Source organism: Advenella mandrilli, assembly GCF_016595155.1.
Classification (GTDB): Bacteria; Pseudomonadota; Gammaproteobacteria; order Burkholderiales; family Burkholderiaceae_B; genus Advenella; species Advenella mandrilli.
In genome coordinates, this window is sequence record NZ_JAENGP010000012.1 from 1 (window position 1) to 57,671 (window position 57,671).

The window sequence follows — 57,671 nt, forward strand, 5'->3', positions numbered from 1 at the left end:
GAAGCCTCTACGACCTGGCGTTTGTATTCGTTTGAATAGCGACGCCGGGGTCGCTCGGCCACCGGCACCGAATAAAGAGAAACATCCATAACGCATCAAAACCTAGTTGAATAAATGGACATCTATACTGCTAGAATTTCAAACAGAATTCTAGACGGCACTGGCCGGAGCATTACTTTATGTGAGCCATAAGGACAGCAATACACGTGATGCTATCGCATTAAAAACAGATCTTTGAATAGGGTGCGGATTTCAAAATGGCGTACAGAAATTTCCATTTCAAATAACAACGTAGCTGCTTATAATGCCTGGCGTTCCGAGTGTAAGGAAATTTCAGCTAAATATTATGATGGAAAATATCGTGTGGTAGATATACAGCGAGGATTTTTGCATCTTGTGCAAAGTGATGATTATCAGGTTGCACAGTAGATATATGCTGATTTTTAAGGGTCGCTTCAGAAAAGCCTTCCTGAAGAGTTAGTTCAGCAACGGTCAGATTGTAGAGGGACAACTATCCTGCCAGAGGTGGCCCGTTCCGCCAGATCATAGTGTACGCTCTGCCCCATCTTCATGACATTTCATAAAGCCATTCCACACCAGCACTACTGAATTTCTTAACGAGTGGATGGAGCAAGTTTATCAGTTCGCTTTGAAGTGTTTTCACCGTATGCGGGTTGCGATTGATTACTGGGCTGCCAATAATCACGGTTCGGTGAAGGTGAGGGCTAATGATTGGCGCGCCGACAATTCGCTTGGCCTTCAGCATAGGAGTAATCGGCATTACCGGCAGGATGGTATAGCCCACTCCGCGTTCAACGAGGTCGAGAATGACGTCAGTACTGTCTGATTCAGCCACCAAATTCAAGTTAACCCCAATGATGGTGCATGCACGGTCGATGACGTTGCGAAGACTTTGCGCTTCCGGGACCACCATGGGCCTCTTGGCAACTTCATCAAGGGTGATCGGATGGGATTGTGATAACCCGCAACCGGGCAGGCCGACAACGTAAATTGGTTCGCGAAAAACAGGTGACGTCAGGAGCATCTCGGATTGCAGGTAGTCGCCCATGAGGCAAATGTCCAGCTTGCCATCTTCAAGGCCATCTTGCAGGAAATCCGAAAAGCCTGCGGTGATTCGAACTTTCAAGTCTGGGTATTGCCGGCGCAGAGACGTAACCAGTGGTCCGGCCAAGACAGTAGCGAGGCCTGGCAACATGCCTATGGCAACAGAACCGGTTAGGTTCGCGGCCGCCGCACCGATGTCAGCCTTGGCCTTGTTAAGCAATTTTAATGAAATTCGGACTTGGTCAACGAAGCGGCGGCCAGGCGTTGTTAGAACCATTCCGAGGCGATTTCGCTCAAACAGAGGGGTACCCAGCTCATCTTCCAGTTGCTTCAATTGACGGGACAGCGCCGGTTGAACGATGTGAAGAAGCTCGGCTGCCTTGGTCAGACTACCTGTTTCCGCAATAGCCAGGATGGTCCGAAGTTGTCTTAAGTCCATCGTTGGTTCACCTCAATTGAGATCTATGCCGAATCGCTATAGCTATTAGAGAAAGATGTGAATTGTGTCACAAATGTACGTAAGCTACCATTCTAACACTGAAGACCAAGAGCATGAGCATTACAAACCATTCTTCGTTGACAGCACATTCAATAAAAATTCTCTAGCACCGTTATTAATAAGTGTAACGATGGATAGAGGACAAAATTTTCGGAGACAAAATGCTAACAAATTACAAATTGAGCCGCCGAGTGTTTTCGGTATTTCCGATGCTTATCGCTGCATCAGCGTTGTACTTTTCAAATAGTGCTTCTGCTGCGGATTGGCCAAAAGAGCAACCCATCAACATCATTGTGCCGTTCGCCCCTGGTGGATTTACGGACTTGATTGCACGTCGCCTGGCACTTGATCTGGGGAGGGCACTGAAGACGAGTGTGATCGTTCAGAATAAAGCTGGTGCAAGTGGACAAATTGGTAGCGCGGTGGTTGCTAGGGAGAAACCAGATGGATACACGTTGTTGGTTACGGCTACGCAGCACGTTATCTACCCGGCGTTGCAACCGAATCTTCCTTATGATCCAAAGAAAGATTTCTCAAATATAGCAATTTTGGCGCTTGCTCCAAACGTGCTGTTGGTGCCGGCCAATTCGCCTGTCAATAACGTAAAAGAATTTGTTGATTATGCGAATAAACAGCAAGGAGGCCTCGCCTTTGGTTCAAGTGGCGTTGGTGGATCTGCCCATTTGTCTGGTGAACAATTCAAACTCGTAACTGGTGCGAACCTTCGTCATATTCCCTATAAAGGCGCAGCACCTGCTGTAGCCGACCTGATTGGCGCACAGATTCCATCCGCATTCCTGGATGCGACATCTGCTTCAGCATTTATTCAAAATGGAAAGGCCAAGGCATTGGCGGTTACATCAAAGCAGCAATTGCCTTCATTGCCGAGCATTCCTACCATCGCTGAATCCGGATATCCCAGCTATGAATCCCAAGCTTGGGTAGGACTGTTTGGGCCACCCGGATTGCCTGCGGAAATAATTACCAAGCTCAACGACATCGCGCAACAGAGCAATGAGCAGGAGGAGAATATCAAATGGTTGTCTGACAACAACTCCATTTCCTTGAAGTTATCACCGAAGCAGGTAACAGAATTTATTAATTCAGAGCTCGATAAGTGGGAGCAGGTCGTGAACGACGCTCACGTCATTGCCCAATAATCTTTGGCTTATTGTTTATATGTACGTTAGAGAGTTCACGTTTGAGTAGTGTAAAAAATCAGGATTCATCCATGGAAGTAGATGACTTGCAATTGGAGCACTTTGGAATTGAAGTGCCATTCATGAACCATATTGGTCTCCAAAGTATCAGCCTGGAAGGGGATTGTTGCCATACTCATTTGCAATTGAAGCGCGATCTCGTCAACAGTCGAGGCGACATTCACGGGGGGGCATTGATGAGTGCACTGGACTTCACATTGAGCGTTGTGGCGCGAGCGCACGACTTACTCAATGTTGGAGCAGCAACGATTGATATGTCGACTCATTTTTATGAGCCTGCCAAATCGAACATAGACATTATTGCCACATGCAAACGGCGTGGCAAGAGTATTGCATTTTGCGAGGGTGAAGTCCAAGACGAAAACGGTGTGGTTTTGGCTGCTGCGCGTGCTGTCTTCAAACTGGTGCCGAGAACTCAGTGATAAGTTTTTCTTAGGCCCAGACGTGTAATCTTTAGTGGTAAGTAAAAGAATTATTAAGACAAGAAATCAGGAAATCAGGAAATCATGAAAAAAATTTTTGTGGCAAATCGTGGCGAAATTGCCGTTCGCATTCTTCGCGCAATACATGATCTAGGAATGCACAGTGTAGCGGCTTATTCGAGCGATGATTCGAACTCACGACATCGAATTTTGGCGGACACATCAATTGCATTGAATGGGGAAGGTCCCGCGGCATATATCGATATAGACGCCATTATCGCTGCCGCAAAAAAGGAAGGCTGCGATGCCATTCACCCCGGTTATGGTTTTCTGAGTGAACGACCGGATTTTGCTCAGGCATGTGCTACTGCAGGGATTACCTTTATTGGTCCCGAAGTCAAACAATTGGCCCTGTTTGGGGACAAGGGAAGCGCATTGAAGCTCGCAAGGGAGTGCGGAGTACCTGTGATGCCAGCCACTCATGGTGGAGCCACACTGGAGGAAATCGAGCAATTTTTCGACGAGCAGGGCGGCGTTGGTATTGTTATCAAGGCTGTTGGTGGTGGCGGAGGTCGTGGCATGCGTGTCGTAAAGTCCAAGGCTGAAATCCCTGAACTTTATGCTCGCTGTCGATCTGAGGCGATGTCCGCATTTGGGGTGAATGCCCTATATGCAGAACGCTTGGTAAACCGCGCGCGTCACATCGAGGTGCAAATTGTAGGTGATGGTTCACATGTCGTTGCGCTGGGTGAGCGGGATTGCACGTTGCAACGTCGCTTCCAAAAAGTGGTGGAAATTGCGCCTAGCCCTGTCCTCAAGGCTGAATTGCGTACAGAGATTCTTGCTGCAGCAAGCAAGCTTGCATCGAAGGTGAACTATCGTAGCCTTGGTACGTTTGAATTCCTCGTTGAAGAAGATGAAGATGGCGTACAAACGGATTTTGTTTTCATCGAGGCAAATCCTCGGCTTCAAGTCGAACATACGATCACCGAACAAGTTTTTGGGCTCGATCTGGTGGCGCTGCAAATCGGCATCGCACAAGGAAAGAGCCTTGAAGCTTTGGGCGTGAATCCTGTGAGTCCTCCGCAGATGAAGGGCTATGCTATTCAAGTGCGGGTTACGGCGGAGTCCATGGATGCCAATGGTTTGGCGCGACCGGCATACGGTCGTCTGGAACGCTTTGATCCACCTACGGGCCCTGATGTGCGAGTGGATACGCATGCCTATAGTGGTTATTGTCCCCCACCAGCTTTCGATACGCTTTTGGCCAAGATGATTGTTTCTAGCACTAGCGATGACTTTTCAAATGTCGTCAGGCGCTTGCGACGCAGTTTGGATGAGTTCAGGGTCGTGGGCGTTTCGACGAACATTTATTTACTGAAAGCGCTTGTCGATCGTGATGATTTCCTCCATCAAAAGAACCATACCCGTCATATCGAATCAATTCTTGAGGAGTTGGTGGTTACAGCATCTCAGATCGAGAATGAGCAAAATGCTAAGGATCAGCTCATTAACGCAACGTCTCGTACAGCCGCCTCGTCGCTTGTCGCGAAAAACGTCATACATGAAGTGCTTGATGAGGGGCTCGTTGCCTCTCGCGCGCCTTTGAGTGGACTCATTGTTGAAATCTCGGTTGAAATAGGCGATGTGGTTCTGAAAGGTCAACCCATTGCGGTCATCGAAGCGATGAAGATGGAGCACTCCGTTATCGCTGAATTTAACGGGCGAGTCATTGAAGTACGTGCAGATAAAGGTAATCAGACGGTTGATGGCGATATCCTGGTAGTGCTGGAGCAGGATTTGGATGGTACAGACGCAAAGGTCGCTGTTGAATCCATAGATTTGATGGCCATCCGCCCCGATTTGCAGGCAGTACTTGATCGCCATGCAATTCTGTATGATGACGCTCGCCCAGACGCGGTTGCTAAGCGGCGCGCGCGGGGGCAACGAACTGCCCGCGAAAACATAGCTGATCTGTGTGATGGCGGTTCCTTTGTTGAATACGGCGCATTGGTCATTGCCGCACAGGCCAGCCGTCGTACGAAGGAGGATCTGATAGTAAACACACCGGCTGACGGTATCGTTACGGGTATTGGTAATATCAACGGCGACATGTTCGGTTATGACCAGTCGTTAAGTGCCGTGATGGCCTATGACGCAACGGTTCTGGCGGGTACACAGGGCAAGCGAAATCACATCAAGACCGATCGTTTGGTTGAGCGTGCGCGCCGCGATGAAATGCCGTTCGTGCTGTTTGCAGAAGGCGGGGGGGGGCGTCCTGGAGATGTGGATTTCCCATTTGTGTCTGGGTTGTATCAGCCTTCATTTGCGGCGTTAGCCGAGCTCAGTGGTGAAGTTCCACTGTTAGGCATCGTGTCTGGCCGATGCTTTGCTGGCAATGCTGCATTTCTGGGCGTATGTGACGTCATCATTGCGGACAAGAATTCCAATATAGGAATGGCCGGTCCGGCAATGATTGAAGGCGGTGGTTTGGGAATATACAAGCCAGAAGAGATTGGCCCTGCGAGCGTGCAATTTGCGAACGGTGTCATCGACATTCTCGTAGAGAATGAGGCTGAAGCCGTTATAGTCGCGAAGCATTACCTTTCGATGTTTCAGGGCAGAGCGAAAGACTGGTCTGCGCCCAATCCATTAGAACTTCGACATGTGGTCCCCGAAAATCGCTTACGCGTCTACGACAGTCGCAAGGTCATTGAAGGGATCGCCGATGTGGGCAGCGTATTGATGCTACGTTCGGGATTCGGACTTGGCATGCATACAGCGCTTGCGCGCGTTGAAGGGCAGCCGGTGGGCATCATCGCCAATAACCCTCATCATCTGGGTGGTGCCATTGACGCTGATGCCGCAGACAAGGCGGCTCGGTTCATGAATTTTTGTGACGTGCATGGCCTGCCGATCATTTCGCTGATTGATACGCCAGGCTTCATGGTTGGCCCCGACGAAGAGGCGAAGGCTCAAGTGCGTCATGTATCCCGAATGTTCGTGACTGCAGCTAAATTGCGTGTCGCAATACTTGCAATTGCCCTGCGAAAAGGCTATGGCCTGGGTGCTATGGCAATGGCAGGCGGAGGATTTCGTTCTGCAAGTTGCTCGGTGTCTTGGCCAACAGGGGAGTTTGGTCCGATGGGGTTGGAAGGCTCGATTCGATTGGGCTTCAAAAAGGAACTCGATAACGTACCGGATGGACCAGAACGGAAAGCACTTTATGACCAGCTGGTGGCACGTGCATATGAACGTGGTCATGCCATAAACGTCGCGTCCACGACTGAAATTGATGCAGTCATCGACCCGGCTGAAACGCGGACATGGATTCGTCAAGGCATCGCTTCAGCGTCGTTACGCGCTAGTCGTCCCCGTCGCTCTTTTATTGATACATGGTAAGCACGGCAACACAAATAGAGGAAACAGACTGTGATTAAGCACGAACCTAACAGCCAGCTCGCTCTTGCTGGACTGCGCGTCTTGGAAATAGGTAATGGAGCTGCATTGGCTTATGCGGGAAAGCTCTTCGCTGACTTTGGTGCTGAGGTCATCAAGGTGGAGGATTCCGACGGAGACGAGCTTCGGACGGTTCCCCCGCTGCTGACGAGTTCAGGTCACGAATCGCAAAGTGCACTGAACGCCTGGCTCAATACAAATAAACGCAATGTCACATTGGATGGTAAACGTTTCAAGGAACACATATGGTTGTCGCGACTGGCAAAAACCTGTGACGTGGTTCTCGATGCCAGAGCGCTAAGTGAAGGCATCGAGGTTCTGAAGCACCCTGTTTATGGCGAAAGTAAAACAGCCAACAGCGAAAACGTCCCAATTGCGGTGTATTTGACCTGGTTTGGTGAAAGTGGTCCGTACAGCAAATTCGTGGGAACGGCCGCGGTTTGTCGCGCCTTGGCCGGTGCTGTTTACGGTAGCGGTGCGGTCGAAGGTCCACCCCATCTGCCGCATGACGTGCAAACGGGAATTGTTGCAGGAATTGGTGCTTTCTCAAGCGCGATTTCAGCTTTGCTGGGGGAGTCTGATGGAAGTCGCCGATATGTGCTCAGCATTCATGAAATTGCCTTCTCTGTTGTAGAGATGGAGGCCGGCATGGTGCAAGACGGGCGTCACCTCAAGGCCCGATTGGGCGTCAACCGGTTTTGCACGACGCACCCCGGCGGTATCTATAAAACCAAAGAAGGCTGGATTGGTATTTTCGCGCACACAGGTCCGCAGTGGGCTGCATTGTGTTCAGCGGTAGGATATCCAGAACATGCCCTGGACCCGCGATTCATGAGTGGGCCGACACGCATAAAGCATGCTGACGAAATTGACAAATTCTTGATTCCAGCATTGCTTACCAAGACTGCCAAGGAATGGTTTGAGGAACTGGGTAAGGCCAAATTCCCGGCTGTAGTCGTGCCGACAATGGATGAATTGCTTCAGCAGCAGGTTCATCGTGATCGGGGAGCATTTGTTCCTGTGAAGTCCGGGGCTAGCCAGTTTGAAGGTGTGATCGTTCCGTTTCCGCTTGGGGATGCAGGACCGTTGCCAGGCGGTGCTGCGCCGATCAAGGGGGCAGACAACCAGTTCTATCGCACCGACGAAGCGCTGGCTTCGAGAGTACACCGTATTCGTGCGAAAGTGGGTGTGCCGCCGCTACGGAAAATACGCGTGATTGATTTGACCATGGGGTGGGCGGGACCCTTGGCGGCGCGAACTCTTGCAGATTTTGGCGCCGAAGTCATCAAAGTCGAAGGGACTCAGTACCCTGACTGGTGGAGAGGAACTCATTACACCGAAGAGTTTTACAACGAGCGGCTGTACGAGAAAAATTCGAATTTTGCTTTGATGAACCGAAACAAGCTTGGCATTACCCTGGATTTGACTCGTCAGGAGGGGCGTGCAGTTTTACTCGATTTGGTTAAAACTGCCGATATCGTCATCGAAAACTATTCAACTGAGGTGCTTCCCAAGTTGGGCCTGGATTACGCTGCGTTGTCCAAGGTGAATGATCGGCTGGTGATGGTGTCCATGCCCGCGTTTGGCGGGGGCAACGAGTGGAGCACTACCCGGGCTTATGGCGGCACGCTTGAGCAGGCTAGCGGTTTACCGCATCACACCGGATTTCCGCAGAATCCGCCATCACTTACTTCCTATGCGTATGGCGATCCTATTGGTGGATGGAATGGTGGCGCGGCAGCCCTCCTATCGCTACTTGTACAAGCGCGTACAGGGAAAGGAAGACACGTCAATCTCTCGCAAGTTGAATGCATGCTTCCAATGGCCGCCCCATTCATCTTAGAGCAATCCGTTTGCGGGAAAACTACCCCGCGAAACGGTAACGTGCACCCCATCTTTTCTCCGCATGGTGTTTATCAATGTGCGGGCAATGATGAGTGGGTGGTTCTGAGCGTCAGTAACGAAACACAGTGGAAGACCTTGGTCAACGTGATTGATGCTCACCACCTCGGCACCGACTTGTCATTGAACCAGGTTGAGGGCCGCCGTTTGCAGCGGCAGCAGATAGATGTTCATATAAGCACATGGTGCAAACAAAGATCTGCAGACAGCGCGATGCGTGAACTGCAAATGGCCGGCATTGGTGCAGGCGTGGTAAAGCCAGTCTGGCGTGTTTTGGACGATCCACACTTTAACGATAGAGGCTTCTTCAAAAAGATCCCTCGTGCATATCTTGGTGAGTATCTGACTACGACACCTTGGTTCAGAGAGACAGTCGCACCAACCGAGGTCGTACGTCCGGCGCCTACGCTAGGTGAGCATAGCCGCGAAGTCTTCTCTTGGGTGCTTGGAATGACTCAGGAACAGCAGCAAGCACTTGAGGATTGCGGAATCACTGGGACCGCAGCAAGCAAGAAAATAACTTAGAGGTCGCGCAAAGCGTTTTTTATTCATTGATTTTTTTGGAGACATAACATGACTATGTTTAGCTCGCGTAGGAATTTTCTAGCCGCAGCCACAAGCGTTGCGGGAGCTTCCGCGTTTGGGTTGGGTTCTACCATTGCTTTTGCGCAGGACAAAAAGTGGCCAGCCAAGATGATTCGAATCATTGTTCCATTTCCGGCGGGATCCATTACCGATGCGATGGCTCGCCTGCTTGCCGATAATCTTTCCAAGTCTCTGGGGCAGTCGGTGATTGTGGAAAACAAAGGTGGCGCCAATGGTTCCATTGGTGCAACTTCAGTTGCTCGTTCGGCACCAGACGGTTATACCCTGTTGGCTACCAACAGCAGCAGCATTACCGGTAATCCCTTAATTTACAAAAATTCGCCGTACAAATCGACGGATTTTGCCCCGATCTCGCTGGTGCTGGATGCACCGTTCATCCTGAATGTAAATCCTGAGTGGGCAGAGAAGCATTCCATCAACTCGGTGAAGGACTTGGTTGCATTTGCCAAGAGCCATCCTTCTGAGCTTAGTTACGGGTCTGGCGGTGTAGGGAATCTCGCGCACTTGGCGTATGTTATGTTGAGCAATGACGGGGAGTTCAAGGCCTCGCATGTCCCGTACAAGGCAGCATCGCAGGCGAGTATGGCAGTAATGTCAGGCGAGGTGAATACTTCGTTCGACACGTTGGCCAGCGTTCCGCAAATTCGCTCTGGAAAGCTCAAGGCTCTTGCGGTAACTCCGAAGGAACGGATTCCCCAGATGCCCGATGTTCCTACGATGGCTGAAGCGGGCTTTCCGGATATTGATATGACGTTTTGGTTGGGTCTGTTGGCACCTGCCGGAACCCCACCGGACATCATTGAAAAGTTGTACGAGTACTCCAAGCAGGCTATGTCTGTGCCGGCAGCGAATACGTTACTGAGTGCGCAAGGAACCATTGTCATGACGAATCCGAAGGATTTCGCCGCGCGTATTGCGAGCGAGACCAAGCAGTTGGCTGAAGTCATCAAGAGAGAGAACATTATTCTCGATTAATGTGCGCTAATCTCAATCTGACTTAACAAACTGAAAACCAGATTCGGCCCGTAGCCTTAGGTCGCAAAAATTGGTTATTTGCTGGTTCGCAGCGCGCCGGTCGGCGTGCTGCCTCCGCCATGAGCCTCATCCAATCGGCAAAGATGAATGGGCATGATCCGTATGCCTATCTGAAGGACGTACTCACCCGTCTGCCGACACATCCGAATAACCGGATTGACGAGCTGCTACCGCACAATTGGGCGCCTGCAAACTAGCGCTTGAAATGATATTGGCCGCTTACGCGGCCAAATCAATGTGGGATGCCCGAACGCTTACCAAACAAAAGCCCTTACAGCAAATGAGGCGAACTACCTTATTGGCTTCAGGGACTTTGACGAGATTAGAAATAGATGCCTTAAGGCAGAAAAAGAAACATATCTCAGACTACTATCAAAAGAAGTTAAGTAAAACGCTTTTGAGAAAGTAATTTTTGCTGAATTTAATATGTACAGGTGTTCACAATACTAGTGTGTGCCAAAAAATGGCAAAAAGCCATACCATAGATTTTTAAAAAGTTTGTTATCCTTTTTTTGCCAACGATTCGTTGGTTTTTGAAAGGAAATAAAATGAAAATCCACATAATTTCGCTGTTTATGTTCAGCTTAATTTTCATAGAACTATGGGGGCTTTTTAGCTCACCAAATCAGAAAAAACTCGGTATATCACTAATTATCATGGTAATTGGTATTTTTACACTTCCAATTTTAAACTATAGCCTGTGATGCACTAAAACTGCATTAAACAACCTCATTCAGCTCACGCAACACTTCAGGGTGCCGGCCAGCGATCTTCAGTAGCGTTTGTGCAGCACCACTGGGGTTGCGTCTACCTTGCTCCCATTCTTGCAGGGTACGCACGGAAACCCCCATCAGTTTAGCGAAAGAGTCCTGGGAGAAGCCGGCATTAATACGGGTTTTTGCCATTTCGGTTACATTGACCTTGCTTGCCCTTGCAAACTGCCGGTTTTTCATTTCTCGCACGGATTGAAGAAGCTCATCTTCAAACTGTTTCATTTCTTTATCATTCATTTTGACACCTCATTTTTCAGGTTAAGCAAAAACTCGGTAGAAAGATTATCGAATTTCGCTTTTGTATATGCTATCAGCAAGGATATTTCACCGACAGAGAGCGTATTGAAATAGATGATTCGCACACCCCCTCGTTTACCAATACCTTGTTTGCCCCAGCGTACCTTACGCAAACCACCTGAACCTGGTATGACATCGCCCGCTTCGGGGTTACAGGCAATCCACTTGATAAACTCATGCCGCTCATCATCGGACCATATGTCAGCTATTGTTTTTATAAATATGGAAGTTTCGTAAACAGTGTAAATCATGGTTTTATTATACGTCAATGACGTATGTTTTTCAATTTTTTTAAGAGAACTCACCTGAAGGCCTGTCAACGGCACAACGCTTGCACATTGAGTATCTTTTCGCAAGCTCTAAAAATACGAGAATTTTACAATAAACCCACTCACACAAAACTTCGGGGCTTGCCTGGGCCTGACAGGTTCTCAAATGCCGAGGTCACTGCTTTCCCCTATAATCCAGATTTTTGGCTGTTCCAGTATTCGTGTTAAGAAAGACTCTTGATCTTGAAGGCGTTTATGGAATTCTTCCTTACTTAGAATAGTAGGGTTTATCGGGCGCCCAAGCAACTGGCTGGTTTCTTCCAATAAAGAAAAAAGTGTGCCGTAGCTGATTTCGTTGCTGATTAGCATTAAGTCAATATCACTGTTGGCGGTATCAGTTTTTTTGGCAACAGAACCATAAACAAAGGCAGCGATTATTTGAGCAGCCAAGGGTTGAAGGGCATTACGAAGTGGGTCAGCCAAGCCAATGGTTTTTTGAACGATTGAACATAGTTCTTCAAAGATGGGGGAGTCATGGTTCGCTTGGTAGTGTTTTTGATTGCCAACCATTTTTACCGTAATCAGGCCACTATTTGCCAATGAGGCTAATTCTCGTTGAACGGCACCTGAACCGCTGGAAGCCAAATTGATTAATTCGTTAGAGTAAAAGCTACGATTGGGTTGACCAAATAAAACCCCCAGTACCCTTTGTTTGGTACCGGAGAATAGATCGTCGGAAAAGCTCGTATGCGATGATTGTGAATTAATTTTCAAACCCATATTGGGTATGATTGGCAAGAAGTAATTGTACGTTACGGCTTAAAGGGTAATACTTCGCCCATTGTAGTCTTGAATTTCCTCGTAGAAAAACGACAATAGGTTCCAAACGTCCGTATATTATGAATTACATACTGCAGTAAAAAACTATAGCAGTGTCTGAATTACTTGACCGCTATAGTCTTCATAGATAAGATTATGAAAATTTATAATCTCCCATACTCCACCAGTACCAATGTGTATAGCCATACCAAGGAAAACCTAGGAGACTGGATTGAAGAAACCATTGAAATTCGAGGAAATTACTCGTAGTACGACCACCTTAGTCAAGCAGGTTTAAAATATGATTACAAGACAACCTCTTGCAGGGGTGCGAGTTCACCTGTCAGGCTCTGCCCTCGATGGCCGACATGAAGAAATATGTGTCTTTGTAAAGACGCTTGCCTTGAGAATATTTAGCGAGGGGGGCTCAGTGATTCATGGAAGTCACCCATCCTTGTCTAAACCATTAGAGGATGCTGCGAGAACATTTCTTCAAGCGGGAGGCGAGCTAGGTGCCTTAACGTTGGTTCGTGCTCAAAAATTTGCCGAAACAGATGAGCAAATCGCAGAAGTAGAAAATCAACGCCAGTTCGCAGCAGTGCAAATAGTGCCGGCAGAACCTGATGGGGGAAACAATGGTGATTTAACCCCGATGCGAGATTGGATGGCCGAGCGATCGGATGCAGTTATCTGTGTTGGAGGTAAATGGTGGGACATAAACAAAGTGAAATCAGGAGTCCCCACTGAACTTGATGTGATGCTGGAACGCGGAAAGCCGGGGTTCATTGTTGGGGGGTTTGGGGGAGCAATAGCGGGTTATCTAAAGGATAACCCGAGCTTGCTCTCAAGATTGCAAAATGGATTATCTGAAAATGCGAACCGAGAAATTGCAAATGATACATCTGTTGAGCGCATTGTAGACGCCATAGTCAATCAGCTAAAACTTCTACCGCTCGTGCTACGCAGTGTTTCGCGAGGAAGAAATTTCCGAATTCTTGCTCTTGATGGAGGGGGATTGCGAGGTACGTTCACTGCCGCCGTTTTGGCAAAATGGGATGACATGCTCAAAAGCGGTGGCGGAAACAATTTAATATCGCATTTTGATTTGGTGGCTGGCACATCGACAGGTGCGATACTCGCCATTGGACTCTCTCTTGGAATAGCTCCACGTGATATATTGGAATTCTATCAAACACAAGGGCCATTGATTTTTCCTAAAGATAGAAAACTTCGGCATTGGCTGAAATCCAAGCACGAGTCGTCCACCCTCCGAGATTTGCTATACAAAGTGTACGGTGACAGAAAAATAACGGAATCATCCTGCTGTAGGCTTGTTATTCCTACAGTAAGAGCAAAACATGGGCAAGCTGAAGCTATTGTCACAGCCCATAGTCCAGATAGGACAGCATTTCGCGATATTTCAGCAGTTGAAGCTGCTCTTGCATCTTCAGCTGCCCCTACATATTTTGATGAGTCCATATGGGATGGCCCAGTTGCACCTGAATCTTTTCTCGACGGAGGGGTTTGGGCGAATAATCCAATTCTCCCCGCACTGGCAGAAGCCGTTCGTTATCTAAAGATACCACTAGATCGAATAGACGTATTAAGTGTCGGCACCATGAGTAGTGAAAGCGATTTCACCGAGTCACTTGGGAAGGGCAAGGCTGGTTGGGCCCCCAATAGTGCTGATCTCTTCTTTGCTGCCCAAGAGCATGGGGCATTAGTGTTGGCCGAAGGATTTTTAGGCCCAACTCGCCATCTTCGGATTAATCAGCAAACTCCAGTTGAAATTAAGCTTGATGATGCGGAAGCTATTGAAGAAATGGCTGCGCGAGGGAATGAAATAGGCAAAGACTCTTTTGTTCACGTTCGTTCTAGATTCTTGGATGGGCTGTTGGCTCCAGAGTGGGAAAAATATTAGCTTCACGAACATGAAATACGGACGCTCATATCGTGAAATTTTTTAATCAGCTCATCGGATTTAAGAAAATAAGGTGAATATGTCTTTCTTATATCAACTTGCAATACTTGGAAAGCCAAGTCCCGCCCAAATTTCTGATCTTGAGAGTATCGTGGATCACGCCGTAAGCATGTTCAATCTTCGGCTTGGGCATGAAGTTGAATGGAATATCTGCCCCGAATCATTCGAGCCGCAGCAACAAAGATCAGCTGCCGCCGTTTTCTTCGGCGGTGAGAGCGCACCCCTTGCCAATATTACAAAGCTGTTAGAGCGAGGCATTCCGTTGCTTCCGGTGGCGTCGGATGTTGCTAGAGTCAATGTAGAAATCCCTGCAATGTTGCAGCCGCTCAACTGCCTACCGTATTCAGCAGGTGGCGCACAACGCGTTGCAACTGCATTGCTGGAATGCGCAGGATTATTGCCTCGGCAGCGTCGGGTATTCTTAAGTTATCGCCGAGGTGAAGCGCGGGAGGCAGCTTTGCAATTGTTTGACGCTCTTTCTGCAAGGCTTTTCGATGTATTCTTGGATACACACGGCATTCCTCCTGCGGAGGATTTCCAGACAATGCTGTGGCATCGTCTTTGCGATTCCGATGTTCTCTTGATGCTTGATACACCAGGATACTTTGAAAGTCGATGGACTAGCGCAGAGTTCGGGCGGGCTCTTGCAAAAGGCATCAGCGTTTTGCGGGTAGGCTGGCCAGACGCTACTCCTTCTACCCGTACGGCAACAGCTAGTCGAGCGGAGTTGTTACCCGAAGAAGTTGATCCGGCGACTGGACAAATCTCTGAAGAAGCTGTGGAACGCATCTGTCTGCAACTTGAGGAAGTGCGTAGCCAAAGCCATGCAGTTCGCTCGGTCAATCTCGTAAGTAATATAAGGAATGCGATCGAAACTATCGGTGGTCAGGTTATCGGCGTAGGGGCCAACAAGGCCGTTCATATCCAATTGCCTGATGGCCAAAACGTAGTCGTTTACCCGACGGTTGGCGTTCCTACATCGACAACGCTGCACGATGCGTCCAGCAATTCACCCGACCAATCAGTGGCGGTTGTTTACGATCACGTCGGTCTGCATCCTCGCTGGCTGGGACATTTGGATTGGTTAGGGCAACACATTCACTCCGCACGATGGGTCAAGGCCAGTGAGGCTGGTTGGCAGTTTGCGGATTGGGAGATCTAAGCATGAGCGCCATTTTTCTCTCCGCAAGCGTGCCGCTTGTTAGTCGAGGCACATATCACGAAACAGCCAACCCATTTCTCATTCAATGCGCAGTTCGGGAGCTGATCATGGCGGTTATTCGTCAGCACAAGATTGTGTGGGGCGGACATCCAGCTATTACGCCTATGATCTGGAGCATTTGCGAAGACTTGGGTGTGGATTACGCTCAATCCGTAGTGCTGTATCAGAGTAAATTTTTTCAGGATCGTTATCCAGAAGAAAACAAGCTCTTTAAAAATGTTGTCTTCACCGAAGCAGTACCTAATGATAGGGATGCAAGCTTGTTACTCATGCGCGAAAAAATGCTTTCTCGTGAGGACTTGGTTGCAGCTGTCTTTATTGGTGGCATGGAAGGGGTTGAAGTCGAGCATGAAATTTTTAGACGATTCCATCCGGCGTCTAAAGTGCTGCCGGTGCCCGCGCCAGGAGGTGCCGCCCTAAATCTCGCCAAGGAGCACAGTTATCTCCCTGATGAAAAACTTGCGGACGTGGACTTCGCGCGTCTTTTTCATCTTCATTTGACTGAAACTACAGGCGGCTAGCCACTCGCTAAAAGAAAAAGCGTTTCGTTAGAATAACGATCCAGTGCTCATGGGATGCGCATACAATTCAGAGATTTGCGCTTGAAACTGTGTCTGTCCACCATAGCTCGGATGCCTCACGCAGATGACGGGCACGTTATCTGTGATTCGATGGGCGGCTGCGGTAGCATCGTTGCCGATGGCAACGATGCGAGAGGGACGGAGCAGGATAATAAGCTGCTGCAGCAGTTCTTCACCGGCTCGCCTTTCACGGGCATTGTGTTGCCGGTTGGTAAATGGGTCTCCTGATTCATGAGGATGAAGTGGGAAAACATTCCATAGAAAGATGCGAGCATCAATGTGCTCCAACATTCCCCATATGACAGCAGCAGTTCTTTCGGCTACAGCACTGCCGATTGTCGGCAGCTCTGGGCCCAAATCCACATTCCAGCGCTTGGCATGTTGATGCATGTGAACATCGTCAGTCAGGGCTAGCCCGGTACGACGGCCTCCGCGATACCCTAAGTCTCGACCAATCCAAATTGCATCGACAGGCTCCTCTGTAGCGCAATGCAATAGTGCGGAAAGTGCGGCGGCTCGGCGGCGCGGCGCATCTCGACGATCATGAACTTCACAGCGATCAGAATACGGATTGAAGCAATTCTCGAATTGCAGCGAAGAGACGGCTTTAACAAAAGGGTGAAGTTTCATTTTTCAGACTCAAGGGGCATATATTGCAAAGTGCGTTTTTCTCGGTTCCCAATAATCCAGCCGCCTTGGTTCTTCTTGATTTCCCGAAACACAGCGTATCCATCCAAAATCGCTCTTTCCCAGAGCTTTAGTGGACACTTTTCAACTTCGTAGCCGCTTACAAAATCATTAATAGTTTTAAGAATTCCGAGAGAAACTTTTTCTTGTTTCTCGAAGAAGTTCAACTCTTTAGCCCTGGAGAAAATCCAAGCCGTAAGCCCTTCCTCAACGACGATTGCCCGACCACTATCCTGTTCTTCATCATATTTGGACTGACTCTTTCGCTTATGTTTAATCAGTGCCCGTATAACGGGCGACCAATGCAATATGGCCGCATATGAAAAATGGAACACGTCATGGAACCGATATCCATCTCGATCCGCGATGTTGTCAGTCAGGGGATCTCCTATGAACACACCATTCCATTGAAGATAGCTTCTTCCGCTGCGACGCTGATTCACTCGGATCTTGAATTCCCTCGGAAGCTGCTCTTCACTTCCAAATTCGCTATCGAAATCAAGACCAACAAGATCGGCCGGCAGTGGTTCTAAGAAAGCCCCCCTGGCTTTCTGAAGGTTTCCTCGCGCCACGTTCGAAAATGTCAACTTTGACGCATGGATGGCGTCGAGATAGGCTCGCGCAAATTTTACTATGTCATCGCGCGTAGGAGGACCACCTAGCAAAGCTGCGGCGGCTTGACCCAAGCATACCAAGGCAACGTCCAACGGCGCTGACTCTGCCACGGGCATGGCGATGTAGGCCAACGCGCCATTTTCGATGTCGCTTGCTGCACCTACATTCTTAAAATTTCCGTGATTCGCGGCTTCGGCAAACACTTCTTCAAGAGGTACTTGCATTCGTCGGCAGATTGCTGCCAAGTACCAAAGGGTATCACCAAACTCTTCTTCCGCTGCCTTTCTGAAGCCTGGGTAAGCAGATTTTTCACGAACATGCTTTTTGGCGGTAGTCATTATTCCGCCGACTTCCCCATAGAGCCCTTGAAGGACAGGATTGAAATCGGTTGGGCTAAGTACATCCGTAGCCTTAATTTCCGAAGCGTAATCTGAAAGCAGCAGAGAACCTTCCTTGTGCATCGCTCACCTCCGAAGTGTTAGCCATTCAAATGGGGCACCCTGATATCCCTTCCCAAGGCTGCGAACCCATTTTTCCAAATTCTTGGTCAGTTCTGGATCTTTGAAAACATTCCAACCTCTACCTGTTTTGCATAGGCTTCGGCCGTTTTGGTCTTTTAGTTCGTCTGGGAACTCAGGACCCTCACCTCCGAAGTACACAAAGTCATTGCTGATAAGGACCCTATTTACGGCCGTGTCACGACTAACATGCTCTGGGTTCAGCGCCCCACTGGGGAGAGAGTGAAAGGAATCACGCTGCTGCCAAGCAGCGTCTGGTGCTGTTTGGAAGTAAATATTGTCCCCACAGCTGTGCTTCCGACTACCATTGCGATACGGTTTTTTTGGTTCAAATCGCGGATCTGCATCATATTCATCAAATCTCATTACTTCCGTGATCCGCATTGCATAGACTAGAAATCCGCCTCGTTTAATGCTCCTATCGTTGCTGCCACTACCGACTACCCAATCACCAATGACGGCACTATTGCGTATTGGCGGCTTACAGGTCGCCAGTGTGCAATATCCATAAAATGGATTTGGTGCGAAGCCACTGTCGTATCGCACCACGTAAGAGTGGATACGTGTCATTTGCATGGATGCCTTGTCAGTAGAACTGGATCACAGGCGCCACCATCGGGTTTTTCCCATGTATCTTTTCCGTTGATGGCATCAATGATTGAGTCGCCATTCCAGCCAACCAAGGCATCGGCATACTCTCTCAGTGCCTCGGGAATTTCGCATTCCTTCTCACCATGCTCCCAGACTCCAACAATACGCTTGCCTTGCTTGGCTGCATATTCAATTTCCCAGTTCACCCAGTCGCTATCCTTCGTCTGGGGTGAGACGTAGCAAATAAATACGCCTGCCCAGTTTATTGCTGGGGCCAAGATCTGCGTCTTGATGTAGTGCTCATCTGTGGCTTTATTAAACTTTCCTGTGTGGATGGAGGAGTCCCTGACATCCAGCCCTTTCGGAGCCAGTAAATCTTTGAACTTTTGTAGTCCATGATCGTCTTTATGGACATGACTAATAAAGACGTTCCTTTTCTCTGCCATCAGTTACCTCCATCGATATGTTGAATACGTAAAATATTGTAACTTAAATTTGTAGATTTTGTCAAAGAAAGGGGGCGAAGCCTCAAATTAACGGCAAGCCTTGCTCAGCAAACGATACTGTATCCATACCTGCCACAATGACGAGATCCAGCTTACTCACTTCCACCAGTGCAAGCGCATCCTTGACCACTTCATGCGGATACACCGATGTACTGTCGATGGGGCCCCGGAACATTTCGGCAAATTCGATCAGCAGGTGGCGTATATCTAGCAACAGCACCGCCAAGACTTCAATTGCCTTGGCAAGTGTAGCTGTAAAAACCACTGCTTAATCCAGTACCTGTCAATACGGTATTGGGCGACTTGTAATTACCCAAAAATTCATAATGATATGTCGTATAGTTAAAGTGATTTATATCTATTGGGAGACGGCTCATGTCGACCGCAACAAGAATTGTTTCATCGAAAGCTATCAATAAATCAGCCCGTGACTGGATAAGTAAAGAATTGGTTGCCAGTCAATTTGGCGATAAGCGGTTAGATAAACGCCTTGAACGCCTGGTGAATCAACTATGGAGCGGCGTTGGCAGTAGCCTGCCCTATGCATGTCAGAATTGGGCCAACACGAAAGCGGCCTATCGATTTTTATCAAATGATAAGGTGACGGAAGCCGATATTTTAACTAGTCATTATCGGTCGACTAAGCAGAGGGTTAACGAAACAGAAGCAGACATAAATTCACCGATTCTGATTTTGCACGACACGACAGAGTTTACGTATAAACGGGAGCCGTTCGACTTAATTGGCGTAACGAATGTAATAAAAGGGGGACTCATAAATACAGTAGCCGCGCTGTGCATACCGTCTGTGGACTGTTGATGCATTCCAGCCTGGTAGCGGTTAAATTTTGGACACGTAAAAAATTTAAAGGATCAAAGGCGTTATCCAAAAAGATCAATCCGACACGCATCCCGATTGAGCAGAAAGAAAGGTTTTGTTGGCTGGAAAATCTGAGGGAGTCCACGTCTTTACTTGCCTATCCTGAACAATGTGTACAGTAGTGATATCTACGAGCTGTTCTGCATTGCAAAAACGTATGATACCCATTTCCTCATTCGTACCAGCGTAGATCGGTTAGCGGGTGACGGCGGGCACACCATCGCCCAAGAGATGCAAGACACTCTGGGCAAGGGATTTCATCGGGTAACATTGCGCGATAAAAACGACAAAGTCACCCAGGCCAAGCTGGCAATCAAGTATCGACGCATTACGGTTTTACCTCCCATTGGAAAGCAAAAGTGCTATCCATCGCTTGAGCTCACGGTGTTGCATGCAAACGAAGTTAATGCTCCTGCAAATCGTAAAAAACTGGAATGGAAATTAATCACGGATCTGCCGGTGCGTTCGCGTAAGGAGGCGGTTGAAAAGTTGGATTGGTATGCAATGCGCTGGAAAATTGAACTCTTCCATAAAATTTTGAAATCCGGCTGTAGGGTCGAAGATTCAAAGCTTAGAACAGCACAACGCCTGACCAACATTATTGCCATATTCTGCATTGTCAGTTGGCGTATCTTCTGAATGACGATGTTAAATCGGATCTGTAAAAATTGTTCTGCACGAACCGCCCTGACTTCAAATGAAATCGAACTTTTACAGCACATGATCAGAAAGAAAACGATGAGTGATAGGCCGGCCACATTGTCGGAATGCCTATTACAAATAGCTAAGCTGGGCGGTTATCTGGCAAGGGCCAGTGATCCGCCACCTGGCAATACCGTGATGTGGCGTGGGTTGACAAGGCTCTTCGATATACAAATGGGATTTAATTTAATGGCGATTCAATAACTTATGGGTAATTGCAAGGATGGGCGGACACTTACACACTGTCTTGTTGATTTTTGATATATTCGATGGGAATAGCCGATGACTGTCGGGTGACTGAAATCGGCCAAAAGCAGTTTTTTAATTAGTAAATTAAAAGTTTGATTATGAACCATCTACATGCCGAGTGTATTGCGGAGCAACTCCAATTCTCACCGGATTTTTTCGATCCACCTGATCCTCGTCCAGATGAATGGCCAGACAATCTCGAATTGCGCCGAGCCGTGGATTGGTTTAAGAGTTTCATTCCCATTCAGCAATGGAAACAGCGCCGTGAGCAGGCTGCCCGTCGACTGTATTTAAGTGCAATGGGTATAGGCTCTGAAGATGGCCGTTTCTTCGATTCCAAGGACGGCTTCGGCTGGTACCTGTTTCTGGCAGAGGCGCTGCTTGATCATATCGGCAACTATGATTATGTCTTCGGTTCAAGAGTTATTCCAGTTTTCCAAGCTATCGGGCGTGATCTGGAGCTACTACAACAGGTCGATGGCCTTACGCCACGCATTCAACGCATGGTTGGCAAGGAGCGCGGACAACCGAATGGGGGGCTTTTCGAACTGCTTGTAGCTGCCAGCTACTTGCGAGCCGGAGCTAACGTCGCCTTTGTTGAGGAAAAACCGGGTCAAGCTAAAACCCACGACATGAATATCACGCTTCATGGTCGCACTTGGGTGGTGGAATGCAAACGCATGGAGGTCGGGGAGTACAGTGAAAACGAACGGCGGCAAATTGATCTGCTTTGGTCCGACTGTGCTGCGCACTTGTCAGAGATCGAATGCAGTACCCTCTGCAAAGTCAATTTCCGAGTCGAACTCAAGTCAATTCCTCTTGACTACTTAAAAACAATAGTCCATAAGTGGTTGAGGTCTGGAAAAAAGGAGATGGTGTGGAGCGACGAAACTGCAGTTGGCAGTATTGCCATGCTAGATTTGCATCCACTGCAAAGCGTGCTATCCACCGATCGGGTGCTCGGCAGTAGCCACCGAATGTTGGAATTACTGACGGGAAGCTATGTCCGCAATGCCAACTACAAGACTTTATTGCGGAAGACACCTGGTAGCAATCCACGCTATGTCGAGGCGTGTGATATGGCGGTGGTATTGAATTGGGAAAGCCAGAGCGATGATGCTCTAAATGGAAAAGCTCGCGACATTCGTAAAAAACTGTCAGAGGCGAACGCACAATTACCCGAAGGGCGACCTAGCATAGTCCACATCGGCTTTGAGGCGGTCGAGGGTGACAAGGTCGAGCGCCTGCGCTATGAAAAGATCGTAGCCACGGCACAGCAGTTCAATCCGGGTGACAAACAGCTTGAGTACATCTATTGTCACTATCTCGTACCGGAAAGTCCGCCGCATGAATGCTGGGCCTTCGATGAAACCGCACAATGGTGCGCGATTCGACCTACCCAAGCCCGACCCTTAGACAGCAGTTTCTTAGTCTTGCCATCAGGAGCCCATAACCGCCAAGGACCGCACTGGCAGGAATAGACTAGCGACTCTGAACACGACCTGAACTACAGGACGAGAACGCACATCTGCGATCTATTGTCTATGGAACCTCTGATGCAAAATTTCCAATTTTATCGGTGCGTAAGGTTTAACGGATGATTACAGTGCATCACTCATAAAAATCAAAAGACCAACTGTAATTCGACTATCAAAAACGTCCGCAATAGCGGACGTAAAAATATAACCCTAGCCGTGTACCTTACGCTTAAATCACCTCAAAGCCTCACATCCGCTTCATCAGCACTCAACACATACTTCAAATCATACAACACATGCTCAGGTTTACCCAAGGCACGAATGCCCTGTGCGCCCATTTCTACAAACTGTTGATGTGACACCGCCAGCACAATCGCATCATAAACACCCGGTGCTACTTCTTTAACAGGCGTCACCCCATACTCATGCTGCGCCTCTTGCGCATCCACCCACGGATCATACACATCGACATCCATACTGTATTCGTCAAGTTCTTTCAGAATATCCACCACCCGGGTATTGCGCAGGTCGGGGCAGTTTTCCTTGAAGGTCAGCCCCATCACCAGCACTTTGGCACCCTGCACCTGAATATCTTTCTTGGTCATGGCTTTCACCAGTTCTGCCACTACATAGGTACCCATTGAATCGTTCAGGCGACGGCCGGCCAGGATGATTTCCGGATGGTAACCAAGAGACTGTGCCTTGTGGGTAAGATAATAAGGATCCACCCCAATGCAGTGACCGCCGACCAGACCCGGGCGGAAGGGCAGGAAATTCCATTTGGTACCGGCCGCTTCCAGCACGGCCTGTGTATCAATACCCATTTTATTGAAAATCAGGGCCAGTTCATTGATTAAGGCAATATTCACATCGCGCTGGGTATTTTCAATCACCTTGGCGGCTTCGGCCACCCGGATACTGGCCGCCTTGTGCGTACCGGCTACAATGATTTCCCGGTACAGGGCATCAACCACCTCGGCAATTTCAGGGGTTGAGCCAGAGGTTACTTTTTTAATCGTGGAAACACGATGCGCCTTGTCACCCGGGTTGATACGTTCGGGGCTATAGCCAGCGAAAAAATCCACGTTATATTTCAGACCTGAAAATTTTTCCAGGACAGGCACACAATCTTCTTCGGTGGCACCCGGGTACACCGTAGATTCATAAATGACAATATCGCCTTTTTTCAGGATTTTGCCAATGGTTTCGCTGGCCTTGACTAGCGGTGTAAGGTCGGGTCGCTTGTACTCATCAATGGGGGTGGGTACCGTCACAATGAACGTATTGGCTTTGGCCAGTTCGGCCGGATCGGCGCTGAAGCTTAAATGACTTGCTTCGGCCAACTCTTCATCACTGACTTCCAGGGTGTGGTCTTGCCCCCCCTGCAACTCGGCGATACGTTTCTGATTGATATCAAACCCCAGTACCGGACGTTTTTTGCCAAACTCCACCGCCAGGGGCAAACCAACATAGCCTAAGCCAATCAACGCTACTTTAATATCTTCAACTTGCATGAATTTTTCTCAAAGGAATTAAATAATGTAATGAGTTTTTTACGCAGAGATTTTTAGCGGTTTGTTCACTTTTTTATTATCTACTTGTAGTGACTTAAGTTGATAAGCTGGCCCAGACACATACTCCGGCAACTGCACATTTTCCCTCAGCTCCGCTTGCTGCTTATGCACCCAATCCACAATATGCTCATCCGGTTTAAACCCTTCAACCAGTAAATGAAACACATCGCGTACTTTCTGGTAATCATAAGCACGAATGGAATCATCCAGGGTAAGCAGATGCTGCTTCAAGACTTCCCACTCGGTATGCAATTCATTGGCTCGCTGAATCATGGGGTGCTCTGTTTTACTCACATTGCTGCCAATTAACAGCTCTTCATAAAGTTTCTCGCCTGGCCTTAACCCTGAAAATTTAATTTAAATATCACCCGCCGGGTTCTCTTTAGACTTGACGGTTAGGCCGGAAAGCTGAATCATCTTCTTGGCGAGGTCAATAATTTTTACAGGCTCACCCATGTCCAGCACAAATACATCACCGCCTTTACCCATGGAACCGGCCTGAATCACCAGCTGGGCGGCTTCAGGTATGGTCATGAAATAACGGGTAATGTCAGGGTGGGTTACGGTAAGGGGGCCACCGGCATTGATTTGTTTGCGGAACAGGGGAATAACCGAGCCTGAAGACCCCAGCACATTACCAAAACGAACCATGGTGAAACGGGTCTGGTTGGAGAAGCGTCCGTGTTCTTCTGCGCCAAACAGCACAGGGGTAGATTCACGGGCAAGTGCCTGCAGTACCAGCTCGGCCATGCGTTTGGTACTGCCCATAATATTGGTGGGGCGTACGGCCTTGTCGGTGGAAATCAGCACAAAGTTCTTTACATGTGCGCGAATTGCGGATTGTGCGGTATACAGCGTACCAAAAATATTATTACGCACACCTTCGGCAATATTATGTTCCACCATAGGCACATGCTTGTAAGCTGCAGCGTGGTAAACCGTGTCCACCTTCCAGCCGCTCATCACGTCAAACAGGCGGCTCTGGTTGCGAATGGAACCCAGTATGGGTACTACCTGCAGATCAAGCTGTTTATTACGCACAAAAAGACTTATTTCACGGTGAATATCGTAAAGCGCAAACTCAGAGTGTTCAAATAAAATAAGAACTTTAGGTTGCAAATGTACAATCTGGCGGCACAGTTCTGAACCAATTGAACCGCCGGCACCGGTTACCATGACCACCTGCTGCTTAACGCATTGCTCAAACAAGGCCATATTGGGGGCAACCGGATCTCGACCCAGCAAGTCGGCAATATCCACTTCGCGCAAATCCTGAACCTTGATCTTGCCGCTGACCAGATCCATCATGCCGGGTACGGTGCGTACCAGAACCTTGTACGGGGCCAAGGCATTAATAATTTGCAGGCGGCGGGAACGGGTGGCCGAAGGAATGGCCAGCAGCACTTTTTGGGCTTCCGTGGCAATAATAACCCCACCTAAATTGCTAGGGTCAAAAATGGGAACGCCCGCAATCACACGACCAACCAGGTCGGGGTTGTCATCAATAAAACCGACCACCCGCATTTCAGAACCCATGCGAATAGCCGTTAGCAACTGGTTGCCTGAATGACCGGCGCCGTAAATCAAGACCTTTTTGCGCTTATCGTCTTTATCAACGTGATGCCCGTTATAAAAAGGAATAAATTGAGATAAACGAAGAGTGCCGCAATTAAAGTAACTGCGCATTAACATACGCAAACCACCCATCATGACCAGCATGAGCAACCAGTAAATGAAAATAACGGCACGTGGTACGGCTGGGGTATTGGGGCCAATGTAAATCACAATGCCAAGCATAATAGTGGCAATGGTCACCCCTTCAAAAATGGCTACGCTTGCCTGATACCCCACAAAACGCATTACCGCCCGGTAAAAACCTTTGGTAATAAAAACCGGCAGGGAAACCAGGGGTGCCATCATAAACAGCCAGGCATGGCCGCTAAAGGGTTCGATAAACGCGGTATGGTCCAGGCGCAGATAGAACGCCAGCCATAATGCCAGCCATATAATGGCAACATCGGCAGCAAGCTGCAACAAGCGTTTACGGGTGCGATTCAAGCCAAGCAAGCGATCGCGCAGGTTCAATTTTGACAACAATCCTTTAGGTACAAAAGTCATTCCTCAATTCCTGTTTTCTGTCGCCTGTTCCATTACATTGCACAAAATAGCGCACGTTTTATCTATTTCTGCCGGGGTCAGGGTAGGGTGAACCAGGAACATAAGCGAAGTTTCACCCAACTCCATGGCAACCGGTAAACGCTGTGCGGGGCGTAAACCGGTATTGTCGAAGGCTTTTTCCAGATACACTTCAGAGCATGAGCCAGAATACGCAGGTACACCAGCCGCCACCATTTCATTAATGATGCGGTCACGGTTCCAGTCGGGTTTCAGCAGTTCAGGCTGCACAAAGACATAACATTTATAGGCGGCATGTTCACTGCCTTCGGGGAGTTCCGGTACACGCAAGGCAGGCAACTGTTTGGCTGTTTCCCATATTCTGTTGGCATTGTGTTGGCGTAGCCGGGTCCATTCCTGCATGCATTTTAACTGGATACGACCAAGTATGGCCTGTACTTCGGTCATGCGCCAATTGGTACCAATGCTTTCATGCAGCCAGCGAAAACCCGGTGCATGCTCACGCTCGTAAACCGCTTCCCAGCTTTTGCCATGATCTTTATAGGCCCACATTTTCAGCCATAAATCGCGATTGTTGGTGGTTACCATACCGCCTTCACCACCGGTAGTCATGATTTTGTCCTGGCAGAAAGACCATGCACCAATATCCCCAATACTGCCTACCGGTTTGCCTTTATAAATGGCACCATGTGCCTGTGCGCAATCTTCTATCACATACAGATTATGTTCCTGTGCCAGCGCCATGATGGGGTCCATATCGCAAGGCCAGCCTGCCAAGTGAACGCAAACAATCGCTTTCGTGGCCGGTGTTAACACCGCCTTGATGGTTTCTGCCGTAATATTCTGTGAATCGCGGGAAACATCGGCAAAAACCGGTTTGGCACCCGTATTCATAATTGATGAAACCGACGCCAGAAACGTGCGTGATGTCACGATAACCTCATCGCCCGGGCCAATATCCAAAGCTTTAAAGGCCAGGTCAAGCGCCAGCGTGCCGTTGGCCACGGCAACCGCATGGGCGGTGTCAGTCCACACGGCAAATTCTTTTTCAAATTCCCGACATTCCTGCCCAGTCCAGTAATTTACTTTATTGGACAAAATAACATCACGAACGGCATCGGCCTCTTCAACAGTGAAAGAGGGCCAGGGAGAAAAGGGGGTATTCAGCATGGAGAAAACTCAGAATTGATTTAGGAATGAAATTTTAAACTATGAGTGAAGAGGTAATTCAATTGACTGGTACTTGAACTAATGTGTCACACTTGGCAAACGCTTGCCCAACCCGATAACTGTATGTTGTTAGTGGCTGCTCTTGATAATCATCAATAAGCATCTGTACGTGGTTAGCATCAGCCAGATGGGTAAAGGGGTAACCACCACCAAAACGTGGGTTGAATTCAAGCAGGTAAAATCGACCATCGCGTTCCAGAAAATCGCAATCCAGGTTGCCACGATGGGGCAGAGAATTAGAGATTTTAGTTACTAAATTCTCGAACAGTTCTGGTGCAACGGTTACTGCTTTGTCAGTTTCTCCTGCTCGCATAGCCAGTTTTTTCTTAGCAGTGAATCCGATAAAATTTTCTTTTTTTCCATATAATAGATCTACACCATACTCAGACCCTTGAATCAACTCCTGAATAATCACAGGGCTTTCAGAACCGAGGACAGCAAGTACACTCTTTGTTACTGCCCGATGGCATTGTGTGAAACCGTTAACTAGTTCTTCGGATGACTCAACTATAAAAAGTCCAATTGAAGCGCTTCCCCAGCGAGGTTTAACGATTAATGGAAAGGAAATTTCACCATTGGCTAGTGCAGCCTTGGCATCTTCTATATTCAGATAAGTAGTGGGGGTATCAATTCCAGCTTCTTTGGCAAAGCGGTAGGTAAGCCATTTATCAGCACATACTTTTAGTGTTTCAATTGGTGGTACATATAAAGTGGCGCCAGTTTCAGCTTCAAACTGTTCTCGATTCTTTGATAGTAGCCCTATTTCAAGGTCGTTAAGCGAAAATACCATATTGATATTCTCTTTAATGGTAATTTCTTTTAGCGTGTTTAGATAATTATTGGAAAATACTTCTGGCACTTTCGCTGTAACATCACATGCTTGTAATGCAGGGGCAGATAAGTCCATATCCGCACCAACTACTTTCCCATAGCCAGTAAGTGCATTTTTAAAATAAGAGGCAAGATAATGCCGTCGACCGGCACAAGTAAGTAATACATTCATAATTTTTAAGACACTTTGACTCGTTTAAACTTCATCATATACGGGATTTGCAATCCATTCATTACGTAATATTGAAACAATAGATCGACCTTTAACTTCACCATGAGAAGTGATGTCATCTCGCAAAAAACCCTCGACAGACCAACCTATTTTCTTGACTGAATTGTGTGCTTTATGATTATTGCCGAGTTGGTAGCCATAAACTCTATTTAAACCAAGTTCAATAAAACCGTAATTTGTTATGAGCTTGTAGGCTTCACGACCATAACCACCAAACCAATATGCTTTTCCAATAAATATATAAAGTTCAGATTTTTTGACAACTTTATCAATATTTAAATAGCCCCCGAAGCCTACAATATCTCCATCTGCGGTTTCAATAGCAAAGTCAATTCGGTTAGGTGCCAAAACATTTTTTGAAAACCAGGCTTCTGTTTTTGCAATAGAAGTAGGGTAATCAAAGTTTAATGTAGCCTGAATTTCTGGGTCATTAATAAATTCAGTTCTTTTACTCAGATGTTTCTTTTCAAGAGGAACTAAAGTGACACGAGAACCCTTTAAAATTTGTCTTTCTCTAATATTCATTTAGATGAACCTATACAGAAGTTGATTGTAAATTTAATAATCCACCAGTATGCCAAAAAATTACTTTTTCGTTAGGCTTTATAAGACCTTTCTTAACCATGTCAAATAATCCATACATGGCTTTACCTGTATATGTTGGATCAAGTGGTAATGCTTCTTGTTTTATTACGAAAGACATCAAATCAAATAGTTCTGGTGCATGTTTTTCATACCCACCAAATCTATAATTATCATTGAAAATAATTTCATTAGTGGAAATGTTTTCTGGTAAAAGTTTGGCTATTTCTTCAACACCTCTCTGATATTCCCTTGCTACTGATATGCCAATGATATTGGTATTTGCCTTATTTCTATGTGCGCCTAAAATGAGTCCAGCCTGAGTTCCACCAGTTCCAGAAGCAAAAATTATTTTATCGGGAGTAAAGTTTAGTTCGTTAAATGCAGCCGCGTATGCTTCTGCACCTGATAAACTATGGGCTCCACCAGGGATCACTAAAACTTTTTTACCATTTGATTCATGGTGTTTTTTTAGTTGATCTATTTTTTCTGATATTTGATTGCTAGGAACATAGTTCAGATTCGTATTGCTAGCAGCTAGAAAGTAGGAGTTTCCACAATACTGCTTTGATGTTGGTTTAATACCATGTAGAACCAGTTCTACTACACAACCAAGCTGAGCACCTAATAAAGCAACAACTCTTGCGTGATTTGATTCAGCGGCACCATTTGTTATTAAAACATCAAAATTACTGTTCAAATCATTAATTATTTGAATATTTTTTCTTACCTTGTTACCACCCAAATAAAATGGTATCAAATCATCTCTTTTAACCCAAAGGTCGATATTCAAGTGCTTTGAAAGATTATTTAATCGATAAAATGGACTTGGTTTTATTTCAGTTATTATTTTTGCTTCTTTCATCACTTAATTTCCTATACATACTAGAGGGGACTACAACGACGCCTTCCTTCTTAATAACTTGAAATATAGTTTTAAAGATTATTTTTATATCTCCCCAAAAAGTACGATTTAATACATATTGAACATCATAAGAAAGTCTTTGATCCCAGGTTGTAGCATTGCGACCTGATATTTGTGCTAAGCCAGTTAAACCTGGCCTTACTGTATGCCGTAGTTTTTCTTCTTCTGTGTAGTAATCCAAGTATTCCATCAATAATGGACGAGGACCAACAAAACTCATATCACCTTTAAGGATATTCCATAATTCGGGTAGTTCATCTAAACTGCTTGCACGCAAGAATTTACCGAAGGGGGTAATTCGTTCACTATCAGGAAGAGGATTTCCTTGATCATCGTATGCATCGCGCATAGTGCGGAACTTAATCATTGTAAAGGGTTTGCCGTTTAAGCCAGGTCGTACTTGACGAAACAGAACGGGCTTACCCAGTTTTTTTGAGATTTGCCAGGAGACGATGGCTATTACCGGGGATAGCAGTATCAGGGCGATTGCAGAGGAGATAATGTCGAAAATTCGTTTAAGCATAGAATATAATTAAAGATGATTTGTAACGGTAGGCTTAATGTATGTTCATGAAAAGATTGCCGCGTTGAGCGTACTGACTTTTCCATACAAGACGTTTAAAGATATTCATAATGTGCTCATCAGTTGGATTTTCCATGGCTGCATAAGCGAGATAACAAGTTTGTTCGAAAAGAGCTGAACTTTCTTCCTCTGTCATTGAAAATGATATCAAGCATATTTTTATATTACTTATTAAAATTTATTTCTATTTGCATTTAAATTGTAATAAATATAAGCGTACAGCCATAGGTGTTTTACTGACAGGTTTTGCGTTATATCGTGATTCGTATGTGTATCTAAAGGATGTAATGATAGGTCTGCCGACGCACAAGATCAGCCAGATTGAAAAATTGCTGCTACATAAATGGTAGCCACCCGCATGCCAAATTAAAACGCTCACAAAAATAAGCAGACGTTAAGGTGTGATGGCTAGACACTCCCATAGAGCCTTACTGTTTTATAACTTCAAAAAATCCAGCAGTCGCTGATTGACCTTATCAGCATTAAAGTTTTCTGCTGCTAGCTCTCTTGAGCGCCGTCCCATACTCAAAAGCAAGTTGGGCTCAGTAATAAATTTTTCCATTGCGTTGGCAACTGCCTGCGCACTATGGGGCGGCACCATGAAACCATTCTCACCGTTTCTTATGGTTTCTCGGCAGCCAGGAACATCTGTGGTAATTACTGGTCGACCTATTGCCATCGCCTCTTGTGTGCTTCTGGGTACCCCTTCGCGATAAGAAGGCAAAACAAAAACGCTGCTATCTTTCAGCCAGTCTGCGACGTTTGAAACCGAGCCGGGGTAAATAACGATGTTTTTTGTCACGAGGTTATTGAGATAACCTTGATTTACTGAACCTGGGTTGCCCGGATCAGGTTTCCCAAGTACGATAAATTCGGATTTAGGATGACGCTCTTTCACAATTTCTGCAGCTTGAAGAAACTCGTTGATACCTTTTTCTGCCAATAGCCGACCAACAAATATAAAGCGTGACTGACTAATATCTGGTTCGGAATAGCTATATTCATCTAAATCAAGTCCTATGCCACCAAGTACCATCACATTATTCTGTTTGATATGATACTTTTCAATAAGATCATGCTTATCATCCGGATTGAGCACTACAAGACCTCTAAGAGCTGGCAGTGACAGATGAAATAACCCAATTTGAGCTGTCCTTACCAGTTTTTTCTTGAGGGTATTACCTTTTGGGGTATGTGTAAAATAGTAACCGAGGCCTTCCAACATACCATACCGTTGCTTGATACCAGCGAAGAGGGCAGCCAAGGAACCCCAAATAACAGGTTTTGAGAAATAACAGAATACGCAATCTGGTTGCAACTCTTTCAAGCGACGGTATAAACTCCATGCATTCCTTATATCAGTTACAGGATTCATTCCTGTGCGGGCAAGTGTGTACTTTTCAGCACGCACATTAAGTTCGTCCAGCGCTCGTTGTTGAATATCAGGCGTTAAATCTGTAGTTAAAATGAACACCTCGTGCCCGTCTTTAACTAATGACTGTAGTAGTAATTTCCTGAATCCAAAAATGGAAGATGAAACCGTTCCGATTAACACAATTTTCATTTAAAGAGCCTGTTTGAATATCAATTAATAGTTGTAGTGATTTTTTGGTGAGTGTCTGGTAATCAGCATACCCAAGCTATACAGGCTGAGTTCATTCAACAAAATCGTACTGCTAGGTTGATTCCCTTCATATTTTTTATAACCCGGTAAATCTTGCAATGCCTCAGCCTCCAGTACCTGATTACCAAACGCCAGCAAACGAGACTGTGTCAGACAATTAGACAAGGCCAAATGATGCTGTTCCACCAAGGCTTCTGCATTTTCAGCATAGGTGAACTGGTTTGCGTAATACATAACGACGAACCACAGACAGGTTTGAGGGGGCTGAACCAACAGCAGGTTTTTCTACAATACCCTGCATAACAATACTTTCACCTTCGGCAGGAGAGGCTTTAACATCTACAATACGGTATTGATCCACTACATCATCGGATACCGATTCAACCATAATCTGTTCAATACCTGCCTCAACCGCTTCTTTAATCACATACTCAATAGCAAGGCGGTCTACGCCGGTGACCATTTCCTTGGGAATGGATTTGCTGGCAGGCAGAAAACGGGTGCCTAATCCGGCGACGGGAAGAGTAGCTTTTTTAATCATTGAAAAAGCTAGGGGATAAAATTAAATAAAATTTTCTTCTAATTCTTTTAAAGAAATATTTGATGATATTTTTCTTGCAAAAAGCATTCCGCTTGTTTTTATTGAAGTGAAATCTGATTTATCTAAACTTCTAGGGAAATCAGGACCTTTTTCCCAATCTATATATCTCATAGCCATATCACAATCTTTTAAAATACCTAATCCATATGTTTTATTTTTAAAGTTTGAGTTAAATAGAATCGTTTGGAAAAATACTTCATCAGCACAAAGAGAATGTAAAAATTTTTTTTTGTATTGTTTATTTTTTTCTAAATAATTAAAAATATAATCTATGGCTTCATAAGAAATGGTAAACCATGAACTTCCTTTGTATAAACTGGGTAGTTCTGATATGTCAATCTTATTAAATATATTCGCATATTTGATAAATATTTTTCTTAATATCTTTGCTTTTAAAGAGTGGTCTTTATTGTGGAAATATTTTGGATATTTGAATTGTATTCTATTAGGAGCATCATTATTTGTATTAATGCCAATAAATTCTATTTTTTTTTCATAAGATTCTGATAAGAATTTATTCATTTCTGATGTTTTAAGGATTGGAATGTCATCACCAGAAATTAATGAGAAGTACTTGAATTTATAAGATATGGCTTTACGCATTAATTTAAGAGTTGCTTCTATCTGAGAAAAACTACCCCAAAAAACTTCTACTCTATCTTCTATGAAAATTAATTGATCATTTTTTTGAAAAATATTTTTTATGTTTAAAAAATCTGTGTGATTGGTTTTTGCATCAACGTGGATAATTATAATATTATTGGGATCTTTTAATAAATAATTGATTGTAAATATTAGTGGATTTGTTAGCTTGTGGCATTGTATTGCATAAATAAACATATTTTCTCTATTTTTGAAATTGGATTTTAAAAAAGATAAATAACTATTAAATCTAAGGAGATGCGGGAAGTATGAATAATTAAGTGTATTTCTTAAAATATAATTATATTTTTATGTTGTTGATAATTGAAATTTCTTGATTGTAATATTCAATATGCTCTAAATTATATTTTTGAGATCTACGTTTTAATAATATATTTAATAAACCTAGTTTATCTAGTATTTTAACAGTTAATATTTTTATTTTAAATTTCTTAATATTTTTATTTTTATTTTTTTCTGAAATTATACCTTTGTAATTGTTATTAATAACTTTTATTTGAGAGTTGTATCCTTTGGTTAATTTGTCTATAGTCACATTTTCAATGACTCTATACCAATACAATGGTTCTTCTAATACAATATAGTTCAGATCATTTTTTTTTGCTGCATTTAACCAAAGCTCATAATCTTCTGCAAAAACATTTTTTTCATTATATGTATTTCTATAATACCATTCTTTTTTTGCTAATAAAGAAGCATGCAGTAAATTTGTAAGGCCACCCAAAATAGATTCAGCAGACATTTGATAATTTTTGCCAGTTTTTATACCGGTTAGTTCATTATTTTTACCTATTGTTAAACAACCAGTAGTCACAAAGTCTATATGATGATTGTCAATTAATGTTTTTAATTGTTTTTCTATTCTATCAGTAGACATTAAATCATCAGAATCCATACGGGCGATATAATCATATTTTGCTTCCTTAATAATTTGATTTAAACGGGCAGGAAGTCGTTTGTTTGAACCATCAGATATAAGTCTAATGCGATCATCTTTTTCTGCATATGATCTAGCAATCTCTAATGATTTATCTGTAGATCCATCATCTACTAATATAAGTTCCCAATAAGGGTGTGTTTGAGCCAATATAGACTGGATAGCACCTGATAAATAGTTTTCAACATTATAAAATGGTAAACCAATGGTGATATATGTGGGATTGTTCATTATAAAATATCGAAAATTGGGTTGATTAAATAAGGAGTTAAGTTGCTAAATCTGCTTGTTCTCATAAGAAAATAGAATAATGATAAAAATATAAATATACCAGTTGCGAATGAGGTATTAATTTTTTTAAATGCAAATGGAAAAAGTAAAATAAGTGTCCATTGGAAATATGATAAGAAACGTTGTGGTCCAGAAGCACTTGTTTCTAGCATGGCAATGGGTATAATTAAACTTACACCACAAATGTAAAAGGTAAACAATTTGGTATAAATTTGATCTTTAATTTTGTAATAATATTGGATAAAATATAAAAAAATTGCTATTAAAATAAAAAAAGCTAAAGTTATTAGGCCTCCAGCGGATTCTGAAACCTGAGCGTATCCTTCATAGCGTTTATTAGTGCTTGCGAAGTAATTTATTATTAAACTACTTGATAATAAAGAAAGAATAAAAGAACCTAATATTTTATATATTAATTTAATATTTGTATTTGTTATAAAATAAAATGGCAGCATGAAAAGAGCGGATGTATGAAATAATGATGCTATGGCACATATAAAAATATAAGGAATTAATTTTTTTTCTAATAAATATGGTGTTGCTAATGTAAAAATAGCCATAGCCAAACCCTGGCGTAAACCATTAAAGAAAAAAGTATAACTTCCTAAGGTAATAAATAAAAAAATAGATAATGTATAGTTTATGCTATATTTGTTAAGTGTTTTTAGATAACAATAAACTACAATTAAGCCAGAAATAAAAAATAACCAAAAATAATTATGTGTCAGATGGAGTAGTCCGTATACTAATAACTGATAACCAAATTCGCCATCGCTATTAAATTTAAAATAAGATGTATCCAGTTGACTTACAAAGTCCCAGACATAAGCACCAGAGTCAGTACCTACACGAGAGCTACGGATACCAGCAAATAATGCTAAAGTAATCAATGGAAGCCAAAAAGCATTACGATTAAACGCTTTTTTAATTAACATTACCCAACTTACTACTAGACTAAGAACTAAAAAATATGGGAACATTTATTTTATAATATAAAAACTAAAAAGATATAGCACGAAAGGCAGCAACATTTTTATTTTTCATTGCTTTAATCATAAGATTTTGTCTTGAGGTTAAAATAATTTTTTCTGTACTGTCATTTGTCAAGATGGGGATGAGCTTTTCAAACATAAAGAGTAAGTCATTATCAGGCAAATAAAAAGTTCTTGAATTTAAAAAAAACGGTTGCTTCCTCAACTATTTTTTTATAAAAAATAGTATCGATATTTAAATTTAATCTTTTCATTTCATTAATGCAAAAATTGATCATATAAAAATGATCATAACCTAAATTTTTTGCTTTTATAGAATGTGTAATAGAATTAGGGGTTTTTCGATATAAATAACCTACAACTCCAAGGTCAGCATATACAGTGCATCTACGCATGACTATTTTTAAAATAATACCATCTTCCCAACATAAACCTCTAGGAAATCTTATGTTATCAAACATCCTTCGATGGTATATTTTTCCCCAAGGATAACCTTCTGCGATTTTATAAATATTATCTAAACCAGTAATAATAGACGATTGAATTTTATCAGGGTTATTTTTAATATTATTAATATCATAATCAGTTTCGAATGTATAGAGTTTAAATCCAACAACATCAATATTTTTATTTATCCTAATTAAATTCATTGCTTGATTCAAAATATTGTTACAAATCAAATCATCTGAATCAACAAAAGTAATAAATCTACCTTTTATATTATTTAAAGCAGTATTACGTGCCTCTGAAACGCCACTATTTTTTTCATGATATATTATTTTAATATTATCGTATTTTAATTTTATTTGATTACAAATATTTTTTGTATTATCTGTGGAGCAATCTTCTACAACTATTATTTCATAAGTAAACGTTAAGTTTTGACTTGAAATAGATGCAATACATTGATCAATATATTTTTCAACATTATAAGCGGGTACTATAATTGATAGCTCTACATATTCATCATTAAGGTAGTTATGATTTTTTTCTGGTAGTAGAGGGATATCTTTTTTAAATATGGGTTGAGCATTTCCATTTTTGTTTTTATGAAAAATAGTATGGTAATAATATTTACTATATCTTGATGTTTTGTATAAAATGAAAATAAGATTAGTTAGTAAAAAATTATCGAAAAATAGATTTATATTTTTCAGTTTTTGATTAATTATTTTTTTTAAATTTTTATCAGTAAAGTTTTTCATGAGGATAAGAGTTTTATTAAATTAAAGTATTGCTACTTGTCTAGTTGTTATTGCATTAATTTATAAATGGACATTAGCATATTTGAGTTTTCTGCAACATCAAATTTTTTTTCCTTTAACTCATTAACTCTCTGTTCAGTTGAATATTTTTGTGTTGTGGTCATTAATAGATTCTCAACCCAGGCATTTACTGAATTAATAGGTAAAAATTTTACTAAATTAACACCTAGGTCAACTTCCTGAGAAACTTGGTCTGATACTAAAGAATGTAAGCCTACAGTCTGGCTTTCTACAAGAACAACTGGAAACCCTTCGTGTAGCGAAGGCATGATCATATAGTCTGCACTTGCCATTAATTCTGCAACATCAGTACGCAAGCCTAGAAATTTTACACAATCAGACAGCGATTTTTTTTCTGTTTGTTGTTTTAGCTCATTCAATAAAACACCATTTCCAATAAAATACATGGTGAAGTTAATATTGCGTTTTTTTAATGCCTGTGCGATTTCTAGTGAAAATTGATGATTTTTAACGGATAGCATTCGACCCACTTGAATGATTTTTAATGAAGTATCAGAAAATTTTTCCTGTATATAATTTCTGTTTTGTTCCGCTGTCATTATCATCTTATGGATATCGACCGCATTTGGTAATAAAATCACATCTTTGCTATCTTTAAATAAGAATTTGGCTGCCTCTTTACCACAAGCTATTTTATGTGTAGCCAATTTTTTATTTTTATTTATCGACCATTTTTCATATAGCTTTACAATAATGCCTCTATATCCATCACTCGCATTATGCGAATGAGAAATACGATATTTTACTCCAGCCTGTTTAGCTGCTATCAAATGAAATGCATTGCTTAACAGTATGTGAGCATGCACAATTTGATATTCTTGATGTGATTTTAAGAACTGGCGTAACTTAAACATACGCTGTATGGAGTTTTTAGCAATGATTGGAATGATTCTACCACCCAGTTGAATAATTTCAGTATCGTAATCACCTGGTTGATTTGTGAAAGTGACAAAATCAAACTGAATTTGAGTGCGATCAATATGTCGATATATATTCATCAACATGGTTTCGGCACCAGCTCGATCCATTTTTCCGATGATGTGTAAAATTCGTTGCAAGTTAAAGCTCCGAGATTAATGGTGAATAGTATTGTTGCAGCGATTGATATTGTGTTGGTTTTTGATTTTTATTAAGAGTTTCTTTGAAATGAAACTCATCAAAATTTTCTATAAAATGGATATATCCACAATCTTTAATCCAATTAATTGTACCTTTTATTTTATGATTATTATTTTGTAAAACGATACAAGGAGTTTGTGTTATATAACAAAAAATCATACCATGCAAACGATCAGTAACGACAAGTTCAGCTCCTTTAAATATACTCCAAATATTTGTTAATTCATGATTTCGTTCATCTATGCTTAAATTATTTCTACCAATATGCGTATCATAAAATTTTAAATTATTTTTAAAATGATTTTTTAATATTTTAAGCATAGTATTTTGTTGTTGTTTAGATAATGATTTCTCTGCATCATCTCTTAGACATACTACTAAACCTTGACGTTTTTTTTGGTTTTGGCTTTGGTCTTGAGATAGAACAATATCAGGAGTTAAAATAATTTTAACTTTAGGAAAAAGATCTTTCATTGTTAAATATGAAACTTCTTCACGTGCTACTAATACTAAATTTTTATGAGAGTTATATACTTTCTTCGCTTTTTCTATCTGTTTTTTCCCAAAATTTGTATTTGAAAAATCTATGCTTTGGGGGAAAGAGATAATTTTGTTCTTTGGGTAAGATTTAATTACTAATTGTCGAATGTATTCAATTTGTTCATATAAATCTCCTATGTTTCCACCACCAATGATTGTAATTAAATCATCTTTCTGAATATTTTTATTTAACCAATGTAATCCAGCAATACTTTGACTTATAGGTATTTCAATAATTTGGTAGTTAGAGTGTTTTTTTAAAAATTCAGTTTGAGAAAATGTGATAGCTACATCGCCTAAATTTCCATAATCGGCCGCAAGAAAAATGTATGCTTTTTTTTTGTTTTTATCTAAGTTAATTTTAGAAAAGATATTTGTTTTTTTATATTTTTCAAAAACTAAGCGTAAATTATATTTTATCTTGAATGGAATGATTTTCTTGAAATTCATATTATTTTTTACACAGTGCTATAGCTATAATTAAAGATGTTAACTTGTGTTTAATTAAAAAAGTATAGATTTTATCTTGAATATTTTTGGGTTGATAAAGTAATATATTTTTTTCTACTTCTTTATCAGTTATTATTTTTTTTACAAATTGAAATTTTTCAATTGAAGTTAATTGATTTTTATAACTGAATAGATTGTGAACACAATAACGAACACCACCTATATTATTATGAGCCAATGTTTCTTTTGTATTTGTAAATTTCCAGGTATTTAAAAATTCTTTTAATGCTAAACCTTTTTCTTTGACTAAATCAAAACTATTTGCATGAAAAGTTTTCATTAGGGTAGGGACCTCTCTATTAATGTAATGATAATATGCATTATCATTGAAATAAATTGTGTCAGATTTAGTATAAACTAATGAGTTAAATAATATATCTTCTACAAGAGAAATGCCTTTAATGAATCTTAATTTATTTTTTTCTAAATATTCTCGTTTATATATTTTGTTCCATGCATATCCTAAAAGACCTAATGTGGATTCATCTAATTCTAAAGATGTATCTCCTTTTTTCCAGATTGCTGGTTTAGGAATTTTTTTTATTCTTTTAATTAAATTTTCATTTATGTCAGTATTGTCTTGAAAATAACCAAATATAATAAAATCAAGTTTATTTTTTTCTAATATGGTAATATTTTCTTCTAATAAATTTGATTCTATCCAGTCATCAGAATCGATAAAATAAATGTATTCTCCTTGAGATCTATCTAGTCCATAATTACGAGCATCAGACAAACCACCATTCGTTTTTTCTAATATATGAATACGATTATCATATTTTGCATATTCTAATGCAATTTCTTTACTCTTGTCTGGTGAACCATCAATTACAACTAATAATTCAAAATCTTTAAAGCTTTGGTTTTGAATAGATTCAATAGATTTCGCAATGTATTTTTCAACATTATAAACAGGTAAAATAATGGAAATTTTTGGCATAAGTTAATATTTTTCTTTTTTTGTAATCATAGTTTTTAAAAAAATAATTTCATTTTTGTTAATACAAAAACTAAGTAAATATATAAGGATTAATAATTCAATTAAAAATGAATTTAAAATAAATTCATTAAAATTTATGTTCTCTGAGTAATGTTGAAATTTCTTGCTGAGAAATAATATAGTGGCTAATAAAACTATTACGGCTATGATATCTTTCAGATAACTGGAGATATATTCAAATTTGGCGTTAATATTTTTTATAAAATAAAAAAAACGGAATAATAAAAGTAGAATAGCAATAAAAAGACTAGTTAAAAATGCAATAGTAATAGGCGTATTTAATTTTAAAAGAATGTAGGTGATGGGTAAGTTGATAATAAGTATTGATGATACAATTAATTGGTATCTTTTAATATTTCCAAAAGCATGTGCTGACATCCAAAATGGACCTGATGCAGATTCAATTATAGTTACAATAATAATAATTTGACAAAAATACACTACATGTTCTGGTAAATTACTATCCAACCATAATTCTAGTAAAAATTTTGTATAAATTAAAAATGGAAGAGAAATAAATAATATTAAGAATAGAGAGTATCTTGATGCATTTAAAACTAAATTACGGTGTCTTTCTAAGTCTTTGTGAGTCAAAGACTGAACGATTTGAGGGTTAAAAGCAGTTTGTAAATTTGATACGAAGGTATGTACCAATGCGTTGAGCTGGTTTGCAATTGCTATAGATGCATTTATTGCAACTCCAAAGAAAATATTAAATAATATTGATATGCCCTGGTTAGAACTTAATAAAGATACTTGTCCAAATAAATTCCAGCCTGAAAAATAAATCATTTCTTTTGTTAGCTGTTTTTCTTTTTTGAATTTATATCTACTTTCTGAACGAAAATTTTTAAAGACGTATCCATAATAAAAACTGGTTGTGCAAATTGTTACAATAAATAATAAAAAACTATATAAAATTAAAACATCAATTTCTTTAAAGGAAATAAGTAAAAAGACAGTGGCTAGTTTAGCTAATGCTTCAAATATGCCAATATAGGCATAAAACTTCATTTTTTCTTTGGCTAATATTATAGACTGATAAGGAATGTTAATAATATTAATGATGGTTGTTGCAATAGCAAATTGATAAACAATATTGGCAGCAACTATTCGCTCTGCTGTAAAATTTAATTTGTTATTTAGAAACCATAATCCAATGGTTTCTAATAATACTAATATTATTAGGGAAATAACAATATGAATATTTAATGCGATACAAAATATATCATTAACTTTTTCTTTGCAGCCAGAAGCAATGCTAATATTTAAATATCGTTGTGTGCCACTACGCATGGCAGAGTTTAAAAAGGTAAACAGTACAACAAAACCTGCAATTAAATTGAATAAACCAAAATTTTCAACGCCTAAGGTATTATATATAACACGTGTTGTATATAAAGAAATTCCTATGATTAAAATCATTCTAAAATATAGGAATATAGTGTTTAGGAAAATGGTTTTGTTAGCCAACATAAAATATTTTTATTTTAAAGAAATACTGATTTATTCATTTTTTAGTCAAGTGGCATGTGCTTCAGCACATAAGTGAATATCTATTGTGACTGAAGGGCATCCAGGGGAAATAAATCAGTGTTTCCTTAACTTTGTTATTTCAAACGTATTCAACTCATACTTCGAGATTGCACTAACAAAAATCTTAAGAGACGCAGCATTCGAAATCGTAATAACAACAAGATTGCAGTCTGTCCGCGGCTTACTTTTATTTTTAATTTCCAGTTAAAGCATGTTTTGACTAGTTGCGAATTCCTGATTTTAGCCAGCTCATCAAGCTGCGTACTTTTATCCAGCCGCATTGCATTGGAAAGAAGCCACGGGACAATATGACTAAGATAGTATTTTGTAATATCGGTTCGAACGCTATTGTTCAAACCTTCATTGGAGTGCTCATGTACAAGCAATCTTCCTTTGAAGTGGTGCTCCATGTTTTCAAGTAAGCCTGGTTTGTAGGTCGGACTTGAAAGAGAACCTTGGGTTTCATTATACGAATATAAAACATCAGGAATCCTAACGATATACTGCGCCTTGCTCACCGCTTGCAAGTTGAAAATTGTGTCTTCTCCCAGCTTCATGTTCTCGTCGAACCTAATGTGTTGCAACAAGCTTGAGCGGAATATTTTTGTCCAAGGGAACCAGAACAGCTCATGATCACCATTAACGTTGGCAAGCAGTTCATGCCCTCCAGCTTCATGGCGAACCGGCTTAGGTGAAAATATGCGTGCTTGTTCATTGAGAAGTTTTCGCTCGTATCCATATACAACAATGTCAGGCGTATCCCTGCACGCAAGTAGCAATTCTGAAACGTAAGTTGGGGCTATGCAGTCATCACAATCAACAAAACCAATATAATCCCCTCTTGCGAGCTCTAACCCTACATTGCGTGCAGCAGAAGGTCCTTTGTTTTCTTGATGCACATAGTGAACCCATTCCAAACGTTCGGCATACTCTCGTCCAATAGCACCTGAGTTATCTGTGGAGCCGTCATCTATAAGAATCAATTCTATAGTATACCCATTGGCAGCTGTAATAATACTTTCTACGCAGCGGTGTAAATGAGCCTCACCGTTAAATACTGGTGTAATTAGGGATATTTGCGGGGGGGGGCGCTCATCTTGCTATGCATTAGAGCCATACTCATAAGTTGAATATTTGTAATACCCATACTTGGCACCATACCTGCGGTTCTTCGCAACCATATCATTAAAGACGACACCCTTAACCTGCCCACCGGCCTGTCGTATGCGTTTGGCAGACTCATCCAGTTCACCCAGAGTGGTTTCATTGGCACGTGCCAGCAGGAAGGTGGCACCAGCATGGGGCGCCAGTGCCATGGCATCAGATACGGCCAGTACTGGGGCACTGTCAATCAGAATCAGATCATAATGTTTGGAAAGCTGGTGCAGTTTTTCAATAGCTTGTGCGGATAGCAGAAGTTCTGATGGGTTGGGGGGCAATACACCGGTACTCATGAAATCTACGTTGGGTAGTATATTTTTATGTATAGCCTGTTCTATCCCAATGGTGCCACTAATGAATTCACTGACCCCATTGTTACGTTGTTTGCCGAAGTATTGGTTAATATAGCCTTTACGTAAGTCGGCATCAATCAGCAATACTTTTTTATTGGCAGAGCCCAGTACAGCTGCAAAGTTCACGCTTATGAATGACTTTCCAATACCTGGGGTAGGGCCGGAAATGAGTACGATATTGTTAGTCGCTTCCAGCATGGCAAACTGTAATGCCGTGCGTAGGCTGCGCAGGCTTTCAATAGCCGGGTCTTGCGGGGCTACGTAAGCCAGTACATGGTTGCCTGGTGTTTTACTGGTAGCTTGCAGGTATTGCGTAGTTTGCTGTAATGAACGTGGTACGGTGGCAAATACATGCATGCCCAGGTTACTTTCAATTTCATTGGCTTCTTTAATGCCGGGGTGCAGCATGCTGCGCACAATGGCAACGCCTGTGCCCAACATTAGGCCTAATAAAACACCCATCGCCAGTACAAGTACCTTTTTGGGTTTAATGGGGCCGCCGGGTACAACGGCTTCATCAATTACTCGTACATTACCTACCTTGCCTTCTTTAACCAGTCGCAATTGTTGGGCGCTGTTAAGTAGGTTCACGTACATTTCGCTGTTCACCTTTACGTTGCGGGTAAGGGTAAGCAGTTGTTGTTCAAGTTCCGGCATTTTCTTAACGCTGGTGGTAACCTTGGAGATTTCTTTGTTAAGGGCGGCAATTTGCTGGTCTATGGCTTTAATGCTGGGGTGGGCGGCGGTAAATTGGGGGGTTAATTCACGGCGTTTTTGTTGTAGTTCCAGCAGTTTCAGTTGAAGGTTAACGGTTGTATCTAAAGATGCCTTTCCTTCGGCACCAAGGTCAAAAGTGCCCTTGCTGTCACGGAATTCGGTGTACTGACTTTCAGATTCCTGCATTTGCTTTCGCAGTTCTGGCAGGAAGGCATCCAGAAAGCTTAAAGATTTATCGGCTTCAGCCGCTTTGCGGTCAATGTTTTGTTTTACATAAACATTACCCAGCGTGTTTAGAATTTCAGTAATTAATCGGCGATCTGGCCCTCCCAGCGTAACTGCCAGCATGCCAGATTGTTTGCCTTTTTCGGTTACCTGCAGTTGGCTTTGCAGCTGATTAATTTTTGCCTGGCGCGAGGTACTGATTACGGTAAAGGCTGCGCCGGGCTTGGCTTGCAGGCTGGCAATGTTAACGCGGCCTGGCTCACCGTTATATAAGAACTCATGGGTTTGGTCGGTTGGGCCGCTTACCAGTAAATCATTGTCTTCGGTGAATAAGTCATAACCGGTTTCGGTGGCAACCAGTTTAAGTTCCATGCCGAGTAAGGCTGCAGGCACATCCAGCTGGCTTAGGCGAATGCTTTCGGTACCTGATACATAACCGCCAAAACCAAAAATGCCCGGTTCTGACAGCCCATTGGCCCGTTTGGCCAGCCAGCGGCCAATAATGGGTAGGTAATCAGGGGTGGCGCTATTGTTTAGTTGCAGGCGGTCTACGGTTTCACCAATTACCAGTCGCGAACGCAAAATTTCAATTTCAGCGGCTACCGGTGAACCGGTATCAAACAGCAGGGCCAGTTCGCCCATAGCCGGATTTGCACCGCTTTGGTTCTGCTCTACCTGAATCATGGTGTTGGATTGGTAGATGGGGGTGCTGAACATGGCGTAGGCAATGGCCAGCAGGGTGCAAACGCAGGTTATGGCAACAATCAGCCATTTGGCATCTAAAATAGTGTCAAGAATGGCCAGTAAATCAATTTCGTCATTGTCTTTTTGTTGTCCTAGTGACGAAGATGGGTTTTGCTGAGGAGGGTTCATGAAGTACGTAGGTAAATAGGGAAGTAGGGTGGAAGCAAAGCCGGTTGGGAAAGCGTGCTTAACTGATTCGTTTGATAAGGCTTGCCCAGTGGCTAACGCCTTGTGCAATTAGCTGGTGCGATGTCTCAAACGCAGCACGGTCTTTTCGGTAGGGGTCGGCAATTTCGGTTTTTTGGCTGGGGCCGGTGTGGCCCAGGCAGTGTACTTTGCCACGGGTGAAGGGGTATTTTTGTTCCAGCTCTTGTTTGTGGGCGGTTTCCATCACCAGAATTAAATCTGCCTGGGTGCACATATAGCTGCTGATTTGCTGGGCCCTGTGGGCGGAAATGTCCAGCCCGTGTTCCAGGGCAATTTCCTGGGCGGTTTTGTCTGCCTCGTGCCCGCTTAGGGCGGCCAGGCCGGCCGACCAGATGTTTTTTTCGGGCAGGGCGGCCTTCAGCAGGGCTTCCGCTACCGGGCTGCGGCAGATGTTGCCAATACAAACGGTAAGAATGTTGTTCATTACTGCTATGTTTAGTCGGTGGCGTTTACAGTAGATACAACGGCACCGTAACTAGGCAGAATGTTGCTGATGACACGGTTCCAGCGAACTACGCGGGCGGGGTCAACATACACCATGTCTTGTGGTTTTAGCTGGAAGCCACTGGCAAGGATAAGGGCAGTAGGAGAATTTGCGTTCAGGTGGAAAATTTCAGCCTGTTCCTGCTTGCCTTTGCGAATCACGTACACCTGGCCGGGGTTACTGGCAATAGAGGTACCGCCCGCTTCACCCAGGGCCTGGGCCAGGGTAAGCTGGCCGTCGTTCATGACCAAGGCTTGTGGTTTTAAGACTTCGCCTATCATGAACACTTTGGCGCGGTCGCGGTTGTTGACGCGCAGCATGTCACCGTTTTTAAGCATGATGCGGTTGGGGTTAATACCCTGGGCTGTCATTTTGGCCAGGTTGATGACCGTTTCTTTGCCATTGCGGGTTAACACAATGGAAGAACGGTCTGCATTTTGGGTAAGTCCGCCTGCACGGTTAAGGGCTTCGGGCAGGGTCATGGGGATGTCGTTCAGGTTTTGCAGGCCGGGGGTTCTTACTTCACCGTCCAGGTAAACGCGGCTGTTGCGGTAAGACTGTACGCGTACGGTTAGCTGTGGGTCTGTAATGTAGGTGGCCAGGGTTTTGGTTAGTTTTTCGCGAATTTGCAGTTCGGTCAGGCCCGATACTTTAACGGCACCGGCAAACGGGAACTGGATGCGGCCATCTGAGCTTACGTTGTAGCCATTACCCACGTTGCTGCCTTCCGTGCTGGCAGCGCCTGTAGCACCTGACAGGGACAGTTCAGGGTGATCCCACACAATAATGTTCAGGACGTCACCCGGGCCTACGGTGTAGGCGGTGGGGTTGCCAAACAGGTGGTTAACGTTGGTAATGACGGGCTGGTTCAGGGTTTGTTGTTTAATAAGGGCTGCATCTATGGTTATTAAGGCACCGGCGGGGGCTTCACCGTCTTTTAGCTGTTCGTTATTGTCCAGTTCATTTTGGACAGAGCCGGGACCACCCATGTACATGCCGGGTGCCATGGCGCAGGCAGAAAGGGCAACAGAGGTGACAGCTAACAGTAAAGTTGTTTTTATACGCATGGGTTCAAATTATTTGTTAATAGGTTGTCTTGGGCAATGTTGGCATTTTGCTTTTATTGTACTGGGGGGCCAAATTGGTTATGAAGCGAAATTATAGACGTTTTATGGGCCTGTTTGCACAATTGCAAAGTATTCAGGCAGGCTACCGCAATGTTTTCATGTGTTTTCATGAAAACATTGGCTTAAATTCTGGTTGTGATGCTGCGGGGCAATAAAGGGCTTACCCCAAGTCTTGTATAAGACGGGGTTTAGTTTAGGTGAAAATGTAAAGAAATGATATGTTTCAGGTTTTATTTTCTGAAGTTGTTGTTTTTTCAACCTGATTTTGCGCGTAAATGTATTGATTTGTTTTAATTATTGGCTTTTTTAGGTTTTTTTGTGCTTTTTAGACAGCGTTTTGTAAATGTTGTTACTTGAAATATTATTGAAATATGCAATTAAAACAGGTTCTTATGATTGGTTTTTTACTGTTTTTGATGGCTTTAAATAATGTCAAGCTGATTCAGTTCAAGCTTAATGGTTTTAGGGCGGCCCAGTATTTCCAGCAACACGATAACCCGTTTACTTGACGCGGTTTGCACCAGGCCTTCCAGCCCCTGCAGGGGGGTGTTGTGGTTAAGTTTAACTTTGGTGCCGGGTTTTAAGGGGCTGATGTCGTCAAAACTGGCCTGGTTACGGTACTGTTCAAATTCCTGTATGGCGGCGATGAGTGAGCATGGCATGGTGGCCAGTTCTATGCCAAAGCGCACCAGCGTAACTATGCCGCGTGTGTGTTGGGCTTTGTTAATGGCCTGTTCTTTGCGGGTTTGCTGCAAGAAGATGTAGCGCGGAAACATGGGTTCGTGTATTACCAGGATTTCCTGGTTAAGGGCATTTTTGGCCGGTTTTTTAAGTTTTTTGTAGCGCGGCAGGTAGGCGTTGAAGTCTTGCTGTAAAAGGTTACTTAAGGCGTATTCTTCTTGCCGGGGTTTGGTGTAGGCAACATACCACGGGAAAGCGGCAGGCTCGCAGGTTTCTTGCGCTGGGGTGGTACTGGGGTTTTCCGGGGCAGGTTGATTGGCTTGTCTCATAAATTGCTGTTTTTGTTTGCTTATGGGTAGTGTAGCAATATCTGGAAGATGAAGCGATAATCTGAATTGTTTTGTAACGTATTGTGGGGTCTGGTTCCCATGCTCCTGCGTGAGAGCCGGTTGTGTTGGGAAGCGGTTGTGTTTTGCGTGGGTGGGTAGGCAGGGGCGTGTGAATGGGAACGAGAAGAGGGCCGGTGGGCAGGAGCGTGGTTGACCGGGGATAAATTAACAGTGATAAAACGCTTGTTGCTTGTTTGAAATTTATTCTAATGCTATATTAGCGGGCTGATTGCGTGTCCCTGTAGTTCAATGGATAGAACGGGTTCCTCCTAAGAATCAGATCCAGGTTCGATTCCTGGTGGGGACGCCATCTTGCTAATAATTATAAAGACGATTCTATTCGTTCCCATGCGTTGCATTACTTGCATGGGAACCAGAATTTTGCTGATCTATTTTAATAAAAAAGCTGAAGTACAAAGTCAATAAAACTTGTCACCTTGGGTGCCGGTGCACGGTGTGGGTACACCAGTGAAAGCGATGTGTCGTGGTCAGAAAGTTGTACTTCATAGTCGCTTAAAATTATTTGTAGTTCCTGCCGTTTGCATGCTTCATGCACAAGCCATTCAGGCAAGACAGCGATGCCTAATCCGTTCAGGGTACTTGAAAATAATGCAGTGCCTGTGTCTACTCTTAAGTTACCCGAGATTTTAACGCTGGTTTCTTCTTGCCCACGCAGAAAAGTCCATTCATTGGGGTAGTGCAAGGCAGAATAAACCAGGCAGTTGTGGCGTACCAAGTCTTGGGGTTGAGTGGGGATGCCTTTCTTTTTAAAGTATTTTGGGCTGCCGCAAATAACACGGCGCGGAGAGGCCAGCGGGCGTGCAATTAGTCCGGAGTCATCCAGTTTTCCACGCCATATGGCGACATCCACTTTTTCAGCCAACAGGTCTGCCCGTTCTTCGGTGAGCGAGAGGTCTACCGTGAGGCTGGGGTGCTTGTTTAAAAAGCGCGGCAGGGCAGGTAAAATAAGGTTGGAACCCACTGATCTGGCCGTGTGAACACGAATGGCGCCCCGCATTTCCTGTTGTTGCGACTTGACGCCCAGCTTTGCTTCGTCTACCGATTGGAGAATGTTGATGGCGTCGTTGTAAAACCGTTGCCCGGCTTCGGTTAGCACGACTTGCCGGGTCGTGCGGTTAAGCAGCCGGACACCCAGTTCTTCTTCCAGCCGGGTAACGGTTCTGGCCACGGTACTGGTAGACTGCCCCAGCAACCGTCCCACTTTTGAAAAGCTTCCGTTTTTTGCTACCCGAACAAATACCTTGTATGCGGCTAATTCATCCATTTCTTTTGTTTGTCTCCTTTCAGAAAATTATACGCCGGAGGCAAGCTTTATTGGTGGGCAGGTATTGGCGTGTGTATTTAATGGGCGACCAGGTTAATTTTTTTTGCCATGTCGGTGTAGCGTTGCACGTCACTGCGGATTTTTTCCAGGGCTTCTTCGGGCGTACTTACTTTTACAATATTGCCCTGTTTTTCTATGGTGTTTCTAACGCTTGGGTCATTGAAGCTGGCCAGTACGGCATCGTGAACTTTTTTAACGGTTTCTGCCGGCATTTTGCTTGGGCCCAGCACGGCCATCCAGACATCCATAATGAAGTTGGGAAAGCCCTGTTCGGCAAAGGTCGGGATTTCTGGCGCAGCCACAATGCGCTGTTCGGTTAGCAGGCCAATACTGCGTAGCGCATTGCTTTTGATGTGGCCATGAACCGGTGGTAATGCAGACACGGCAAAGTCTATTTGGCCCGCCACTAAGTCGGTCACCATGGGGCCCACGCCTTTGTATGGGATGTGATTTAATTTAACGCCAATTTCCTGGGCGATCATTTCAACCGCCAAATGCAAGGTTGTGCCAGGGCCGCTAGAGCCAAAGTTCAACTGGCCGCCTTTTTGTTTAAGCAATTCAATAAATTCTTCGGCATTGGTGGCATCGATTCGTTTGCTATTAACCACCAGCACCAAAGGGATGGAGCCCACCATGGCAATGGGGGTGAAGTCTTCAACCGCATTGTACGGCGGGCTTCGCATAAGCAGCGGGGCGGTAACCATGTTGTTGGTTTGAAAGGCCAGAACCGAGCCATCGGGGGCCGAGCGGGCCAGGGTTTGCATGGCAATAATACTGCCGGCACCGGCAATGTTTTCAACCACAAGGGGCGAGTTCAGTTGTTTGGAAATAGCGGGTTGTGTAAGGCGCGCGACGGCGTCAATACTGGAACCGGCAGAAGAAGCCACAATGAACCGGGTGGAGCGTTCAAATTGTGCATAGGCAAGGGAGGGAAGGGCGGGGATGCAGGCCAGCATGGCAAGAATGCGCCGGCGCGTAAATTTTTGAGGGTGATGTTTCATGTTAGTTGTCTCCTGGTCGCTCGTTCTGGCAGAAGAACAAATTAGCGACGACGAGCAGGTTAATAACTGGCTTTCTGCCTTTGAGCGCGCATTGAAAAAAGAGGATGCTGATGGCATTGCCGCGCTGTTTTCAGCTGAATGCCATTGGCGCGATATGTTTGCTTTCACATGGAATATTTCCCCTTGCGAAGGACAGGGCCAGATTGTGGCGCAACTGTTAGAGAACCAGCCACGCGTACAGGCACGCATGTTCTCCATTGCAAAAGATAGTATTGCCCCGCGCAGGGTCAAGCGGATTGGCGTTGAAGTGATAGAGGCGATTATCTCTTTTGAAACCGCTTTCAGCCGGGGTAAAGGGGTGATACGGCTACTGCCTGAACAGGGTAAAGTCTGGGTTTTCATGACTTCGTTGCAAGAATTGATTGGTCACGAAGAAAAGATTGGTGCCAATCGCCCGGATGGGTCCGAGTCTATGCGTGAGTTTGGCGGGCCCAACTGGGCCGATCGTCGGGAACAGGAGCTGCGTTTTGAAGACCGTGACCCGGTGGTGCTGATTGTGGGGGCGGGCCAAAGCGGGCTGACCATGGCGGCCAGGCTGCGGGCTTTGGGGGTAGAGGCTTTATGTGTTGACAGGCACGAAAGGGTTGGGGACAGCTGGCGCAAACGTTACCACTCTTTGGCGCTGCATAATCAAGTGTCGCTGAACCAGATGGCGTATATGCCGTTTCCGGAAACCTGGCCCAAGTATATTTCCAAAGATATGGTGGCTAATTGGCTGGAGCATTATGCCTGGGCGCTGGAATGTAATGTTTGGATGAGCAGTGGGCTTGAACAGGCCAGTTACGACGAGGCCGCCGGGCATTGGCATGCCGTGGTGAAGCGAAAAGACGGCACCACCAGAAAGATGAAGCCTAAACATATTGTTTTTGCCAATGGTATTGTTGGCGCGCCAAAAATACCAAACTTGCCCGGGTTGGCTGACTTTACCGGCACCGTGCTGCACACGCACGATTACAAGTCTGGCCAGGCGTGGGCAGGTAAAAACGTGCTGGTTTTGGGAACCGGAACCAGTGGCCACGATATTGCCCAGGATTTGTTTGGGCATGGGGCGAATGTAAAAATGATACAACGCGGTGCAACGGCTATTGCCAGCCTGGATGCGGTCGGGATGGCTTATACCTCGTACTATAAAGAAGATTTGCCCATTAAGGATGCCGATCTGTTAGCCCAAAGCGTGACGTATCCGCTGGCGGTGCGTAATGCGCAGGCGGTAACCAAGCTACAGCACGAGATAGACAGGGAATTGCATGAGGGTTTGCGCGCTCGCGGCTTCAAGCTGGATTCCGCCCAGGACAACACTGGATACTTGATGAAAGTTCGGCGTACACATGCCGGCTATTATTTCAATTGCGGGTGTTCGGATCTTATTGTTGATGGAAAAATTGGTCTTGTGCATTTCCAGGATATAGAGAAATTTGTGGCCGATGGAGCATTAATGAAAGATGGCCGTATTGAACAGGCCGATTTGATTGTTGCAGCCACCGGGTATCAAACCCAGCAGGAGGTGGTACGGGAATTGTTGGGGAATGAAGTGGCCGACAAAGTGGGGCAAATCTGGGGCATTGATAGCACTGGCGAAGTGGCCAATATGTACAAGCCGACGGCTCAGAAAGGGCTTTGGTTTTTGGGTAGTGGCTTGTCTCAGGCGCGGATGTACACGCATTACGTTGCCCTGCAAATTAAAGGCCGTGAAATTGGCCTGATTAATGAATAATGAATGAATAACAAGGAGCTAAGATGCTGGATTTGACGGGGAAAGTAGCCTTTGTTGCCGGGGCCGGTTCGGTGGCGGATGGTTGGGGAAATGGCCGGGCAACCGCGGTGTTGTTGGCCCGGCAGGGTGCCCGGGTTTTTGGAACAGACAGTTCTGAAGAGGCATTGGCGGGCACATCGGCCATGATGAACGCCGAGGGACTGGAAAACTGGCTTGGCCGCCGCACGGATATGACCGCGAGCGAAGAGGTGAGGGAGGCGGTTGATGACTGTATTCGCCACTTTGGCCGGATTGATATCTTGGTGAATAATGTGGGGGGCAGTGCGCCGGGTGACCCGGTGAGCCTTTCCGAAGAAGATTGGGACAAGCAGATTGACCGTAATCTGAAAACCGCATTTTTAGGTTGCAAGCATGTGCTGCCGCATATGGAGCGGCAGTTTCAGGCCGATGGTAAAGGCGGTGCAATTGTGAATATTTCCAGCATTGCCAGCATGAGTTATCAGGTAGGGGGGCGTGTGCATGTGGGTTATGCGGCATCCAAAGCCGGGCTGGAATCCTTTAGCCGCGCCACGGCGATTGCGTACGTGCGTCGCGGGGTACGAGTGAATACGGTTGTGGTGGGCATGATGGATACGCCGCTGGTGTCGCATCGATTAACCAAACAGCTGGGGGTTGGCAGTGCTGAAGAGTTGGTGGCCAAACGCAATGCGCTGGTGCCAATAGGGCGGATGGGCAATGCCTGGGATGTTGCCAACGCGGTTGTTTTTTTAGCCAGCGATGAAGCGGCTTATATTACCGCCACCCAATTGGTGGTGGATGGTGGGGTGACTGCTGGTCGCCCCGGCGCGATTGAAAATAATTAGGAGCAGATAATGGCACGCATTCAGATGTTGGCCCCCGAAAACCGGACACCCGAACAGGCAGCTGCCTGTGCAGAGGTGATTCAAGGGCGACGGGGCAAGATACCCACGCCCATGATTGGCTGGCTACGGAACCCGGAACTGGCCCGCCGCTTGCAAAAGGTGGGTGAGCTTTTACGTTTTGAGACAACGCTGGAACCCCGGTTGGTTGAACTGGCCATTATTGTGTGCGCGCGTCACTGGACCTCTCATGTGGAGTGGCAAGCCCATAAGGCTCTTGGGCTGGAAGCGGGTTTGGATGTTGACATTGTTGATGCGATTGCCAGGCGAAGCGAACCGCTGTTTAGCGATGAGCGGCAACGCGTTGTTTACCAGGTGGTGCTAAGTATGTTGCAAACAGGCAGCGTGCCTGATGCCCTTTACGCCCAGGCCATTCAATGCTTTGATGAACGGGGTGTGGCTGAACTGGTGGGTATTGCGGGGTACTACACTCTGGTTTCGTTTACCTTGAACATGTTTGTACAGGCGCGTTCCATGTTGCCACAGCAGGTACATCCTTCTCTTCAACCGATTGGTGAAACCGAGTTCGCCAATGGTGTGGCAGCCATGAGCGCCAGCGGTTTTTTTGGTCAGACACGGGTGTGTGCCGGGATTGTTGGCCAGGCTGATTTATGTCTGGGTGATGCGGTCCGTCCTATTCTGGAACGGCATATTTCGGCGGCAGGTGGGTCTGATATTGGCAGCGGCAGGTTCAGGGGAATTCGCCAGCCCATTGCCTGGGACCCCAATTCATTGTTGGTTAATCCGGCGTATGCGGTGGCACCTGATGTGCTTGATTCAACCGCATTCCGGGCAGGGTTTGCGCATCTTGAGCCGTTAGGTTTGAGTTTTGATGCCTGGCTGTTTTTTCATCAGATTCCCGGCCTGACAAGGCTGGCCCGCGCTTTTCCACAAACCCCGATGGTTGTTAATCATTGTGGTGGCATTGTCAGGATTGTAGCGTACGCGGAACGCGTGCAACAAGTGTATACGCAATGGCGCTTGGGCCTGGAAGAGCTGGCCGGCTGCCCTAATGTTTCAATTAAATTAAGTGGTCTTGGCATGCGGCTGGGTGGTTTCGGATTTGAAAACCGGCCACATCCACCCTCATCTGAAGAATTGGCACAAGCCTGGCGTCCCTGGGTGGAAACCTGTATTGAACTGTTTGGCGCCAACCGTTGCATGTTTGGCAGCAACTTTCCGGTGGATAAAGGTTCTTATCAATATACGGTAGGGCTGAATGCCATTAAGCGTATTGTTGAAAAAGCCAGCACCGATGAACAGGCCGATATCTTGTGGCGAACCGCCAGCCGGTTTTACCGGCTGGACGAGGCTTTGTTTTAGTGTGGGGGGTAGTTCATACCCTTAAGGCTGGTAACCAGAGTCCTTTATTACTTTGCCCCAGTATTCAATGTCACGGTTTAGCATTTTCTCCATCTCATCGGCGGGAACAAATTTGGGTGATAGCATGGCTTTGGATCGGATTGATTCCTTGATATCGTTTCTTGCCAATACTTTTTGCAGTGCTGCTTCCATTTTATTTACTTCTGCTGTGGGTGTGTCGGCCGGTGCAAAAAATCCCTGCCATGCTTCTCCAACTTCAAGGTTGTAACCCTGTTCAATAAAAGTGGGCACATCTGGGGCCAGTTCCCAGCGTTGTTCGGCCATCACGCCAAGAATTTTGATTTTGTCTCTTGATTGATCCAGTATAGCGCCAGTTGGCAGAATCGCTGCAGGTAGTTGCTCACCAAGCAAATCAACGATCATGGGGGATGTGCCTCGATAAGTCACGGGCTCAATTTTTGTGCCCAGTGTCTTTCCGGCAACCCAGCCAACAAACTGAACCTGGCCACCTGGGGCAGGGGTGCCAAATTGTGCTTTTTGCGGGTTTTCTTGTAACCATGCGGCATAGTCCTTCAGGTTGGTCGCAGGAACTTGATTACTGACGACCAGTGCCAGCGGGTATGATACAACCTGAGCCACGGTACGCAGGTCTTTCATCAAGTCGTAGCGAAGCGTGGCAGGTGAATGCATGGCGGTTGGGAATATTGCCCAGCCATCAGGTCCTATCAGATAGGTTTTGCCATCTGGTTTTGCATTTTTTACATACTCTGCGGCAATTCGTCCACCGGCACCTGAGCGGTTCATCACAATGACGGTTTCCCCTAGCTCCTTGCTTAGCGGTTCAGAAAGAATCCTGGCGACGGTATCGGTTGTTCCGCCGGCGGCAAATCCAACCACTATCGTAATGGGATGCTTTTCTTGTGCAAGAGCTGGCAGGGCAAATGTTGCGCTGGCCAACACCATGGCTGACTGTAGATAAATACTGGATTTCATTTTGTCTCCTTTCACCCTTAAATAAGAGGTGTTACTTAGTTTTTTTGGGTTTTACGTTGCTGGAAAAAATCTTTGATGCGTTTGTCGCTCTTGCCTGCATTTCTGGTCATGGAGGTCACCATGGTTTCGGCAAAAAGGCCATCGGCGCTCGACATTTCACTAATCCGTGAAATGCCATGAATAATCGCGTAATTGGAAGAGGGGGCATTTTGAGAGACGATTCCGGCAAGGGCTAACGCTTGATCCAGGCCTTGTCCGTTCTCAACCACATAGTGGGAAAGCCCAAGGTTGGCTGATTCCTCAACCGGAATTTTTCTTCCGGTCAGCATTAATTCCATGACGCGACCGGCGCCAATAATTCTTGGAATACGAACTGAACCGCCACCGCCAACAAAAATGCCGCGCTGGCCTTCCGGGAGTTGAAAATAGGTAGATGCTTCGCTAACCCGAATATGCGTGGCGGCGGCCAGTTCAAAGCCACCTCCAATAACGCCTCCTTTAAGGACGCTAATGACGGGAACCTCGCTGTATTGGATCAGGTCAAAAACCCGGTGCCATTGTTTTGATCGGCGCATGCTCACGATTGGGTCAGTGGATCTTTTCTCCATTAACTCGAATAGGTCCAGGCCCGAAGAAAAATGCTCTCCATCTCCCTGGATAATAATGCACTGGCAACCTTCAGGGGGTTGGGAAAAAAATTCCTCAAGATCATTAATTAACTCATCATCTAGCGCATTTCTTTTTGATGCTCTGTTCAGCGTTAATACAATGTGGTTGTCGATTCTTTCCACAAGGAGTTTTTTTTGATTCATGGCAATCTCGTTTGCTATCGCAGTTAAATTAAAATGAGGTTCGGTGACTCATCACCTTCATAAAGCCTTTCGACTTCCTGTTTTCTGTTCTCTAGAACCTTTCTTTGATTGATGTACCCTTTGTCAGTCGTCTCTCCGTTGTCAATAGAGGGGGGCGTTTCCAGTATCCAGATGCGTTTGATTGACATGCTTGAGCCCGGGTGGTTTTTGTTATGCTCAATAAAACGGTTTTTCAAGGATTCACGCAGTTTTTCGTTCTGGATGCAGGCTTTTATATCGTTAGGGTCCAGATTGAATTGCCGGCCGCACTCAGCAAGGTTCAGCCACACGAGGGCGCCTAAATAAGCCCGGTCAGCGCCCGTTATGACGATGTCATTTAATAGGGGGGAGCAGGCGTTCAAACAGTCCACTCGCAGGGCGCTTACCCTGACAAAGACCCCGGATTGAAGCTTAAACTCTTCAGCAACCCGGCCTGCAAAGGTGAATCCCTCGTGCGGGTTGGCAGGATCAACAAAAGTGGCAGCGTCCCCCATTTTGAAAAAACCTTCTTCATCAAAGCTTTCAGCTGTCAGTGCAGGTTGTTTCAGGTAGCCAGGGGTTACGGCAGCACTTCGTACTCGAATTTCATAGCGATTTTCATTGCTTACAGGAACAAGCTTCATTTCTACACCCGGATGCGGCAAGCCAATAAGCCCCGTTCTGTTTGTTGGCCAGTGCACATAGGTGACGGCGGCTGAGGTTTCGGTTGAGCCGTAAGCGGATACAAAAGGGATCTTAAAACCGGTGTGCCGGATTGCCTGTTTTTGTATCGCATCGTAGACAGTTTCGGGAAGCTTGGCGCCTGAATAGGTCATGCGCTTGAGGTTACGGAAGAAACTTTTGCCAAGCGCTTCATCTTTCTGTAGCGCCTCGGCGAGCATGGTATAGGAAACGGGCATGCCACTGAATCTGACAGGGGAAATTTCCTTGAGGTTTTTAAGGGTTAGATGAAATTCGGTCGGTGTTGGCTTGCCATTATCAATATACAGGGTGCCTCCATCTTCCAGCACGCCATTGAAGACAGCCAGTCCGCCTGCCACATGGCTCCAGGGTAGCCAGTCCAGTAATACCGTTTCCGGACGATCATTGCCCCATTCAATCATTTGTGAGGTCATGGCCATGGCCGTACACAGCATGGATTGCGTCACAATAGCCGCTTTGGGAGTATCAGTTGAGCCGGAAGTGAACTGGTATTTGGTTACGGTATCACCGGTAATTTTATCCAGGGATGCAGCGACATCCTGGGTGACGGGTGTTTGAATGACTTCATGCCAAGGCTTAATTGATGGGTGCTTGATCGGGTTGTCAACGCAGATTACATGAGCCTCTTGTCCGATGGCCTGTAGCGCGTTTTCGAACATTTTGCCGTCTTGTACAAAAATAACGGCAGGCTCCAGCAGATCGTGCATGGCCTTTAGTTTTGAAAAATCATGACTTAACAGGGAATAAGCAGTGGTGATCGCTGAATAAGGCATCCTGGCTTGCATGGCTGCTACTTTGAGGATGCCGTGCTCGATAGAGTTTCCGCTTAACACCATCACGGTTTTACCTGGCTTATCCAGGTTGAGTAAGTGCTGGGTTACTGCATTGACCTGTTTTTGTCCTTCTGCATAGGATACGGATATCCATTGTTGTGAGTCGCCTCTTCTTTGTACTAACCATGGGTGGGTGGGGCGATGTTGTGCATTTCTGTGCAGAAGTGATGGAATATTCTTTTCGCGCGCTTTTAAGGCTATCTCTGATCGTACGATTAACGTGCCATCCGGACGCGTTTCGATTGAAACACGACGCGGCAAAAAGGGAATATTG

The 57,671-nt window shown here is 44.5% G+C and carries 50 protein-coding genes, 1 tRNA gene and 2 pseudogenes (1 of these 53 running past the window's edge); 16 read left to right on the top strand and 37 right to left on the bottom strand.

The features are described 5' to 3' along the window. Positions 1-568: 568 nt before the first annotated feature. Positions 569-1,504: a LysR family transcriptional regulator gene (locus JHL22_RS10835; protein ID WP_200237183.1), complete on the bottom strand. Its 936-nt coding sequence runs from the start codon at positions 1,502-1,504 to the stop codon at positions 569-571. Positions 1,505-1,725: 221 nt separating this feature from the next. Here JHL22_RS10835 and JHL22_RS10840 point away from each other — a divergent pair, with 221 nt between their 5' ends. The 6 genes and pseudogenes from JHL22_RS10840 to JHL22_RS10865 form a co-directional block, all read left to right on the top strand. Further along, positions 1,726-2,724, top strand: coding sequence for a Bug family tripartite tricarboxylate transporter substrate binding protein (locus JHL22_RS10840; RefSeq protein ID WP_200237186.1), 999 nt, complete (start codon positions 1,726-1,728; stop codon positions 2,722-2,724). Between the two features lie 71 nt (positions 2,725-2,795). Continuing rightward, positions 2,796-3,206, top strand: a complete 411-nt coding sequence (locus JHL22_RS10845; protein ID WP_200237189.1) for a PaaI family thioesterase — start codon at positions 2,796-2,798, stop codon at positions 3,204-3,206. A gap of 84 nt (positions 3,207-3,290) precedes the next feature. Continuing rightward, complete coding sequence (locus JHL22_RS10850; RefSeq protein WP_200237191.1) at positions 3,291-6,608, top strand: acetyl-CoA carboxylase family protein; 3,318 nt, start codon at positions 3,291-3,293, stop codon at positions 6,606-6,608. 30 nt (positions 6,609-6,638) lie between these two features. Then, a complete protein-coding gene (locus JHL22_RS10855) occupies positions 6,639-9,092 on the top strand; it encodes a CaiB/BaiF CoA-transferase family protein (RefSeq protein ID WP_200237193.1) in 2,454 nt (817 codons plus the stop codon). 48 nt (positions 9,093-9,140) lie between these two features. After that, complete coding sequence (locus tag JHL22_RS10860; RefSeq protein WP_200237196.1) at positions 9,141-10,148, top strand: Bug family tripartite tricarboxylate transporter substrate binding protein; 1,008 nt, start codon at positions 9,141-9,143, stop codon at positions 10,146-10,148. A 32-nt stretch (positions 10,149-10,180) separates the two neighbouring features. Next, a pseudogene (locus JHL22_RS10865) lies at positions 10,181-10,405 on the top strand (transposase domain-containing protein); the annotation flags it as partial. Positions 10,406-10,927: 522 nt separating this feature from the next. On the opposite strand, the gene JHL22_RS10870 reads toward JHL22_RS10865, so the two are convergent. The 3 genes from JHL22_RS10870 to JHL22_RS10880 all read right to left on the bottom strand — a co-directional run bounded on the left by JHL22_RS10870 (position 10,928) and on the right by JHL22_RS10880 (position 12,327). After that, positions 10,928-11,218, bottom strand: coding sequence for a helix-turn-helix domain-containing protein (locus tag JHL22_RS10870; RefSeq protein ID WP_200237199.1), 291 nt, complete (start codon positions 11,216-11,218; stop codon positions 10,928-10,930). Continuing rightward, positions 11,215-11,634, bottom strand: coding sequence for a transcriptional regulator (locus JHL22_RS10875; protein ID WP_329610665.1), 420 nt, complete (start codon positions 11,632-11,634; stop codon positions 11,215-11,217). Before JHL22_RS10875 ends, JHL22_RS10870 begins: the two co-directional genes overlap by 4 nt. 75 nt (positions 11,635-11,709) lie before the next feature. After that, on the bottom strand, positions 11,710-12,327 hold the full coding sequence (locus tag JHL22_RS10880; protein ID WP_200237201.1) for a nucleotidyltransferase domain-containing protein: 618 nt from the start codon (positions 12,325-12,327) through the stop codon (positions 11,710-11,712). A 340-nt stretch (positions 12,328-12,667) separates the two neighbouring features. Here JHL22_RS10880 and JHL22_RS10885 point away from each other — a divergent pair, with 340 nt between their 5' ends. From JHL22_RS10885 to thcA, 3 genes are all read left to right on the top strand, one after another. Then, positions 12,668-14,287 carry a CBASS cGAMP-activated phospholipase gene (locus tag JHL22_RS10885; protein ID WP_200237203.1) on the top strand — a complete coding sequence of 540 codons (1,620 nt, stop codon included), beginning with the start codon at positions 12,668-12,670 and terminating at the stop codon, positions 14,285-14,287. A gap of 79 nt (positions 14,288-14,366) precedes the next feature. Continuing rightward, on the top strand, positions 14,367-15,509 hold the full coding sequence (gene thcB4, locus JHL22_RS10890) for a Thoeris type III anti-phage system protein ThcB4 (RefSeq protein WP_200237206.1): 1,143 nt from the start codon (positions 14,367-14,369) through the stop codon (positions 15,507-15,509). Between the two features lie 2 nt (positions 15,510-15,511). Continuing rightward, the gene (gene thcA / locus JHL22_RS10895) at positions 15,512-16,090 is read left to right on the top strand and encodes a Thoeris type III anti-phage system protein ThcA (RefSeq protein ID WP_200237209.1); all 579 of its coding nucleotides are present in this window, start codon (positions 15,512-15,514) and stop codon (positions 16,088-16,090) included. A 27-nt stretch (positions 16,091-16,117) separates the two neighbouring features. On the opposite strand, the gene JHL22_RS10900 is transcribed toward thcA, so the two are convergent. From JHL22_RS10900 to JHL22_RS10920, 5 genes are all read right to left on the bottom strand, one after another. Continuing rightward, entirely contained in the window at positions 16,118-16,780 is a 663-nt protein-coding gene (locus tag JHL22_RS10900; protein WP_200237212.1) for a uracil-DNA glycosylase, read from the bottom strand. Next, on the bottom strand, positions 16,777-17,913 hold the full coding sequence (locus tag JHL22_RS10905; protein WP_200237215.1) for a nucleoside triphosphate pyrophosphohydrolase family protein: 1,137 nt from the start codon (positions 17,911-17,913) through the stop codon (positions 16,777-16,779). Before JHL22_RS10905 ends, JHL22_RS10900 begins: the two co-directional genes overlap by 4 nt. Before the next feature lie 3 nt (positions 17,914-17,916). Next, a complete protein-coding gene (locus JHL22_RS10910) occupies positions 17,917-18,546 on the bottom strand; it encodes an Nmad2 family putative nucleotide modification protein (protein ID WP_329610666.1) in 630 nt (209 codons plus the stop codon). Continuing rightward, positions 18,537-19,007 (bottom strand): TIR domain-containing protein, encoded by a 471-nt coding sequence (locus tag JHL22_RS10915; protein WP_200237218.1) that lies wholly within the window; start codon positions 19,005-19,007, stop codon positions 18,537-18,539. Before JHL22_RS10915 ends, JHL22_RS10910 begins: the two co-directional genes overlap by 10 nt. A gap of 82 nt (positions 19,008-19,089) precedes the next feature. Further along, positions 19,090-19,332: a JAB domain-containing protein gene (locus JHL22_RS10920; RefSeq protein ID WP_200237221.1), complete on the bottom strand. Its 243-nt coding sequence runs from the start codon at positions 19,330-19,332 to the stop codon at positions 19,090-19,092. 110 nt (positions 19,333-19,442) lie between these two features. Between JHL22_RS10920 and JHL22_RS10925 the strand changes: the two genes are divergently transcribed. The 3 genes from JHL22_RS10925 to JHL22_RS10935 all read left to right on the top strand — a co-directional run bounded on the left by JHL22_RS10925 (position 19,443) and on the right by JHL22_RS10935 (position 22,378). Beyond that, the gene (locus JHL22_RS10925) at positions 19,443-19,886 is read left to right on the top strand and encodes an IS4/Tn5 family transposase DNA-binding protein (protein ID WP_200237224.1); all 444 of its coding nucleotides are present in this window, start codon (positions 19,443-19,445) and stop codon (positions 19,884-19,886) included. A 153-nt stretch (positions 19,887-20,039) separates the two neighbouring features. Continuing rightward, positions 20,040-20,585, top strand: a complete 546-nt coding sequence (locus tag JHL22_RS10930; protein WP_200237227.1) for a hypothetical protein — start codon at positions 20,040-20,042, stop codon at positions 20,583-20,585. 410 nt (positions 20,586-20,995) lie between these two features. Continuing rightward, positions 20,996-22,378, top strand: a complete 1,383-nt coding sequence (locus tag JHL22_RS10935; protein ID WP_200237229.1) for a hypothetical protein — start codon at positions 20,996-20,998, stop codon at positions 22,376-22,378. Positions 22,379-22,614: 236 nt separating this feature from the next. Here the strand turns inward: JHL22_RS10935 and tviB are convergent, their stop codons facing one another. The 23 genes and pseudogenes from tviB to nusG all read right to left on the bottom strand — a co-directional run bounded on the left by tviB (position 22,615) and on the right by nusG (position 47,595). After that, positions 22,615-23,889, bottom strand: coding sequence for a Vi polysaccharide biosynthesis UDP-N-acetylglucosamine C-6 dehydrogenase TviB (gene tviB, locus JHL22_RS10940; RefSeq protein WP_200237231.1), 1,275 nt, complete (start codon positions 23,887-23,889; stop codon positions 22,615-22,617). A 39-nt stretch (positions 23,890-23,928) separates the two neighbouring features. Then, positions 23,929-26,067 (bottom strand): annotated as a pseudogene (locus JHL22_RS10945) (polysaccharide biosynthesis protein). 3 nt (positions 26,068-26,070) lie between these two features. Next, entirely contained in the window at positions 26,071-27,255 is a 1,185-nt protein-coding gene (locus JHL22_RS10950) for a DegT/DnrJ/EryC1/StrS family aminotransferase (RefSeq protein WP_200237234.1), read from the bottom strand. Positions 27,256-27,313: 58 nt separating this feature from the next. After that, complete coding sequence (locus JHL22_RS10955) at positions 27,314-28,318, bottom strand: ATP-grasp domain-containing protein (RefSeq protein WP_200237236.1); 1,005 nt, start codon at positions 28,316-28,318, stop codon at positions 27,314-27,316. Between the two features lie 24 nt (positions 28,319-28,342). Then, the gene (locus JHL22_RS10960) at positions 28,343-28,903 is read right to left on the bottom strand and encodes a GNAT family N-acetyltransferase (RefSeq protein WP_200237239.1); all 561 of its coding nucleotides are present in this window, start codon (positions 28,901-28,903) and stop codon (positions 28,343-28,345) included. A gap of 10 nt (positions 28,904-28,913) precedes the next feature. Beyond that, positions 28,914-29,825, bottom strand: coding sequence for a 1-aminocyclopropane-1-carboxylate deaminase/D-cysteine desulfhydrase (locus JHL22_RS10965; RefSeq protein WP_200237241.1), 912 nt, complete (start codon positions 29,823-29,825; stop codon positions 28,914-28,916). Beyond that, entirely contained in the window at positions 29,800-30,408 is a 609-nt protein-coding gene (locus JHL22_RS10970) for a sugar transferase (protein ID WP_200237244.1), read from the bottom strand. Before JHL22_RS10970 ends, JHL22_RS10965 begins: the two co-directional genes overlap by 26 nt. A gap of 496 nt (positions 30,409-30,904) precedes the next feature. Continuing rightward, positions 30,905-32,032 (bottom strand): glycosyltransferase family 4 protein, encoded by a 1,128-nt coding sequence (locus JHL22_RS10975; RefSeq protein WP_200237246.1) that lies wholly within the window; start codon positions 32,030-32,032, stop codon positions 30,905-30,907. Positions 32,033-32,056: 24 nt separating this feature from the next. Continuing rightward, positions 32,057-32,326: a phosphoglucose isomerase-related protein gene (locus JHL22_RS10980; RefSeq protein WP_200237248.1), complete on the bottom strand. Its 270-nt coding sequence runs from the start codon at positions 32,324-32,326 to the stop codon at positions 32,057-32,059. Next, the gene (locus tag JHL22_RS16150; protein WP_200237250.1) at positions 32,295-32,633 is read right to left on the bottom strand and encodes a hypothetical protein; all 339 of its coding nucleotides are present in this window, start codon (positions 32,631-32,633) and stop codon (positions 32,295-32,297) included. The genes JHL22_RS10980 and JHL22_RS16150 overlap by 32 nt, the downstream gene beginning before the upstream one ends. Positions 32,634-32,654: 21 nt before the next feature. Next, positions 32,655-33,533 (bottom strand): beta-1,6-N-acetylglucosaminyltransferase, encoded by an 879-nt coding sequence (locus tag JHL22_RS10990; protein ID WP_200237252.1) that lies wholly within the window; start codon positions 33,531-33,533, stop codon positions 32,655-32,657. Positions 33,534-33,636: 103 nt separating this feature from the next. After that, complete coding sequence (locus JHL22_RS10995; RefSeq protein ID WP_200237254.1) at positions 33,637-34,524, bottom strand: glycosyltransferase family 2 protein; 888 nt, start codon at positions 34,522-34,524, stop codon at positions 33,637-33,639. Continuing rightward, on the bottom strand, positions 34,524-35,519 hold the full coding sequence (locus JHL22_RS11000) for an EpsG family protein (RefSeq protein WP_200237256.1): 996 nt from the start codon (positions 35,517-35,519) through the stop codon (positions 34,524-34,526). Before JHL22_RS11000 ends, JHL22_RS10995 begins: the two co-directional genes overlap by 1 nt. 212 nt (positions 35,520-35,731) lie before the next feature. After that, complete coding sequence (locus JHL22_RS11005) at positions 35,732-36,781, bottom strand: glycosyltransferase family 2 protein (protein WP_200237259.1); 1,050 nt, start codon at positions 36,779-36,781, stop codon at positions 35,732-35,734. A gap of 47 nt (positions 36,782-36,828) precedes the next feature. Then, positions 36,829-37,920, bottom strand: a complete 1,092-nt coding sequence (locus JHL22_RS11010; protein WP_200237261.1) for a glycosyltransferase — start codon at positions 37,918-37,920, stop codon at positions 36,829-36,831. Position 37,921: 1 nt separating this feature from the next. After that, the gene (locus JHL22_RS11015) at positions 37,922-38,971 is read right to left on the bottom strand and encodes a polysaccharide pyruvyl transferase family protein (RefSeq protein ID WP_200237263.1); all 1,050 of its coding nucleotides are present in this window, start codon (positions 38,969-38,971) and stop codon (positions 37,922-37,924) included. Between the two features lies 1 nt (position 38,972). Beyond that, a complete protein-coding gene (locus JHL22_RS11020; protein WP_200237265.1) occupies positions 38,973-39,971 on the bottom strand; it encodes a glycosyltransferase family 2 protein in 999 nt (332 codons plus the stop codon). Positions 39,972-39,974: 3 nt separating this feature from the next. Beyond that, entirely contained in the window at positions 39,975-41,456 is a 1,482-nt protein-coding gene (locus JHL22_RS11025) for an MATE family efflux transporter (protein WP_234041245.1), read from the bottom strand. A 200-nt stretch (positions 41,457-41,656) separates the two neighbouring features. Further along, positions 41,657-42,643 carry a glycosyltransferase family 2 protein gene (locus JHL22_RS11030; protein ID WP_200237482.1) on the bottom strand — a complete coding sequence of 329 codons (987 nt, stop codon included), beginning with the start codon at positions 42,641-42,643 and terminating at the stop codon, positions 41,657-41,659. A gap of 24 nt (positions 42,644-42,667) precedes the next feature. Further along, positions 42,668-44,896 (bottom strand): polysaccharide biosynthesis tyrosine autokinase, encoded by a 2,229-nt coding sequence (locus JHL22_RS11035; protein ID WP_200237270.1) that lies wholly within the window; start codon positions 44,894-44,896, stop codon positions 42,668-42,670. Between the two features lie 58 nt (positions 44,897-44,954). After that, positions 44,955-45,398, bottom strand: a complete 444-nt coding sequence (locus JHL22_RS11040; protein ID WP_200237272.1) for a low molecular weight protein-tyrosine-phosphatase — start codon at positions 45,396-45,398, stop codon at positions 44,955-44,957. Positions 45,399-45,409: 11 nt separating this feature from the next. Beyond that, entirely contained in the window at positions 45,410-46,525 is a 1,116-nt protein-coding gene (locus JHL22_RS11045; RefSeq protein WP_234041246.1) for a polysaccharide biosynthesis/export family protein, read from the bottom strand. A gap of 482 nt (positions 46,526-47,007) precedes the next feature. After that, a complete protein-coding gene (gene nusG / locus JHL22_RS11050) occupies positions 47,008-47,595 on the bottom strand; it encodes a transcription termination/antitermination protein NusG (RefSeq protein ID WP_200237274.1) in 588 nt (195 codons plus the stop codon). Between the two features lie 295 nt (positions 47,596-47,890). Between nusG and JHL22_RS11055 the strand changes: the two genes are divergently transcribed. Continuing rightward, positions 47,891-47,965 (top strand) — tRNA-Arg (locus JHL22_RS11055). Positions 47,966-48,049: 84 nt separating this feature from the next. On the opposite strand, the gene JHL22_RS11060 is transcribed toward JHL22_RS11055, so the two are convergent. Then, positions 48,050-48,940 carry a LysR family transcriptional regulator gene (locus JHL22_RS11060; protein WP_200237276.1) on the bottom strand — a complete coding sequence of 297 codons (891 nt, stop codon included), beginning with the start codon at positions 48,938-48,940 and terminating at the stop codon, positions 48,050-48,052. A 77-nt stretch (positions 48,941-49,017) separates the two neighbouring features. Beyond that, positions 49,018-50,001 carry a Bug family tripartite tricarboxylate transporter substrate binding protein gene (locus tag JHL22_RS11065; RefSeq protein ID WP_200237278.1) on the bottom strand — a complete coding sequence of 328 codons (984 nt, stop codon included), beginning with the start codon at positions 49,999-50,001 and terminating at the stop codon, positions 49,018-49,020. Between JHL22_RS11065 and JHL22_RS11070 the strand changes: the two genes are divergently transcribed. From JHL22_RS11070 to JHL22_RS11080, 3 genes are read left to right on the top strand one after another with little or no spacing between them, the layout of a single operon-like run. Beyond that, a complete protein-coding gene (locus JHL22_RS11070) occupies positions 50,000-51,775 on the top strand; it encodes a flavin-containing monooxygenase (RefSeq protein WP_200237280.1) in 1,776 nt (591 codons plus the stop codon). The genes JHL22_RS11065 and JHL22_RS11070 overlap by 2 nt on opposite strands. Positions 51,776-51,798: 23 nt before the next feature. Continuing rightward, the gene (locus JHL22_RS11075; protein WP_200237282.1) at positions 51,799-52,638 is read left to right on the top strand and encodes an SDR family NAD(P)-dependent oxidoreductase; all 840 of its coding nucleotides are present in this window, start codon (positions 51,799-51,801) and stop codon (positions 52,636-52,638) included. Between the two features lie 9 nt (positions 52,639-52,647). Continuing rightward, positions 52,648-54,018: an amidohydrolase family protein gene (locus JHL22_RS11080; protein ID WP_234041247.1), complete on the top strand. Its 1,371-nt coding sequence runs from the start codon at positions 52,648-52,650 to the stop codon at positions 54,016-54,018. A 21-nt stretch (positions 54,019-54,039) separates the two neighbouring features. Here JHL22_RS11080 and JHL22_RS11085 read toward each other — a convergent pair whose 3' ends face one another. The 3 genes in view from JHL22_RS11085 to JHL22_RS11095 are tightly spaced (at most 35 nt apart) and all read right to left on the bottom strand, a layout consistent with a single transcriptional unit that may run on beyond the window. Further along, complete coding sequence (locus JHL22_RS11085; RefSeq protein ID WP_200237284.1) at positions 54,040-55,011, bottom strand: tripartite tricarboxylate transporter substrate-binding protein; 972 nt, start codon at positions 55,009-55,011, stop codon at positions 54,040-54,042. A gap of 35 nt (positions 55,012-55,046) precedes the next feature. Continuing rightward, positions 55,047-55,823: a crotonase/enoyl-CoA hydratase family protein gene (locus JHL22_RS11090; protein WP_200237286.1), complete on the bottom strand. Its 777-nt coding sequence runs from the start codon at positions 55,821-55,823 to the stop codon at positions 55,047-55,049. A gap of 23 nt (positions 55,824-55,846) precedes the next feature. Beyond that, positions 55,847-57,671, bottom strand: partial view of an AMP-binding protein gene (locus JHL22_RS11095; protein WP_200237288.1) — the 3' portion only. 17 nt of this gene lie beyond the right edge of the window; 1,825 of the gene's 1,842 nt are visible here — the last part of the coding sequence; the start codon falls outside the window, past its right edge — the gene reads right to left on this strand; the stop codon is at positions 55,847-55,849.

Coding starts and splice junctions, on each gene's coding strand:
- JHL22_RS10850 (WP_200237191.1), top strand. CDS start 3,291: ATGAAAAAAATTTTTGTGGCAAATCGTGGCGAAATTGCCGTTCGCATT.
- JHL22_RS10955 (WP_200237236.1), bottom strand. CDS start 28,318: ATGAATGTATTACTTACTTGTGCCGGTCGACGGCATTATCTTGCCTCT.
- JHL22_RS11020 (WP_200237265.1), bottom strand. CDS start 39,971: ATGCCAAAAATTTCCATTATTTTACCTGTTTATAATGTTGAAAAATAC.
- JHL22_RS11075 (WP_200237282.1), top strand. CDS start 51,799: ATGCTGGATTTGACGGGGAAAGTAGCCTTTGTTGCCGGGGCCGGTTCG.
- JHL22_RS10900 (WP_200237212.1), bottom strand. CDS start 16,780: ATGAAACTTCACCCTTTTGTTAAAGCCGTCTCTTCGCTGCAATTCGAG.
- JHL22_RS10845 (WP_200237189.1), top strand. CDS start 2,796: ATGGAAGTAGATGACTTGCAATTGGAGCACTTTGGAATTGAAGTGCCA.
- JHL22_RS10950 (WP_200237234.1), bottom strand. CDS start 27,255: ATGCTGAATACCCCCTTTTCTCCCTGGCCCTCTTTCACTGTTGAAGAG.
- JHL22_RS10960 (WP_200237239.1), bottom strand. CDS start 28,903: ATGAATATTAGAGAAAGACAAATTTTAAAGGGTTCTCGTGTCACTTTA.
- JHL22_RS11085 (WP_200237284.1), bottom strand. CDS start 55,011: ATGAAATCCAGTATTTATCTACAGTCAGCCATGGTGTTGGCCAGCGCA.
- tviB (WP_200237231.1), bottom strand. CDS start 23,889: ATGCAAGTTGAAGATATTAAAGTAGCGTTGATTGGCTTAGGCTATGTT.
- JHL22_RS11000 (WP_200237256.1), bottom strand. CDS start 35,519: ATGTTAATTAAAAAAGCGTTTAATCGTAATGCTTTTTGGCTTCCATTG.
- JHL22_RS10860 (WP_200237196.1), top strand. CDS start 9,141: ATGACTATGTTTAGCTCGCGTAGGAATTTTCTAGCCGCAGCCACAAGC.
- JHL22_RS10965 (WP_200237241.1), bottom strand. CDS start 29,825: ATGAAAGAAGCAAAAATAATAACTGAAATAAAACCAAGTCCATTTTAT.
- JHL22_RS10905 (WP_200237215.1), bottom strand. CDS start 17,913: ATGCACAAGGAAGGTTCTCTGCTGCTTTCAGATTACGCTTCGGAAATT.
- JHL22_RS11040 (WP_200237272.1), bottom strand. CDS start 45,398: ATGAACAACATTCTTACCGTTTGTATTGGCAACATCTGCCGCAGCCCG.
- JHL22_RS10910 (WP_329610666.1), bottom strand. CDS start 18,546: ATGCAAATGACACGTATCCACTCTTACGTGGTGCGATACGACAGTGGC.
- JHL22_RS10885 (WP_200237203.1), top strand. CDS start 12,668: ATGATTACAAGACAACCTCTTGCAGGGGTGCGAGTTCACCTGTCAGGC.
- JHL22_RS11090 (WP_200237286.1), bottom strand. CDS start 55,823: ATGAATCAAAAAAAACTCCTTGTGGAAAGAATCGACAACCACATTGTA.
- JHL22_RS11080 (WP_234041247.1), top strand. CDS start 52,648: ATGGCACGCATTCAGATGTTGGCCCCCGAAAACCGGACACCCGAACAG.
- JHL22_RS11060 (WP_200237276.1), bottom strand. CDS start 48,940: ATGGATGAATTAGCCGCATACAAGGTATTTGTTCGGGTAGCAAAAAAC.
- JHL22_RS10935 (WP_200237229.1), top strand. CDS start 20,996: ATGAACCATCTACATGCCGAGTGTATTGCGGAGCAACTCCAATTCTCA.
- JHL22_RS10990 (WP_200237252.1), bottom strand. CDS start 33,533: ATGTTTATTTATGCAATACAATGCCACAAGCTAACAAATCCACTAATA.
- JHL22_RS11045 (WP_234041246.1), bottom strand. CDS start 46,525: ATGCGTATAAAAACAACTTTACTGTTAGCTGTCACCTCTGTTGCCCTT.
- JHL22_RS11025 (WP_234041245.1), bottom strand. CDS start 41,456: ATGATTTTAATCATAGGAATTTCTTTATATACAACACGTGTTATATAT.
- JHL22_RS11005 (WP_200237259.1), bottom strand. CDS start 36,781: ATGAAAAACTTTACTGATAAAAATTTAAAAAAAATAATTAATCAAAAA.
- JHL22_RS10995 (WP_200237254.1), bottom strand. CDS start 34,524: ATGAACAATCCCACATATATCACCATTGGTTTACCATTTTATAATGTT.
- JHL22_RS10870 (WP_200237199.1), bottom strand. CDS start 11,218: ATGAATGATAAAGAAATGAAACAGTTTGAAGATGAGCTTCTTCAATCC.
- JHL22_RS16150 (WP_200237250.1), bottom strand. CDS start 32,633: ATGATTAAAAAAGCTACTCTTCCCGTCGCCGGATTAGGCACCCGTTTT.
- JHL22_RS10915 (WP_200237218.1), bottom strand. CDS start 19,007: ATGGCAGAGAAAAGGAACGTCTTTATTAGTCATGTCCATAAAGACGAT.
- JHL22_RS10840 (WP_200237186.1), top strand. CDS start 1,726: ATGCTAACAAATTACAAATTGAGCCGCCGAGTGTTTTCGGTATTTCCG.
- JHL22_RS11035 (WP_200237270.1), bottom strand. CDS start 44,896: ATGAACCCTCCTCAGCAAAACCCATCTTCGTCACTAGGACAACAAAAA.
- JHL22_RS10970 (WP_200237244.1), bottom strand. CDS start 30,408: ATGCTTAAACGAATTTTCGACATTATCTCCTCTGCAATCGCCCTGATA.
- nusG (WP_200237274.1), bottom strand. CDS start 47,595: ATGAGACAAGCCAATCAACCTGCCCCGGAAAACCCCAGTACCACCCCA.
- JHL22_RS11015 (WP_200237263.1), bottom strand. CDS start 38,971: ATGAATTTCAAGAAAATCATTCCATTCAAGATAAAATATAATTTACGC.
- JHL22_RS10880 (WP_200237201.1), bottom strand. CDS start 12,327: ATGGGTTTGAAAATTAATTCACAATCATCGCATACGAGCTTTTCCGAC.
- JHL22_RS11070 (WP_200237280.1), top strand. CDS start 50,000: ATGTTAGTTGTCTCCTGGTCGCTCGTTCTGGCAGAAGAACAAATTAGC.
- thcB4 (WP_200237206.1), top strand. CDS start 14,367: ATGTCTTTCTTATATCAACTTGCAATACTTGGAAAGCCAAGTCCCGCC.
- JHL22_RS10980 (WP_200237248.1), bottom strand. CDS start 32,326: ATGTATTACGCAAACCAGTTCACCTATGCTGAAAATGCAGAAGCCTTG.
- thcA (WP_200237209.1), top strand. CDS start 15,512: ATGAGCGCCATTTTTCTCTCCGCAAGCGTGCCGCTTGTTAGTCGAGGC.
- JHL22_RS10925 (WP_200237224.1), top strand. CDS start 19,443: ATGTCGACCGCAACAAGAATTGTTTCATCGAAAGCTATCAATAAATCA.
- JHL22_RS11065 (WP_200237278.1), bottom strand. CDS start 50,001: ATGAAACATCACCCTCAAAAATTTACGCGCCGGCGCATTCTTGCCATG.
- JHL22_RS10835 (WP_200237183.1), bottom strand. CDS start 1,504: ATGGACTTAAGACAACTTCGGACCATCCTGGCTATTGCGGAAACAGGT.
- JHL22_RS10975 (WP_200237246.1), bottom strand. CDS start 32,032: ATGAAAATTGTGTTAATCGGAACGGTTTCATCTTCCATTTTTGGATTC.